The following is a 45,583-nucleotide window of genomic DNA, read 5'->3' on the forward strand; positions in this document are numbered from 1 at the left end:
ATATGAAGTTGCCCAAGCATGTGACCGTGAGGTTGTACGTAAGCAAAACAGAAAATCAAAGGTTCTTCTATATACTTATTGAAAAAAGCATAGAACCTTTGATCTATCTTCTTGGATGAAAGGTTCTTTTTTTCAAATATCCCAGTTAGATAGGCGAAGGTCAATCTTACAAAAATAAGCACAAGGCCTTCGATAGAAGTAGCAAAGGTAGGTTCAATATCCTTGATGCTTCTTTTTTTTGACCTTGCACCTCATTTACCGTAATTTCCAAAATGTAGTGTTACAGAGATTTCTGTAAGTCTACAAATTGTACCGCAACTTTCACAGTATTTTAACAAATCAGTAAAGGTTGTTTACTTAACCAAAAAATACATTTGTTAAAAAAGCATAACCTTTATACAAAGGGTTTATACCTTATTTGAAATGTCGGTTATATGACATTAGCATAGCAAAAAGCCCTACAAGTGCAGAGCCATTTCAGTAACATTTTAATAAGCAATTTCCATTGCATTTTCGCGTAATGTGACAGGTATCCGAATCCGTTAACTTTTTGAGGTTGTTCTTTTCTTCGATATAAACATTCGCATATAGAGTATAGCGGAGAACCAAACATAAAGTCTTTCATAGATTAAAAGGGTTGGATTCAGGGCTATTAATCATGCTTATGCCTAATAGAAGATAGCTTCACTCAAAATTCATTGCATAGGCTCTCACTATGATACCATCATTGCCGGGCTCAAAGTCATATTGAGGTAATCTCTCGAATCCTAGCCGTTCATATAAACCAATGGCATGTTTCATGAATTCTCCGGTATGTAAGCCGATTGACTTATATCCCTTTGCTTTTGTACGTTGAATGCATTCAAAGAGCAATGCTGAAGCAACCCCTTTTCCCCGAGTCTCTGGGGCAACTGTAAGCATACGGACTTCAGGGTAATCAAACTCATCAATATATCCACCATATGCCTTCGTTTTGGCAGGAAATAAAACAACACTTCCTACGATATCTCCATTTAATTCGGCTACGATTAGTTCAACCCCTGGTTGTGTATCTGCATTCGAGGATAAGTTTCGACTAAGAGATTCCCAATGTTTAGTAGGGATGTCTTTGGCATATTCTCTATATACATGAACTCTTTTTTCCCGAACGGATTGTAACATTATGTTTTTTTGCATCACGTATTTTTAGTTTTTCCATCTCTTTATCGACTCCTAGTGGGGCTATACTATTTCCCATGGAGGAGATATTTATCTCCCTTATTGGTTAAAAATTACCGTTCATGTTTTTCCATGTAAATTTGATTGTCATAAGGTTAATATACTCTAAATTTACAGTCAAATATAATGATATAATTAGGATATTGGCAATTTAAAGAGATGTTTAACTAGGGGGTGATTGATTTGGATTCGAAAAAAATACTAAATAAAGTAAAGGGACATACACCTTCAATCCTCGGCAATGAGAATTTTTCAAAGTTTGCTATTCTTTTGCCCCTCATTCAAGTAGATAATGAAGTACATATACTCTTTGAGGTTCGTTCACAAGAATTAAGAAGACAGCCCGGAGAAATATGTTTCCCTGGTGGTCGAATTGACCCACAAGACAAAACTGAAAAGGACGCTGCTTTAAGGGAGACAGGAGAAGAGTTGGGGATTAGTGCTGAGGATGTAACAGATGTTTTTCCTTTAGATTTCTTGGTTTCCCCATTTGGTATGATTGTTTATCCATTTGTAGGATTCATAAATTCCCCTGAGTCAATCAACCCTAACCCTTCAGAAGTTGGCGGTATATTTTCGGTTCCACTTTCCTTCTTTCTAGAAACAAAGCCACAAATCTATCATGTGAACGTAAACATGCAACCTGAGGAAAATTTTCCGTTTGATCTCATAGCTGGTGGTCAGAACTATAATTGGCGAACCCGAGAAATGGATGAATATTTCTATAAATACGAGGATAAGGTCATTTGGGGATTAACAGCAAAGATTCTATCCCACTTTGTTGAAGTGGTTCGGTAAAAGGGATGTGGGACAAGGTACCTGTCCCCTATGCTCACCCTTTAGTTTGCTAGTACAGCCAGTTTTAAGTAAAATAGAATATGATTTAATTGTTTTTGAAAAGAGGGTATACAATGAATAAGGAATCCATTTACGGATTAACATTTGAACAACTGACCTCATGGCTTATGGAGCGAGGGCATAAAGTATTTCGGGCGTCACAAGTCTGGGATTGGTTATATAAGAAACGGGTTAAGAATTTCTCTGAAATGACAAATGTCAATAAAGAGTGTATAGAGTTATTAGAGGAAAGCTTTTTGATTGAAACATTGGATGAGCATTTAAAACAAGAATCATTGGATGGGACTATTAAGTTCTTATTTAAGCTGCAAGATGGAAACCTGATCGAAACGGTATTGATGAGACATAAATATGGTTTATCAGTATGTGTGACCACACAAGTAGGCTGTAACATAGGGTGTAGCTTTTGTGCGAGTGGCTTATTAAAGAAAAGTCGTGATTTATCTAGTGGAGAAATCGTCGAACAAATTATGAACGTTCAACACCATTTAGATAAAGCGGGGAATGACGAAAGGGTAAGTCATGTTGTGGTAATGGGGATCGGTGAACCATTTGACAATTATGAAAACCTCCTTGATTTCTTGCGGGTGCTGATTGACCAGAAAGGACTTGCTATCGGTGCGAGACATATCACGGTATCGACAAGCGGTCTTGTTGATAAAATTTATGAATTCGCTGATACAAAATTGCAGGTAAACCTAGCCGTTTCGTTACACGCACCAAATAATGAGCTTCGAACACGAATTATGAAAATAAACCGTGCACTTCCAATCGAAAAGTTAATGAAGGCTGTACATTATTATTGGAAAACAACAAACCGAAGAATTACATTTGAATATATCCTTCTAAAGGATGTAAATGACCATAGGGAAGAAGCTATGCAACTGGCTGACCTCATTTACGAGAAAAGGCATCTCGCGTATGTGAACCTCATTCCATACAATCCTGTTGATGAACATAGTCAATATCAAAGAAGCACTCAAGAAGCAGTTAACACGTTCTATGATACATTGAGGAAGCGGGGCATTACTTGCGTGGTTCGCCAAGAGCATGGGACTGATATTGATGCTGCCTGTGGACAATTAAGAAGTAAACAAATTAAAAAGGCTGAGGTGCAATAGCACGAAGTTCTCAAAGAGACGCTTGGATTGAATTGAATTCAAGCGTCTTTTATATGAAATTTCTACCAATGTATTCAGGACTTAGAATATCTTGATTCACTAGCCTTGTGCCTAAGCTTTGAAATACCCAAAAATCTGTAAATACTCTAATTAATGGAAAGTATGCTACTATTAGGGGGCATCGATATTGACACTAAGTTTAAGTATATGTTATTAAAATAGTGATGCGCGTTATTTTTTAGAGTGCTATTACATCACTTAGACGAAAACCTAGTAGTACATAGTTAACAAAAGTAGTTTGAATTGAATTTTGAAAGGAGAGATTAAAATGGCAAAAAAACAATTTAAGGCAGAATCTAAAAGATTATTAGAAATGATGATCAATTCCATTTATTCTCAAAAAGAGATCTTTTTAAGAGAGTTAATTTCTAATTCTAGTGATGCAATTGACAAAATTTATTACAAAGCACTAACGGACAATACATTGAGCTTTGATAAAGACAGCTATTATATGAAAGTCATTGCGGATAAGGAAAATAGAACACTCAAATTAATTGATACTGGTATTGGAATGACAAAAGAGGAGCTTGAAGCAAACCTTGGAACGATTGCAAAAAGTGGTTCTTTAGCATTCAAAAATGAAAATGAATCTAAGGATGGCCATGATATTATCGGCCAGTTCGGTGTAGGATTCTATTCTTCTTTCATGGTTGCTGACGTCGTTACAGTCATCAGTCGAGCATTAGGTAGTGAAGAAGCATACAAGTGGGAATCTATAGGTACGGATGGATACACAATCGTCACTCATGAAAAAGAAGAAATTGGTACAGAGATCACCTTGAAAATTAAAGAGAATACAGAAGATGAGAACTATGATGAGTATTTGGACGAGTACCGTTTAAAAGGAATTATCAAAAAATACTCAGACTTCATTCGATATCCAATTAAGATGGATAGCACACAAAGCAGACGTAATGAAGATAGTGAAAATGAATTTGATGAGTTTCAGGAAGAGCAAGTTATAAATAGTATGGTTCCTATTTGGCGTAAAAATAAGAAGGAGCTTACAGCTGAAGATTACGAGAATTTTTATAATGAAAAACATTATGGTTTTGACAAGCCAATTAAACATATCCATGTAAGTGTGGATGGTGCGATCAGATATAATGCTATTCTTTTTATCCCAGAGAAAACGCCATATGACTTCTATTCGAAGGAATTTGAAAAAGGATTGGAGCTTTATTCGAATGGTGTACTGATTATGGACAAGTGTTCAGATCTGTTACCGGACTATTTTAGCTTTGTCAAAGGTATGGTGGATTCAGAAGATTTATCACTTAATATATCTAGAGAAATTTTGCAGCATGACAAGCAGTTAAAGCTAATTGCAAAGAATATTAACAAAAAAATCAAGAGTGAACTACAAAGCTTATTGAAGGATGAAAGAGAAAAGTATGAGGAATTCTATAAATCTTTTGGTAGACAATTAAAGTATGGGGTCTACAGTGATTTTGGAAGCAACAAGGAATCTCTTCAAGACCTAATTATGTTCTATTCATCGAAAGAGAAAAAGTTGGTCACATTAGATGAATATGTTTCTAAAATGCCTGAGGATCAAAAGTATATATACTATGCTTCTGGTGAATCGTATGAAAGAATTGAAAGACTGCCTCAAACTGAGTTAGTTGCAGAAAAGGGCTACGAAATTTTATACTTTATTGATGAGATTGACGAATTTGCAATTAAAATGATCATGAACTATAAAGAGAAAGAATTTAAATCAATTTCAAGTGGCGATCTAGGAATCGAAACAGAAGAGAAAACTGATCAAACAGATGCTGAAAAGAATGAGAACAACGATCTCTTTGACTACATGAAAACGATTTTATCTGACAAGGTAAAGGATGTACGTGTGTCCAAAAGATTAAGAAGCCACCCAGTATGCTTATCCACTGAAGGTGAAGTATCTATTGAGATGGAAAAAATTCTGAAGGCTATGCCTAATAATGAAAATGTTAAGGCAGACAAAGTACTAGAAATCAATACCAATCATGAGGTTTTCCAATCATTAAAGAAAGCATTTGAACAAGATAAAGAGAAGCTAAACCTATATACAAACCTATTGTACAATCAGGCACTTCTTATTGAAGGATTACCAATTCAGGATCCAGTAGAATTCACAAATGATATTTGTAAAGTAATGGTGTAATATGGAAGAACGTAAGGCGTGGGGTTTGTTTCCATGCCTTATTTGTGGAATACTCAGAATAAGAGAGTGCTTAAATTGACCTATACCAAAAAATGCATTAAAATAAAGACAATTGAATGATTTTTCATCCCAAAGGGGAGTAGCTATACGGCAAAGTCGTCATTACGGGATCCTATCCCCGGCTTTGTTGGCAACGTACAGTTGTTAGCGAGACCTTTGTCAGCACGTATCTGGCAAAGGTCCTTTTATGTTAAGGGGGCATCTAACCAGATAAAGGTAGATGGCCTCTTTTCTTTTTGGGCATTATGGAAGGAAGTGAAAAAGATGGTGAAAAGAATGTTAAAAGCTCTATTACTAAAAAAGGGTATTAAGATCGCTAAAGAAAAAGTGTTGCCAATGGTAATGAAAGAAGTAAAGAAAAGAGTAAAGAATAAAAAATAAGGAGTGAATAGGTATGCGCAGATTAGTAATCATCGTTGCAATTCTTTCTTCATTATTTTTGAGTGGATGTTCGGTATTAGAGGAAGTCAATAATTCATTAGAGTATGCAAATAAAGCTACGGAACACATAAATACTTGGAATGACTTTGGACAGAAGGCACCACAGTTAATTGAAAATGCGGCGACAAATAAGGATGCTAAAGCTGAACTAGAGAAAGAACTGAATGATTTATTAACGGAGATAGATGAATTTAACCAAACGAAACCACCAGCCGTAGCGGAAAGTGTTCATCAGCAAATAGTTGAAAAAAATGAAGCCTTAAAAGCTGTTATTGAAAATGCCATGGCAAATGGGGAAGTAGCCTTGGATAAATTAGAGAATTCAGAACTGATCAAGTTAATAAACGAAGTAACTACTTTAATGAACCTGATTGAAAATTTAGGCCTTTAACAAGTGAAAGTTAGCTTTGCCACTTACCCCAATTAAATGGGGTGGTTGAATAATAAAAATGATTATCCCTTTAACTCAGAATGAAATGCTCGCAAAAGCGAATGTTTAAAAAAAGTTCAAATAAGTGTCTAATTGGAATTTTTTTTTAGAAAGGCTGTTTTCGTAAACTTTATTGCCCTATTAGAAGAGTGGTCGATTTCCGCTCCAGGAAGGATGCACCATTGCCCGGGGCGGACGGTGAGCCTCCTCAACGCTCTGCGCCTCTAGTGAGTCTCACCTGTCCCGCTGCACCTGCAGGAGTCTCGCATATCCGTTCCGATCAAACTTGATTATCAAAGGGAAGATCTCATAAAACTCTTATCTATAAAGCGACCATTCTTTAGAAAAGAGCTTAAAGAGTCTGTTCAAAAAGGAGGACAAAAAGAGCAAAGAAGTTCGAGGAAGCGAAGTCTTGAGCACCGGAGCGTATGTTTTGTATACGTGAGGAGCGGAGAGACGAGCTGACGAAGAAATTTGAAGCTATTTTTGCCGGACTTTTTGAACACCCTCTTAAAGAATAAAACCAACAAATATGTTAGACAACTTATTCTGAGCTAGCGGAATAATCATTTAAATATATAATATAGAGCTGAAACAGCATGCTTGCTGAGCTTTTCAAGTAGGCTGTTTCAAGTCTATAAGCTTAGCAAATTCCTCTGAGACGAGGAGACTAAATAGCGGTCTGTCTTTTTTAGAATGTCTATATTATGAATCCGATTTAGTCCTCGTGGCAAAATTTAAAATAGGGTCTTTAAGTTCAAACTCGTACGTATAGCCATCGACAATTCCTACAACCTTCTCTTGATCATATAGATCGAGAATAAATCATGCCATTTGCTTTGCCGTATGAAACTTTGGTACACAGCACCCTCATATTGAAAATCATCAACATCAAAAGAACGTTTGGCGAATTCCGTTTCCGTTGCAGCGGGAGATAAGACTTTTGCTTGCATTTTAGATCCTTGGGCTTTAAGTTCATGTGCGAGTCCTTCTGTAAAAGCACTCACCTGAATCTCTCATGACTAAAGTCACGAGGTTCTACGGTATTATTCGAACTTCGTTTGGATGACTTTTCGAGAAGTAAAAAGCGAACAAATGGTTGAGTAAGCGCGCATACATTGAGATAATATGAAAAGGAAAATATAGTATTTCCTGAGCGCAATATGAATGGAGAGCGAACATACATTGAATCACATTTAAAATGGCCCCGATTTGTTATGATGATGAGAAACACCCAAATGCCATTAGCGAAGATCCGTGTATATGCAGAGTTATATGTAGAAGGAGATCATACAACAAATGCGCGCCTAAAGCTTCTTGAAGATCATAGAAACTCTATCCAAAATCAAATTCAAAACTTAGTCTCCACAGAGATTATGCTTGGAGGAAAAATTGTTGCATACAAGGAATTTTTAAGAAATAATGTAGATAAAGCTAAAGATCAGCAGAAGAAGTAGTGTACGATCTATAATGTTGATAAAGAGGGATACATGCATTGCATCCCTCTTTACTTAGTCTTTTTGCAGTAACAATCTACTAATTTTCCCTAATAAAGACAGAAACTTTATATACTCCTGATTTTTCTTCGAACACTTTTTCAAATCCATTATCTAATAGACACTTCTTGGCAAGAGAAAGTCTCTCATTCTCTCTTAAAAAACGGCCACACGGTCTAGCATTGCCGATAACAGTAGCTTCAACTATTCTGCGAGCAGCACGTCTACGGAGCGGGTTTCTTACTGAAAGAATGGTTACTACATCAGGTTGTCTTGGAATGGATACTTCACCCATATATAATCACCTCATTTCTTTAAGGATCATATAGTAAATGAAATAATCTGACAGGTTGTCTAAACTTGTCTCATGAGTTTTCATATTTTTTTTAAAAATGATTAAACATCCTAGAATGTCCTTGGGACAGGTTAAGTTAAATATACTAAATAATGGATAATTGTGATAAAATATAATGACGATCAAAGAAACGTATAAGTAGGATACCATTTATATAATTTCTTAATTTGCTAGTATTCAACTATTCTAAGATGCATTTAAAGGAGGAGTAATTCCATGAAAAAGAAAGTAGTCTTAGCTGGTGGAACTGGGTTTATCGGAGAGTACTTTGAAAAGAAATTTACTGATTCAGGATATGAAGTGAGAATTATTTCAAGACAACCCAAACATGTTAATTGGTCAGATCAAACAGCAATAGTAGAAGCAATGGAGGACTCTGAGATCATAATCAATCTCGCAGGGAAGTCAGTTAATTGCCGCTACAATGCGAAAAATAAAGAAGAGATCTTACAATCAAGAACTAGGACAACCGAAATACTTGGGAATGCTATACTAGAATGTGAAAACCCACCTGCATTATGGATTAATTCGAGTACTGCAACGATCTATAGACATGCAGAAGATCGACCAATGACTGAGGAAAATGGTGAAATCGGTTCAGGTTTCTCTGTTGAGGTAGCCAAAGAATGGGAGCGCTCATTTTTTGACTTCCAATTACCTAAAACTAGACAAGTTGCCCTGAGAATTGCCATTGTATTAGGTGATAACGGTGGCGTTATGACTCCTTTCATAAACTTAGTCCGGTTTGGACTTGGAGGAGCACAAGGTCCTGGAACCCAAAAATTCAGTTGGATTCATATAGAAGACTTATATAATATTGTCCTTTTTTTAAGAGACAGAGAAGAGTTGAGAGGAGTATTCAATTGTTCTTCTCCTAACCCAATCACCAATCGCGAACTAATGGACTCGCTGCGAAAAGTAATGAATGTAAAATTTGGATTACCTTCTCCTAAATGGATGCTTGAATTCGGTGCTATTTTCATTAAAACGGAAACCGAGTTGATTATGAAGAGTCGTTGGGTGATCCCGGAGAGATTAGAGAAGGCAGGGTTTACGTTTACATTTAGTAAAATCGAATTGGCACTTCAGAACATACTTTCAAAATAAAAACAAAGTATGTAAGAATGGTAGATCTCGCACTCTTCCATATTTAAAATCAAAAACATTCTCTGCTCAAACTGAATTTTGATGCCAGTGCTCTAAATAAAGGGGCTATTCCTGAGTGGAATAGCCCCTTTATTAATAATTAATTATTCTTGAACTTCACCTGTATCATAAGTTGCATTCTCAGATTTGGAAGCATCAATTAATAAGAAAATAGCAGATAGAATATGCATAATCATTCCCACAAATGGAATCCAAGCGATACAAGAGGTAACGATCCCAAGTATACTTCCATTTATGGATCCACCTTCTTTTCTAGTCAGAACCAGAGTGATAATGTGCAAAACTAACATGATTCCTAAAGGTATCCATAGGAGACTTAAAATAATTGTGGCACCTAGAATAGGGACCCCTAAAAGAGCTTCGAGACCACCAGTAATCCATTTCATTGTTTTAGAGGATGACATGTATCTAGTATTACCTCCCGTTTATTTAACATTATAATTCCTTAGCATTTTATGATTAAAGATATGAGTTTAGTACTATGGCTATTAAATCAGTATGACCCCAAGTCAACTAAATACTTCTTCCTTACAATCTCCCTATGATGCAATTCATGTCCGGCAATGATGTAGGAAATTGCGCGGGAAATAATTTCCCCGTTATTGGTAAATCCTTTTCGATTCCAAGCTTCTTCTGGCATGTTTTTTACAAGTGTGAGGGTTGCCAAACGTGTAGCAGTAAAGTCTTCAAGTAAGCTACTCATGGAGAGCTGATCAAAGGAAGCACCCTCTACATAGAGATTCTCGTCAAATCCCGATAGAGCTGTATCATCTCCTCGACCAATCCGAAGAAGGCGGTAACTCATAATCCTCTCAGTATCTGAGATATGTCCCAGTACTTCTTTAATACTCCACTTACTAGGGGCATAGCGGTATGTAACAAGCGAATTTGGAATGCTCTTAAAAAGAAGAGTTGTTTTAGTAAGATTCTCTTTTAGAATGGTTAAAAGGTCACCTTCAGGAACTAGGTTAATATACCCTTGGTAGTATGTTGGAAAATCGCCTTCAATAGGTCTATGCAACATTTAAATCTCTCCATTCATGATTGGCAAATAAATAATCTGTATAAATAAATACTATTCTCATCTTTGAGTTTCATGCCATATCAAATAAACAACAATCAAAAAAAAGGAGCCCACCAGGCTCCTTTCCATAAATACTAGTAAACAGTAGGAGTTTCCATCCCGTACTCTAGCCATTCCTCACGAGAAGGGCCGTATACTCCAGAGACTTTAAGTCCAGCTTGACGCATCAAAACAGTCATTTGACCACGGTGATGAATTTGGTGGGAATTTAAGATGGACAAAGTCAGCCCATTTGGCCATTGTTCACCATACATATCTGTCATTTCCTTCAGGGACTCATCTGTCCATTGCTCTTTAAGGGCAGTTATCAAGGCTTCGCTCGACTGACGATAGCTATTGGCTATTTCACTTGCAGAAGTAGGGACAATACTATCGTGTTCAGCTGCTTCAAAGCGTAGACCTGTTCGTGACATCATTTCATGAAGGGAAGTGGCAATATGCCAAGCCAGTTTACCTAACGTCCGGTCCTGATCTGTAACCTGTTGCAAAAGTGATGCATCTGTTAAATTGTCCAATAACTTTTGAGTTGAGTTACTCTCGTGATGCCAATTTGAAACAAATTCATCAATGGTTCGAAACATCCTAAATTCCTCCTAAAAATTCAAGTCCAATCCACTCTAGTATTCGTGGCTTCTTGTGTAATTCCTGCTTTGATTCAATGCATTGAATTTAATAAGGATATCAGTCATTCTCAACATATTCATCAAAGGTAATGTTTTGCTCATGAATTGTTTGAGCAACTTCTTTTCCTACGTACCGCAAATGCCATGGTTCATAATTATAGCCTGTGATGGCTTCATTTTCTTCTGAATACCGAATGATAAAACCAAAGTTATGAGCATATTCTTGAATCCACTTTCCTTCCTTCGTTTCCCCGAAGGCTCTAGTAATATCAAGATTCACTTCTCTGCTAGTGACGTCCATGGCTAAACCAGTTTGATGTTCACTCTCCCCAGGGAAGGCGCTAAATTGATTAGCAATTTCATATCCGTCTCTAAGGACGTAAGAAGTAAATAGCTGTTGCTGGGTTGTGAAGCTTCTATATCCTGACGCAGCGACTAACTGAACTCCGTTTCTTTCACCTTCAGCAAACATTTCTTCTAAGGCCTTTGCCGCTTCAGATGTCATATACTTCTTTTCAGGTGTGCCACTAAAAGAAAAAGGAACATTAGGAACCACTAAATTTTGAGGTTGATAGTCACTAGGTAGCTTGTATTGTTTATTAACCAACACGAGTAGGTATTGGGGATTTTTGACTACCTGCTTCTTACTTGAATCGTAAGGAATACGTGTAATAGTGGTCGTATGAACCCAACCTACTCCATCTTCCGAATGAATACGCGTCCTGTTTTCCGCTTCTTCCATGACAAAAACGTGACTTCCCAAGCTTAGTTCATCAACGATTTTTGAGTTTGGATCGGACGACTCGGTAATCGTTACATCCGAGTTTGAAATAACCATGGCTTCGTATAGGCTACCCTCAGGGACCCAGATAAAAGTTGGCTTGACTTCTGTATCTTCCTCACCCTTTTCAGTTGATTCCTTTTCTTCTATTCTAATTTCCTCATTTTCTATTTCGGTTTCCGAATCTATTTTGACTCCTTTAGGATCTCCTTGAGCACAACTTATTAAAAGAACGAAAGGAATGGTCAGTATCATTATCCATTTTATCAAAGCAGTAAACCTCCACTTAATCTATGTACATAATAACTTACTAACATCATACCCGATTTTAAGTATTTTTAAAGTACTTAAGCCCTTTCAGATTGGAATGAAATAAGAGAGCATGGTTGATACTGATGATAATAAGGAAAATAGAAAATTTATAAAAACCTAAGAAACTTTATTTATGAAGCAGGAAAGTAAAGAGTTTAAGGAGAGCTAAATGGAATTAATGCACCTTATGAAGGACATTCAGATACAAGCAAACTCCCTTCCTATAATAGAAGTGAAAAATATCCATTTTCATTCGAAATCGATTACAAAAGGTGATCTTTTTATCGCCATTTCAGGGTCTAACCAGGATGGGCATCAGTATATACAAGAAGCAATAACAAGAGGTGCTGCTGTGATTATAGGTGAGAACGATTCCCTTCCATTACCAGTACCCTATATTCGTGTAAAAGATGCTAGAGAAACTCTTGGGAAAATGGCTACTATTTATTATGGTAATCCATCCAGAAGTCATAAGATGATTGGTATCACTGGAACAAATGGAAAAACAACAACAGCCTATATGATTCACCATATCCTTAGGTTCGCCGGGCATACATGCTCCCTCATTGGAACACTAGGAAGCCTGATTAATGGAGAAACATATGAAACAAAATCAACAACACCAGATGCGATTACATTACAAAAGTTGTTATGTGCGAGCAATGACCATTGTGTTGTAATGGAGGTCTCATCACATGGTATCCATCAAAAACGTATCGAAGGAACAAAGTATGATTATGCGTTATTTACCAACTTAAGTCACGAGCATTTGGACTATCATTCTAATTTAGATGAGTATTTTAAAATCAAGTCATCTCTTTTTGAGAAACTTAAAACAAATGGCGAGGCAATTGTTAACTCCAGCTGTCCCTGGGGGGAAAGACTAATTGAAAAACTCCGAACAAAAAATATCCCCTTATTTACTTTCGGGCATCAATCTGATGATGATTTACAGCTTTTGTCTTCAAAAGGAAAAGCTCAGCAAATTATGACTTTGAAAGAACAAGAAAAATTATATACGATAAAATTACCTTTGCCAGGAGCTTACAATGTATCAAATGCCATGGCATCCATTTTACTTGCACGCAGAATGGGTATTGAATTTGACGTAATAAAAGAAGGATTTGAGGGATTCAAAGGAACTCCTGGTCGGCTTGAAATCTATAAACACCAAAGCAACATTGATTTTATAATTGATTATGCCCATACACCTGATGGTTTAGAACAATGCCTAAAGGCCATACATGAGTTAGGTTATAGAAGAATCATTCATATCTTTGGATTTAGAGGCAAGAGAGATGTTTTGAAAAGGAAACAAATGATAGACATTTCAGATTGTTACAGTGAACAAGTGATTCTTACTCTTGATGATTTAAACGGTGTGTCAATAGAGGAAATGATAGGGGAACTAGATCTATTATCTTCTCAATGTTTAGAGGGGAAGGCAATTATACATGCGGACCGAACAGAGGCCATTCTCTACGCTTGGGAGAATGCTTTACCCGGAGATTGCCTTGTTATCACTGGGAAGGGACCTGAAACCTACCAACAGTCCTTTTCTCTCCCTACTAGAACTGACCAGGAGACCATTCATTACATACTTAATGATTAAATCACTTTTGAAGGTTCATCACTAGCATCAGAGGATTTTTTAACTGTAAATGAGCGTAACCAATAATTTAAAACTTTCAAAAACCAAGTAGTGTTTTGTGAGAATTCGTATAGAGTCTAAATTTTCAAAAGGTACTAAAAGTAGCATCATTATCCATTCCAATGCCCTTTTTAAGGGTTTTTTTAGTAGTGCTATATTTGACCTTGTAATAAATTTGTAATATATTTCTTTCTCAATTTGTCAAGATTCGATGTTATAATACATATTATGAATATTTCAAACAATATTTGCTATTTTCAGTAGCTTTTTTTTGCCAACAGCTTATAAATCTGTCAATCTTTAATATTTCTAGACAATAAACGACTAATTATGTCATCATATATAGTAGAATATTAAATTAATTATATTGTTATTCCATAGATTGATAGATTTCAAAATGAATAGTAAAACATACAACTTTAAGTACAGGTTGAGGGGAGACGGGAACGATTTGAAACGGAAATTTCTCATACTAGGATTAGGCATAACAGTAGGATTAGGTAGTCTTGTTTCACCAAATTTCAATACGGCATTGGCGGCAGGAAACAAGCAACTTGAAAATCAAAAAAATGATGTAGAAAATAAACGTTCTGACGTCGAATCAGAGATTGATAGTAAAGAAAGCGAAGTTAATCAATTGAAAGCTGAACAAGAAGCAGTTGCAGCCGAAATAAAAAGATTGGATTTTGCTGTTGGGGATACCAAAAGTGAAATACGTGAAAAAGAGGCTCAAATTGAAGAGTCGCGTCTTGAGGTAGTGAGGTTGCAAGCTGAAATTGAAGCAACTAAAGAGAGAATAGCTAAGCGCGACGAGCTCCTTAAAAATAGAATGAATTCCATACAAGAAAGTGGAGGCGTCATTAGCTACTTAGACGTTATACTTGGTGCTCAAAGCTTCAGTGACTTCTTAAATCGTGTCAATGCTGTTTCTTCTTTTGTAAAAGCTGATCAAGATATCATTAAAGCTCACACAGAAGATAAGAAGTTACTAGAGAATTCAGAAGTAGAGATTAAGGAAAAGCTAATCGGTTTAGAGCAAAACTTAACTAAGCTTGAAGGTATGATCAAAAAACTAAACGGTCAAATTGCTGAGCAAAGTGAAATAAAGAAAAAATTAAAGATACAAGAAGAGGAAATGCATGGAGAGCTTGCTGAACTAGAGAACCAGGTTGCCCTTTATGCTGCACAAGAAAAAGCAGTAGAACGAGAAATAGCTGAATGGAATAAAAGAGAAGAAGAAAGAAAGCGTCAAGAAGAAGAAAGAAAGCGTCAAGAAGAAGCAAACAAGAATTCTTCTACTCCATCTACTTCATCTGGTAATCAGTTGCCAACTGTTTCAAATGGCGCATTCATGAATCCTGCAACAGGTAGACTTAGTTCACCATATGGCCAACGATGGGGCAAATTGCATGCTGGAATTGATATTGGTAAAGGTGGTCGTTCGGGAGATATCCCAATCGTGGCCTCAGCGACAGGAACGGTCATTCGTTCCAATTATTCAAGCAGCTATGGAAATGTTGTCATGATTTCTCACTATATAGATGGACAAGTTATGACAACGTTATACGCGCATATGGAAAATCGTTTTGTCTCAGAAGGAGAGCGTATTGAAAAAGGAACCGTATTAGGATACATGGGTAACACGGGACAGTCCAAGGGGGCACATCTTCACTTTGAGATTCATTTAGGACCTTGGAATGGGAGTGCCAACTCAGTAAATCCATTAAGGTATGTTTCTTACTAAAGTAAAGATCTATCAATATACGTAAAGGAGACCGTTCCCAAAGCGGTCTCCTTTACTGTTTCTAAAATATAGTCAACTATCTATATTCCAATACTATTGAGGTATGATGGTATGAAATGATAAGAGACAAATTGTAGGTTAGCAAATCCTACACATCGAGAAGGGAGTACACGACTAATCTTTGTACTCCCTTTTGTTCATACTGTTTTAAATGCAATATTCCTTTTTATGCTTCTGATTTCTGTTCAAAAAGCTGAACAATTTCAATGATTACATTTGTGGCTTTTTCCATATTATCGACTGATACATATTCAAACTTTCCGTGATAGTTCTCTCCACCAGTAAAGATGTTTGGTGTTGGGAGACCCATATAGGATAGCTGGGAGCCGTCCGTTCCACCACGAATAGGTTTAATATTCGGTTCAATATCTAGGTTCTTCATGGCTTGGTACGCAATGTCTACGATTTCTTTCACAGGCTCAATCTTTTCTCTCATATTGTAATATTGGTCGTTCATTTCAAGTGTAATAGTTCCTTTTCCGTAGATTCCTTGCAGATCCTCAACAATATTCTTCATATACTCTTTTCTGGCATTAAAACTAATTGTATCAAAGTCACGGATGATATAGGATAGCTTCGTTTGTTCAACATCTCCCTGGAATGAGATTAGATGGTAGAAGCCCTCGTAGCCTTCTGTGTATTCGGGTGCCTCTTCAGTTGGAAGCAAGTTGTGCAACTCCATCGCAATTTTCGCGGAGTTCACCATTTTTCCTTTGGCTGTACCGGGATGAACATTCGTGCCTTTTACGGTGATCTTTGCTCCAGCTGCACTAAAGCTCTCATATTGAAGCTCACCTAGTGGACCGCCGTCCATTGTGTAGGCATACTTAGCATTAAATGCTTCGACATCAAATTTATGGGGACCTCTGCCAATTTCTTCATCTGGAGTAAATGCTACGCGTACCTTCCCGTGTTTGATTTCTGGGTGTTCAATGAGATAAGCCATCGCTGTCATGATCTCGGCGATTCCAGCTTTATTATCAGCACCAAGTAGTGTCGTGCCATCCGTTGTGATTAACGTATGCCCTTTATAACTAGACAGTTCAGGGAAGCTTTTTGTTGAAAGGACAATATGTAATTCCTCATTTAATACAAGGTCAATTCCATCAAAGTTGTCTACAACCTGAGGGTTCACATTGGCACCTTTGAAGTCGGTTGCTGTATCAACATGAGCAAGAAACCCAATTGTTGGAACATCTTTTTCAGTAGTAGAAGGAAGGGTAGCCATCACATAGCCAAATTCATCAATCGTTACTTCTTCCATTCCAATTTCTTTTAATTCCTCCACTAGCATGTTTGCAAGAACGAGCTGACCCGGTGTTGTTGGGCAGGTTTCACTATTGTCATTAGACCGGGTATCTACTTTTACATAAGTTGTTAACCGCCTAATCAAATCCTGTTTCATTTAAAACATCCCCTTTTCATTAAATATTCTGTATTTATCTTACAACAAAATGAAAGTAATCTACATATAAAATATGTAATTCATGGTTAATTTCAGATAATCTCGGCTAAAATGCAGTAATGTTCTGGATTTTATAAAAGGAGAATCAGTATGACTATAGATACAAAAAATAAATTTCTCATAATAGAGGATGTTCAAAAAGTCCGGCAAAAATAGCTTCGAATTTCTTCGTCAGCTCGTCTTTCCGCTCCTCACGTATACAAAACATACGCTCCGGTGCTCAAGACTTCGCTTCCTTGAACTTCTTTGCTCTTTTTGTCCTCCTTTTTGAACAGGCTCTAATAGGTAGCTTTATTTTAGGATTTGGATTTTTAGGGGCATTGGACGGAATTATTTTTCATCAGATCTTGCAGTGGCATAGTGTCATTATGAACACAGATAGGGCGGGGCAAATTGTTAGTGATGGTATCTTCCATTTAGCGGTTAGCATCGCTCTAGTGGTTGGTGGAATTCTTCTTTGGCTTGCGGGAAAACCAACGGACTTATCTTCAGGAGTAAGAAAAGTATTGGGTTGGTTTTTAATCGGTGGAGGCACATTTAATCTAGTCGAGGGTATCATCAATCATCATATCCTTCAAATTCATCGTGTGAAACCAGATGATCCAAATGTACTTGTTTATGATCTTGCCTTTCTTGCTAGTGGGGTTTTGCTGCTCGTAATTGGGTTTCTCCTAAAGCAGCATAATCATAAGAAAAGAGAGAACTCAGTTCATGTTTAAAAAAAGCAGGTTGATGTATCGGATCGTAAGTTTCATCGTGATATTCTCTTTTGTAACTGTGATGCTGTATCTTCATAATGAGAGTGGACACGTTAGTGGATTTGGAGAATCGGAGGAGCATTCGCATGAATGAAGCTTTAAACGGTTATTGAATTTCTTCTTTGATTACGGGTGAGAAACCACCGTCATCATAAGATGAAGTTCCACTTGGGCTTGCTCGGTATGATTTAAACCTGGAGCCGCTTGAATTTTCATCTGCCCACGTTTCGGTAAAGGTAACAATGTATGTGTTTACTTCAATTTTTTCAACAGCGGTTTCTCTTACAACACTAAATCCATCAATTTTACCCTTCCATATTCCTGAATCCTCTGGAAAAAGTCCAATGTCATTAGGGAGGAAGGCCTGTAATGTTTGTTCAATTGCATGTTCTGGTGTAAACGGGGGCGAGATTAGCTTAAAGTATCCCCAAACTAATCCAAATAACAGGATGGGAGCTAAAAAGAGAATCACTATGTATTTTACTTTATCATGGTGTTTAGCAATCCATCTGTCCAAACAAGCATAAAATAGAGCAACTACTATTCCAAGTAGTGTAAACAGCCAGAGGTCCCATGCATGGAAAACGAACACAATAGCAACCGCGGATAGTCCGTGCAACACAATGTAGAGCCATGTACTCTTTTTAAACCACTTACTATAGAAAAATTCAATACAAGCTGAACTTAGATTCCCATAAACTAAGATGATGATTCCAATATAAAAAATTGTCAAAGATGTTAGGCCTACGAAAGTATAGTCAAGTTCAAACTGAGAGTTAGTAGTTCCGAGAATTGCTAGTATAATAGAAGTGATGACTGTAGCAACATAAGTGGCTAAGAGCTTTCTACCTATAAACTTAGACAAATTCTTTTTCCTCCTTTGACTTCTTATATCTAAGATTATACTGTAAACCTAAAATTTTTTACTAGTAATACAGAAAAATAAGGAAAATCGAACCCGAAAATTTTTAACAACATGAGTCTGTGAATCTTTGAAATAGCGAGTTATTGCATGAAACAAAAAACGATTGAATCAAAACAGATTCAATCGTTTTTTTGTTTGAGAAAGTATTACCGCAACGCAACTACTACTTTAACCGAAATGATTGGATAATAAAAAATGTAGTTAAACCAAATGTGAGTGTTAGAGTTATCGGAAGAAACGAAGCTCCCAATCCAGTCTCATTTCCATAGGCCACTTGAATCATTTTTAGATCTAAATAAACAAACAGTGCGAGCACGAAGTTTTTCGTCACATTAATCATCAGACGAGCATTTTTATATTGTCGCTCCACATTTTCTTGTGTTAAATGCATGTAGTTATACACATGTGGAAATCTTTCAAGAGTGGTTAATCCTATCCACAGAATAATACCTACAACTGGAAGAATCCAAACTGTACTCTTATCCCCATATCCATCCACAATACCCAAAGCATTGTAATGGATTGGAATAGTTCCTGGTAATGAAGACCACTCCATCAAAAGGTAAACTAAGTTCCAAACGAACAATAATATTGCCAGAATATCTAAAATCTTTTCCAATGGAGTTTTCTTTATTTCTAAAATTGGGCGACTTTGTAGGTCCATCGATTTCGCCTCCTTTTCTCATACCTAACTATACGCGTTGAAAATGGGTAAGTTTCTTCATAATCATGCAATATTAAGAAATTCTTAAGTTTTTTGATAAGCTTGCCTTAAGATTTGCCCTCTATAATGAAAATAATTCCAAATGATAGATTTATAGTAAACTAGTGAAAGGAGAGTGAGAACGGTGAGTGAATATAACGTGTTAGTTGTGGATGATGAGGAAGAAATACGAGACGCAATTGAGATTTATTTGAGGAATGAAGGTATCTCGGTGATAAAAGCACGTGATGGTGTGGAAGCCATTGAAAAATTGAACGAGCATGATATACAGCTAATTCTGTAAGATATTATGATGCCACTATTAGATGGTATTTCTACCACGTTTAAAATACGAGAGAAAAAGAATATCCCGATCATTATCCTAAGTGCCAAAAGTGAGGATACCGATAAAATTTTAGGTCTCCAGGTGGGTGCAGATGACTACATCACCAAGCCTTTTAACCCGTTAGAGCTGATTGCCCGGGTGAAATCACAATTAAGACGATATGTCATGCTTGGTACATATGAAGGAAAAGAAAAGTCTATTAATTTAAATGGTCTTACATTAGACCAAGCTGCAAAGGAAGTTGCCGTGAATGGCGAAGCAGTGAAATTAACTCCAATAGAGTACAAAATTGTAGAGTTGCTCATGACTAATGCAGGACGAGTATTCTCAATCAATGATATTTACGAGCGGGTGTGGAAGGAACAAAGCTATAACGCAGAAAACACAGTGGCTGTTCACATTCGTAAAATTCGTGAAAAAATAGAGATTGATCCGAAGAATCCAAGATATTTGAAGGTGGTATGGGGAATTGGGTACAAGATGGAGAAGTAAGGTTTTGTTGGTAGTAGTTTGGTTTGGATTGTTTGCATTTGGGGTGAGCAGTCTATTAGTAGGAGCTTCGTTATAGGTCGTTCATTAATCGGCGGGGCTGTCTTTGGGGGAGTAGGTGCTGTTATAGGTGCGATAAGTGCTACTGATCCTAACGTAACTAAAGAAATTAAGAAAGAAAATTTCTTAGTGATTACCTATATGAATAGTAATCAACAGTTTTCTTCTCTAATTTTTCCTATTACAGGTTTGAGAACTGATATAGATATCTGTATTAAAACCATAAATAATGATCTTGTACAAAAAAATCCGAGCAAAGTTACTCAACTTTAACTTTATTAATGTTCATAAAGGAATAGTATGAGGTAATTAATTTATTGATACAATTGCTGATGATATTTCATCAGAAAATGATTAATAATTATATAAAGCTTGCACTTGGAGGCTTTTTATAAGATTAGAATAGTCCCCTAAAATCCCCTAAAAAAATGCACTGATTCAAGAATCAGTGCATTTTTGTGCGCTTGGCAGCGCTTCGGACTAAAGGGTATCCAACTCCATGGATCAGTCTTGGACAGATTCAAGCGGTAGGAACATTGCATTCAAATCAAGACGCTATGGGAAATAGATTAGACTCCATGGAAAACCCTTCTTTACGGCCAAATCGATGACCTTTGTTAATTTTTGACGAGAAGTTACTTCTACTTGCCGCAATTGCCTCTTAGACCGATCCCCTCATCGTGCAATTCTGAAATCTTGCGATAATGATTCATACAGAGTACCTCCTACATAATAATGGCACACCCGAAGGTATGCTCATTAATTAAACAGAAGGTAAACTGGTGAACAACCTGTCATATACTGGTACATCCTTTGTCAATGGATGGTAAGAACTATTTCAATAATGGTACATTTTAATGGCCGTAATCTCTACTACATGTTGCCATTACACTTCACTTGGTTAAAGGAATCAGCGGAACCGTCCGAGAGCAGTGAAGAAGTCTGTTTAAATAGAAAAAGGTGCTGACAACCTACCGTATATATTTTAAGGAGTTTCATTTACCCTACATATAGATAAAATTATTTGGCAGTTTTAGAAATCATGACTTTTTCACCAGTCCCTACCGTCCCCGTGCTTCTAAATCTTGTCCTAAAGGGATATTTAATATGCTAGTTCTTAATTAAGTATAAAAAATTCTTTATAAAATACAAAATAAAGAGAAAACAAGAGAAATGTAAAGAAAAACATATATAAAGTGTTCTTAATAAAGGAAAATGAGCGAATATGGAAGTTTCCATTTCTTTTTCTAGGGATTATACTCAGATTATTAGTTTGTTATAAAGAACAAAACAACGAATAGCTTCTTTATTACAAGAGGGCATATAATTTAAGATTTTCCAAATCGTTCTTATTAGGGAACGTCAAGTATATATTAAAGAGAGCGACCCGGGGAGGGATACTTATTCGAAACTCAAGATCAATTAAATATGGGAAAAATGGGAGGAAACTTTGGATTGCTGTTCAAATAGTAGCAATCTGGTATGTCTCACTAAATACAGTTATGTATCTAACTTCTGATACCGGAGCTTACTTTAACGACATCGAATCAATTGGTCTTCATATAGGAGTATGTCCGGATTTTGAGGGGACTAATGAAAATTGTGAACCAATACAAGCATTACAATGGGATAAAAGCTCGTTAGAATTTATAGGAATTGAACAAGAACAGAAAATAGCTACTAAGGTTCTAAGTTCTGCTGAAGCACAAATCTGTCCAAGGGTTATTGCATATATACAAAATGGTAAAGATTCACGGCCCATGGAAGGATCAGTAAAATATGAAGTCTATTGGATTGAGAGTGGAAATCCGAAAAATGGGGAAAAAGTAGCAGAGGGTGAAGTACCTAAACTTGATTCTGGAGAAACGTTTAATATCCTATATGAACCAATGAAGAGTGGGATATTCATGGTAAAAGCCTATCAAAGGCCAGATCATCCAGGCACAGGACAATTATGGAGTGAGGAAATTGTAATTGGAGATTGTTCGGAAACTAGTGGTGGTGATGAAGATAATGTTCCTCCAGCTGAGGTCAACATAGAAGAGCAACATACAACCAATACAATTACTTTAACATGGTCTAATCCTACAGATACTGATTTCAGTTATGTGAATGTTTATAGAAGTGGAGAAAGTGCTCCAATTAAGAGTCAGATTATAGACGGTAAATATGTAGTTGAAAATCTAGAACCATCAACAGAATACACATTTAAAATTACGACGGTTGATTCAACTAATAATGAATCACAAGGAGTAACTATCACTGTAATGACTAGTGAGCAGCCTGTTGAAGTTATAGATCAAACACCACCCAACGAAGTTTCCAATTTAGTTGGCAACAGGACAAAAGGAGCTAGCGGTAAAATTCTATTAACATGGTCAAATCCAACAGATTCTGACTTTAATAAAGTTGAGCTCTATCTAGTAAAAGAAGATGGGACTAATGAACTTCTTAAAGAAGGAAATATATTAGATTTTGAAGCAAAGAATGATGATTCTGCTAAGACATTTAAAGTAATAACTGTTGATACAGACAATAATAAATCCACTGGTACAACGATCACAGTTGAGTAAGTCAAATAGAAGGATGGTGTGTGATGAATACAAAAAAAGTAATTAAAATTCTAAGTAATTCTCTTACAGTAATGTTATTTGGATTATTACTTATGATGATATTTCTAGTAATCTCGTCAAAAGCTTCGGGGGGAGAACCTCAGGTATTTGGATATCAACTTAAGACAGTTTTATCAGGTTCAATGGAACCAACCTTTAAAACGGGATCAATAATTGCAATTAAGCCGATGGATGACTCAATCAAATTAGCGAAGAAAGATGTTATTACCTTTCTTCAAGCAGATGGAAATGTAGTTACACATAGAATCACTGATGTAATTAATCAAGGTGATCATGTGTTATATCAAACAAAAGGTGATAACAATCAAAATTTAGATACTCAACCAGTACTATCACAAAATGTGATAGGTAAATATACAGGTTTTACAATACCGTTTCTAGGATACTTTATTGATTTTGCTAAATCTAGTAAAGGAACTGCAATGCTACTGATAATACCTGGTGTTCTATTATTAGGGTATTCAGTCATCTCAATAATGAGTGCATTAAGAGAAATTGATCGAAAGACCAAAGAATCTACACCTCAAAAGACTGCTTAATTAGGTTGTACTCCTTATGACAACATAAGGATTCAATATATAAAATTACATACCTCAAAAATTAGAGGGAGAAACCAAGGAGGAAGAAAAATGAGCATTAAGAAGAAATTAGGTTTAGGAGTAGTATCTGCAGCATTAGGATTATCATTAGTTGGTGGGGGAACTTGGGCAGCATTTAACGATACAGCAACTATTAACAACCATTTTGCAGCTGGGACCTTAGATCTTGTAGTAGGTAAAAGTGGAAACAAGCCAATTAGCTTTGACTTAGCAAACCTTAAACCTGGAGATTACATTCAACGTATCTTTAAACTTAACAATGCAGGATCACTTGCTATTAAAGAAGTTCTGTTAGATGCAACTGCAGCAAACTTTGTAGATGGAACTTTAACTTCAACACAGGCAGAATTTTTATCTCAATTTAAAGTTGACTTTATGAAAGTAGATTCTGAAACTAACAAATGGCAACCGAGTCAAAACGTAATAACATCAAAAGACTTTACATTATTAGATTTAGTAAATGGAGATACTAGTGAAATTGTTAGTGCTTACGTTGTGGATGGAAAAATTAACTTGGCATCAATTGCTGCAGGTACTGATGGAAGAACTGGTATCCCTGTAAGCCCAGCTGATGTTGACGATGTATTTATCCAGATTACATTTAAAAACGACGATACTAAAGTCGAAGGTGAATATGTACAGAACAAATACCAAGGTGACAAAGTTGACTTCTTCTTCAACCTTGAAGCAACTCAGTGGGATGGAGTACATGTTGATACTAACCACGGTAACGGAGATGTAAACAACGGTGTTCAAAACTCAGCTGATGGAAAAGACATGCCAAATCCAAGAACTGTTGGAGTTGCAAAGCACACTGATGATCAAAATGACTAATTGAAATATTAGTAGAAAAGGTGGATTTTCCACCTTTTCTATATATTTAATAAAATGGGGAGCACTTAATATGAGGTTTATAACTTTAACATTTTTGATACTATTAATAATTAATCCATTGACAGTGTTAGGAAATACAAATTCAAATAGTATCCCAGTCATTGACCTTGCTACTGACCCTCAAAAGGTTTTATTTGATTTAAGTAATATAAAACCGGGAGATTCTATAACTCGAAATTTGGTTATAAATAATAATGGCTCAAGTGATTTTAGATACAATACGAATAGTACTTATTTAAAAGGATCTGAAATCTTCTACAAGCAATTTGATCTTACCGTTAAAGACTCCAAGGGGATTTTGTTTCAGGATAAGTTGTATAAGTTTATAGAGATAGCACCAAGATTATTGAAAAGTAATTCACAAGAACAGTTAACTTTTCATTTAGAGCTACCAATGGCAGTTGGAAATGAGTTTCAAGGAATGGAAGTAGATTTCAAGATTGATCTCTATGTTGAAGGTGATGTGCCTGTAGGTGGTGTATTACCAGAGACTGCTACGGATATGTTCAACTATATGATTGGTGGATCAGTTTTGTTAGTTGGAGGATTGTTTCTCTATCAATACCAAAGAAAAAGAAAACAAAATATTGATAAAACATAAAAGACCCTGGTTGGATAAATTGATGAAAACCAAGGTCTTTTATTTTTCTGTATGCATAATGTAGGAATGTGGAACGAGGGGACTTTGACTCATCAATACAATTTGATTAGCGACATGTATTCATAACTACGTATCTACGTTGTACTTAAATAACTAGAGAAAAACAAAGACCTTAGCTATATAAACCAAGGTCGAATATATCTGTCTATTCCACTACCGGACTAGCAAACACTACAAATCTCTCCGGTGCATCCCCTACAAAATTAAACGGATAACATGTACTCACCACTAACACCTCATCTGGCGCAGTTGATTTAATAATCGTTCGGTCTTCTGCATCTACAATCTTCGTACTCTCAATCTTATATGAAAAATCTCCGTAAGGTAGTTTAACCGTAATAATATCCCCAATCTCAATATCTTTCATTTTCCTAAATACAGTATCACGATGTCCGGATAAGACAATTTGGTCGTTTTGGGTAGGGTAGGCGCTGCCTGCAAAGTGGCCGACTCCTTTTTCAAGTTCGTCTTCGTCGGTTCCTTCTATTATCGGAGTTTCTAAGTTAATACTAGGAATAGATAGGATGCCAACAACCTCTCCTTTTTCTGGTGAAAACTTTACTACATTGGTTGTTGAACTAGACTCCTGATTTTGCATAGTTTGTATGACTTTCTCTTCAGCATTCATAAGTATACTTTTAGCTTCAGCCATACTTTCATATACTTGCTTTTCACCACTAAAGTATTGATAACCTCCGTATCCAGTGAGTATGAGTCCTGCGGCAATTAGTGTAATAGAAAAGAATTTAAACATAGTCGTTCTCCTTTCTGGTCTTATTCATTTATAGACAAGTTGCGATGATTCATACGTACGGTTATAAGAAATAGTGGAAAGAACATAAATCCCTTGAATGTTCTTTTTAAAGAACATATAATTATATTATAAAATAATTGGTTAGTTATTCACACTAGAAAGTCTTAAATAAAGAACAAACTGAATAGAACTTTTTCAAAAGGAGACTGTATGAAACAAATATCCTCAGCGTTATTAGCAATCATTATTATTCTATTAGGATTTATTTATAAAGATACGCTTTTTCAATGGATCGAGTCTGATACAAGGATGGTCATACCGGTTGCTGTAGTATTTGTTGCCTTGCTCGTGTTCTTTCCGGTCGTTCCCTATCCTATGCTAGCAGGTTTGCTTGGTTCAACTCTTGGAGTGTGGAATGGAGTGGGGGCATCTTTATTAGGTATCTTTCTTGGAACATCTTTAATGTTTTGGATGACGAGATATGGCTTTAAGGATTGGGCTAAGAGGAAATTAGATAAATATCCCAAAACTGAGGAGTATGAGCATTATTTTACAACAAGAGCTTTTATGGGGGTTTTGCTCCTTCGCATTATTCCAATTGTCCCGTCTCCACTTGTAAATATAATTTCGGCCATTAGCTCGGTTCGCTGGTTCACCTTTATATCCGCATCATTACTTGGAAAACTGCCTGCTGTAACAATCTATACAGTTGCAGGTAGCTTCTTTGAAGAAAGCAAGCTATTATCATTTCTGATTTTCGGCTTATATATTGTCATGATTATGGCGTTAGCAACCTGGTATTCCAAACGAAAGCAGCAAATTTCAGTTGTGAAGTACTAAAACTATAAATCTTGGCTACTGATGTTCTACAAATGACGAACCTTGTCGTTCAATTTAAAGAACAATAGTTGAGATTTATATTTACAAAACACCCTAATCATATTATTATTGTCAATAAGAATTCTTTATAAAGAACAACCGATACTTTGGTACTAGACCATACTTCAAAATAAGTATGATCAATCAATAATAATTGGAGTAATTACTTAATTCTCTATTCACGTTCTTAATAAAGTTCAAATCAAGTGAAGGATGTATCAATTAGCAGTTCATTAGTCAAAAAAGAACATGGAGTCAATTAATTATAAAGACTTGGTGATGTCTTCTTACCATTATCAATGAAGGCACTCGGTTATATTGTGGGTTGGGGAACCTTTCATTAAAGGGAATCAGAAGACTTAAGGTTCTATGGAGATTGATAGAATGGGGTGCTTGTAAGGTGAACAGACATGACCTATAAACAAAGGTTATCATTATTTATATTTGTGGACTCCTGCATTGTGTTAACAGCAATATTTATTAGCTATTTTCTGGTGGCCGCTAATATACATGTATTTACCTTTGAGATACTTGTAATGTCCATTGCTATCCTAGTGAGTCATCATATCTTTTCATTAACATTTCATTTATATAAAAAAGCATGGGAATATGCGAGTACTGGAGAGCTTCTGGTTATTGTTAAAGTCGTAACAGCTTCAATTGTTGCAGGGGCATTCATTCAACAAATCTTGATTCAAGAAGTTTCTTTTCGACTGTTAACTGTAACATGGATGCTTCAAATTACCCTTATTGGAGGATCACGGTTTTATTTTAGATTGTATCGAGATCCTTCCATGAAAGAAGGGCTAAATAAAAAGAAAACGTTAATCATAGGAGCGGGTTCAGCAGGGAGAATGATTACGAGGCAGCTCTTGAAAAATAAAGAAGCCAATCTTTTGCCAGTGGGATTTATTGATGATGATACAAGAAAGCAAAGGCTAGACATCTTGGGAATCCCTGTTGTTGGAGGCATTTCTCACCTTGCGACGATCGTTGAACAGCTGAACATCGAAAATATTGTCATTGCAATTCCTTCACTTCGTCGAAACGAAATAAATAGAATTTTTCAAGAGTGCGTGAAAACAAAGGTTGAAACAAAAATTTTGCCGATGCTAGAGGACTTGGTAACAGGAAAGGTATCGGTTAGTGAGTTTCGTGATGTGAAAGTAGAGGATTTATTGGGAAGGGAGCCTATTCAGCTGAATATAGACAGTATATCGGAATATGTTGAAGGAAAGACTGTTCTAGTTACAGGAGCTGGTGGATCAATAGGTTCTGAGATTTGTAGGCAAATTGCTCCGTTTCATCCAGCACGAATGGTCCTTCTAGGGCACGGAGAAAACAGTATTTACTCCATTGAATTAGAGTTGAAAGATAGCTTTGGTCATATGGAAATTGAGTTTATTACAGAGATATCGGATATGAAGGATGCAACCAAGATGGAATTTGTCATGGAGTTGTATAGACCAGATGTAGTTTACCATGCAGCTGCGCACAAACACGTGCCGCTAATGGAAAGGAATCCGGAGGAAGCTGTGAAAAACAACGTGATAGGAACAATGATTGTGGCAAAGGCTTCCAGTAGGTATGGGGTCAAAACGTTTGTTATGGTTTCAACAGATAAAGCTGTAAATCCAACGAGTGTCATGGGCGCAACAAAGCGACTGGCAGAAATGATTATTCAAGAAATGGATCAGAAAAGTAAAACAAGGTTTGTTGCGGTCCGCTTTGGAAATGTCCTCGGTAGTCGTGGGAGTGTTATTCCCTTATTTAAACAACAAATTGATAGAGGAGGACCGATCACTGTCACTCATCCCGATATGGTTCGTTATTTTATGACAATACCAGAGGCTTCCCGGCTGGTAATTCAGGCAGGAGCATTAGCAAGAGGTGGGGAGATTTTTGTTTTAGATATGGGTGATCCAGTCAAAATAGTCGATCTTGCAAGCAACCTTATTAAGCTATCCGGTCATTCGGTTGATGAGATAAGGATTGAATATTCAGGGATCAGGCCTGGTGAGAAATTATATGAAGAGTTGTTAAAGGAAGATGAAGTCTACCCTGAGCAAATATACCCCAAAATTTATATTGGTAAAACCTCTGATTTATATATACATGAAATTGAAGAGCTCCTTAAAATATTCTCTAAAATGGATAAAGCAGAACTACGAGAAAATCTGCTGTTGATTGCAAACCGAAAGGGACAAAATAAGCAGCCTTTAACGATTTCTGTTTAACCGTAAGTTCAGCTAGATTTAATTCCTTTTTTACCTATTGAGAATGGTAATTAGAACAGAGAATGAGAAGTATAAATTAATGGGTGGTTAAATAAGATGAAAAGAATAATAGATATACTTGCTTCACTATGTTTATTAATCATTCTTTCGCCATTTTTTATCATCATTCCCACTTTAATCAAATACGAGCTTGGTTCTCCAATCATATTCAAACAAAAGAGACCTGGTTTAAATGAGCGGCCGTTTTATCTTTATAAGTTTCGTAGTATGAAAGATTTGAAGGATAGTGAAGGAAAGTCTTTACCAGATTCGTTGAGGTTGACAACCTTTGGCTATTTTTTAAGAAAAACTAGCTTAGATGAATTGCCTCAATTAATTAATGTCCTCAAGGGGGAATTAAGTTTGGTTGGGCCAAGACCATTATTGATGCAGTACCTTCCCTTATATACGGAAGAACAAGCAAGAAGGCATCAAGTGAAACCGGGAATTACAGGCTGGGCTCAAGTAAATGGTAGAAATGCCATCACGTGGGAAGAAAAATTTCATTTTGATATTTGGTATGTCGAGAACCAATCACTACTTTTAGATTTGAAGATTCTTTACTTAACACTGATAAAGGTGGTTCGTTCAGAAGATATAACTATCCATGAGCCTGATTTCGAAGGAGCTACCCAATATCCAAAGAGAGGGTGTAAAAGTTGATAAATAAGACAGCTAATAAAAGGATCTATCTTTCTTCACCCCATTTAAGTGGTGCTGAAATGCAGTATGTCAATGAAGCATTTGAAACTAACTGGGTTTCACCAATAGGAAGGAATATTGTTGAGTTTGAAAGAGAAATAGCAAACTTAGTAGGTGTCAAGGGAGCTGTCGCCCTGAGTTCATGTACGGCAGCAATTCACTTGGCCCTTTCTGTATTAGGCGTGAAAAAAGATGATGTTGTCTTCTGCTCGAGTCTAACCTTTGTCGGTTCCACCAATCCAATTCTCTATCAAGGAGCCTCGCCTGTTTTTATTGATTCAGAACCATCCACTTGGAACATGTCTCCACAAGCATTAGAAAGTGCGTTTCACCAAGCCGTCAAAATAAATAAACTTCCAAAGGCGGTGATCATTGTTCACCTATATGGTCAACCGGCTAGGATGGATGAACTGATGGAACTATGTGATGCCTATCAGGTTCCCATTATTGAAGATGCTGCAGAGTCACTAGGTTCTTTGTATAAAGGAAAAGCGAGCGGATCAATGGGGGCTTTAGGGGTGTATTCGTTTAATGGAAATAAAATTATCACAACTTCGGGTGGTGGTATGTTGGTTTCTAATGATTTGGATGCTTTAGCCAAGGCAAGGTTCCTAGCAGCACAAGCTAAGGATCCAGCCATTCATTACCAGCATAGTCAGGTTGGTTATAACTACGGACTTAGCAATATTTCGGCAGGGATTGGGAGAGGCCAATTACAAGTATTATGTCAAAGAGTTCATGAACGGAGAAATATTTATCAAACCTATGAGCAACATCTATCGGGTATTCCAGGACTTGGGTTTATGCCAGAACTGAGCGATACGCTATCTAATAGATGGCTGACTGTCATAACCATTAATGAAGAGATAGTAGGGATTTCTAATAGGGATCTAGTATTGGCGCTGGAAGAGGAAAATATTGAAGTGAGACCAGTGTGGAAGCCCATGCATTTACAACCGCTATTTGAAAATAATCTAATTTTCACTCACGACGAAGGAGAAAATGTTTCTGAAACTCTGTTTGATCAAGGCCTTTGTTTGCCTTCGGGATCGAATATGACAATGGAAGATCAGGAGAGAGTCATTCATTGTGTAAAAAAAATACTAAGTAAAAGTTGCAATTTTGATCTAAGAGACATATAAGTCATGATTTGGAGGATTCTATGAACGAAACTGTTAGTTTAGTAGAGTTGTTCATGAAGCTAAAGAAAAGATGGAAGATAATCTTACTATTTACGTTCATTGCGCCAGTAATCGGTGGGTGTATAACTTTTTTTTTACTTACCCCTATCTACCAAGGAACAACCTTACTATTAGTCAATCAAAAAACGTCAGAAACTCAGATAGACTTGAGTCAATTAAGTGACAATATCGAGCTCATTAAAACATATAGTGTCATTATCAAAAGCCCTGCTATTTTGGGAAAAGTGATAGATGATTTAGGTCTTTCACAAAGCATTGAAGAGTTGTACCAGAAAGTTACCATCAGTAGTCAAGAAAATTCACAGGTATTTTCGATAACAGTTGAGGATCCAAGTGCAGTTAGGGCAGTGGAGATTGCCAATACCATATCGGAAACATTTCAAATTGAAATTCCAAAAATGATGAATGTTGATAACGTCAGTATTATTTCAAAAGCAGAAGTAAGAGAAAATCCGACCCCAGTAAAGCCTAGCTTAGCTTTTAATATAACTATTACCATTGTAGTAGGTTTCATGATAGGGGTGGTATTAGCTTTACTTAGAGAAGTTATGGATCATTCATTAAAAAATGAAAATGACGTTCATTCTTATTTAGGTCTTCCAGTTTTAGGTTCTGTTCAAGAAATCCATCTAGGTAAAGGATCAAAAGAAGGAATGCATGGGGTGAGGGGGAGAGCTGTTGATTCCTAGAGGTAAAAGCTCAAAAACGAGAAACATTCAATTAGTCGCAAATATAAATCCAAAGTCACCTATTACGGAACAGTATCGATTGATCCGAAATAATATTTCATTTTCATCAGTAGATAAAGTCATAAAATCGATCGTTGTCACTTCTGCTGAGTCAGGGGATGGAAAGTCGACAACTGCTGCCAATCTAGCAATCGTACTTGCACAAAATGGAAGAAAGGTTTTGCTTGTGGATGGGGATTTAAGGAGGCCTACTCTCCATTATGCTTTTTTTATCAGCAATATAGACGGAATTACGAGCGTTCTAACGAAGGATTCGAGTCTTGAAATGGCAATTAATAGAACGACTATATCTAATTTAGATATTCTACCGAGTGGGCCAATTCCCCCAAATCCATCTGAACTACTTGATTCTCAAGCCATGAATATGTTGATGGAAGAATTAAAAGAGAGTTATGACTATGTAATTTATGATTCGCCACCTATATTGGCTGTAACGGATTCGCAGACGATTGCAAGCAAGTGTGACGGAGTTGTGATGGTTATCCGAAGTGGAAAGACCCATAAAATTAGGGCATTAAAGGCGAAGGAGTTACTCGAAAAAGCGGGTTCTCAGGTGTTAGGGGTCGTCATCAACGGAGTAGAAGAGAAAATGAGCGGGTACTACGGTCACTACGGATAAGGGGAGTGGATTAAAACATGATAGATATACATTGTCACATTTTGCCTGGGATGGACGATGGTCCTAAAGAGAAACAGGGGTTTTTAGAAATGGCAAACGCTGCAGTCCAAGATGGTATCTCACATGTTTTTGCTACTCCTCATCATCGGAATGGAATTTATGAAAATGTAAAGCAACAGATTTTAGAAGGTGTCGGCAAAGCAAATCAACTTCTACAGCAAGAGAAAATTCCACTTATTCTTCTTGCTGGTCAGGAATTGAAAATTCACAGAGATATTTTTTGGTCAATTGAAAAAGAAGAAGTGCTAACACTTGATAATCAAGGTAATTATCTCCTCATAGAACTACTCTCAGGTAAAGTTCCTAGCTATACCTTGGAGATTGTTTATGAAATTCTGATTAAAGGGATCACACCGATTATTGTTCATCCTGAAAGGAATAAGATGTTCCAAGAAGATCCTTCCCTTTTATATGAGCTCGTAAAGATGGGGGCATTAACACAGATTACGGCTGGGAGTATTTTAGGTAGGTTTGGAAAGAACTCGAAATCTTTATCAGAGAAGCTAATTGAGCATAGGATAGCCCATTTCATTGCAACAGATGCCCACAATATAAGTTCAAGGGGATTTGCTCTAACTAAAGCATACGATCAGATTACATCAAAATTTGGGATTGCAACTACCTATTATTTAAAAGAAAATTCCCACTTTTTAATGATGGGAGACAGTCTACAAATCGAAGAGCCTATTCCAATCAGGAAAAGATCTTTAGGATTTTTCCATCTATATCTATAAAAAGTATAGTATTTAACGCTAGTGTCTAGACCCGAAAAGAGCTGCTGTCCATTATGACGGAGGCTAGCTTCATGGTTGCTGTTGCCTCTAGTACTTATAGGGGTAAAACAAGAAGCCTGCACTTTTCGTAACTTGGTGGAATGAAGGGTGGTGAAGGGAATAGATGATACATTCACTCGAAATGGACAACTTTTATAGTAACCAAAAGAGTCTTCTTTTTACAGGAATGCTTTTCGGTACAGCTATTTTTATGCATCAATCAGGTGTCATTTTAGGTATTAACCTATCAATTGCGGATTTATTTTGTATTGTTCTTATGGGTTATTTAATTATAACAAAGCAATTTATTATTCCTATTAGTCCCCTTTTATGCTTTCTTGTCTTGTCAATTCTAGTCATCGTTACAGCCTCCTTTTATATACCAATAAGATTTGATTTTAGCCCATATCCTGCAGCAATTATAAGTGATTATCTTAAGCTGTTAGCGATCTTTGGTTATTTTTTGCTCGGATATAACCTATCAAATTTAAACTTTTTAGATAAGACGGTTCAATGGTATTCTTTTTTTGGTATTTTTATAGGCTTTGTAGGGATTGTTCTTACGTTTGTATATACAGGTCTTTTTAGAGAAATGCTGTTTTTTGCGGGAAGTAGATATCGTGGACTCATGCTTGATCCCAATTATTATTCCGTTTTACAGGTTACGGCTCTGGTTTATTTTACAAGGGTAAAAGCCATTCGGTTTAATTTAAAATATTTGGCAATAACCATTATTATTTTATCTGTTTTAATATCTGGTTCAAAGACCGGTCTTATTACTTTAGGGTGTTATTTCCTATTGAGAGTGCTTGAATATCTATTTTTAACAAGAAAAAAACTAATCGTACTTGTTTCTCACCTCATGCTGATTACATTTATTCTTTTGCTTTTTCCAGTGTTTATTAATATAGTACAACAATTATTAAATAGCTTGGCTGCCACTATTCCTTCATCTGGTCGAGTGTATCATTTGTTTACTGATTTTACCGCAGCCATTTCCGAGAGTGGTTCTGGTAGAGAGGCAACCTGGGTAACGGCTCTAAAAGTCATTCAATCCTCTCCGGTCGTTGGAGTAGGGATTGGCACCTATACTTCTTTAGCAGCTGAGCTGTTTCTTTATGATAACGTTGCCCATAACACCTTCTTACAATTGTCTGCGGAATGGGGGCTTCCGTTTGCTATTGCTTTCTTTTCCTTTGTTCTTTTTGCTCTTGCTAAAGCAACAGCTTCATTTAATCAGACTTCGGTCATGAACCTCATCTTACGAGACATCATTGTCATTCTATTAATCGGATCCATAGCGATTTCTTTAAATAATGGAAGAATGTTATGGTTATTTTTAGGAGCCTTAGTATATTCCTTGAGGTCGAGTCCATCACATAAATGGTTTGTAACGGGCGGAATAAAGGAAGGAAAAGGGAGGGAAATAAATGCTAGCAAAGGTATTCCGCTATTTAAAAGGTAAAAGGGAAGTCGTCCATGCTTTTCATGAAAGTGCTCATTATATGGCTGCAGGTTTATATGAATTTGATAAATCTATCAAATATATAAGGAGAAAGGATCCTGTAATAAAAGATCGGGCCTCTATGGTTCTTCAAGAAAGTGAGTATAAAAAAAGAAGCAAACTTTGGTTAATTTACTTACTAAAGCAGACGATATTTCGAAAAGCTCTGTCTATATCACGAAGTGACTTACACACTCAAGAGTTTATAGGACAAGTTTACTTACCATTCGGAAGTGCTAATGGATATAGGGATAGGAAAATTTTTGATTTAGAAAACAATAAAGTATTAACTATATATCTTGACAAAAAAGGATATCATACTGTCCTAACGGATCATGATCTTTTTAGGGAATATTTTCCCATGCCAACGATTATTTGGGCAGATGATCAACAATTGACCACGATAGAAGAACTCATCTCCTTTCATCCAGTCAATCAATGGAAGGAAGAGGATTTACAATTTGTAATGGAGGATATTTTTATTCGATCATTTTATTACTTCAACGAATGTTTATCAAAACGAGTTTATTCTTTCACAACGGCAATAGATATAATAAATACTTTACCAAATCGTGAAGAAGTTAATTTCATTAAGAATAAAATCAATCCTGACCTACTGGAATTAGAGATTCCTGTTCTTACATTACATGGGGACCTTTGGGCAGCCAATACATTATTAGTAAAAGGAAAGACGAACCAAGTGAAATATATTGATTGGGAATTTTCAAACGAGTTCACTTTCTTCTATGATTTCTTTATGATGATGTGGCTAGATGTGTACATGAAAAACCGGTTTGAGTTGATTAATAGTTATGTAAACGGAGACTATGACCAGCATTTCAAACGTATTTTTTCTTTATTTTATTTAACTTTTGCTAGTAAATATAGAATGGATTACTTCCACCTTTTCTTTTTAAATTTCTTTAAAGAGCGACTTGTCCATTTTAGCGAGGCAGACCAACAAGTTTATTTTCTACAATATAAAAGGTTAGTGGAAACATTAGAACAGTAGATTTAGGAGATTGTATGAAAAAAACAGTCGTGGTGTTGATAATCATAGGAATCTTATCAAAATTATCCGGTTTTATGAGGGATATTAGTTTATCCTTCTTTTACGGCGCCTCCAACATAAGTGATGTGTATATAATTTCTTTAACCATCCCTACTATCATAATCGCTATTGTCGGCAAGGGAATTTACACTGGATTTGTCCCCATGTATACTCGTGTCGAGTTACTTGAGAGTCAAGAAAGGGCAGAGCATTATACAAATAATTTAGCAAATTTTGTCCTTATCATATGCGGAGGAATCTTTATAATTGGAATATTCTTTACAGAACCAATTGTAAAACTCTTTGCCTCTGGGTTTAGTGGTCAGACACTTGAGTTAGCCATCGTATTTACAAGAATTTCATTATTAGGGTTATTTTTTAGTGGACTTATTTATGTATATACTGCCTATTTACAGGTAAAGAATTTTTTTATCATCCCAGCATTGATGGGGATTCCTGCCAATTTCATTGTCATTGGCTCATTTATTGTAAGTAAACAGACAAATATTTACGCACTGGCAATAGGGAGTGTTGTCGCTACACTCTCTCAGTTTCTGTTACTCTTGGCTTTTAGTTATAAAAAGAAATATCGCTTTCAATTTCGCTTTGATGTAAATGATATTCATATAAAAAAAATGATGATCCTGGCATTTCCTGTGATTATAGGTTCCTCTGTTACTCAGATTAATCTATTAATTGATCGTACGTTAGCCTCTTACATTGCAGCAGGGGGAGTATCGGCATTAAACTATGCAACTACCATTAATCTGGTAGTGTTAGGAGTCATTGTTAACTCTATCACCTCTGTTTTATATCCTAAAATTTCCAAGATGGCATCAGAGAATAACCTACAAGGAATCCATAAATATTTATCTCATGCCGTTAATTTCATTCCTATTTTTATTCTCCCTGCAACTGTTATTTATTTGCTGTTCCCAGAGGAAATTATTCTACTTTTGTATGGAAGAGGTGAATTTAATGCACAGGCGGTTGCCATGACATCAAGTGCCTTATTTTTCTATTCGATTGGAATCATTGGAATGAGTTATAGGGAGCTTTTCTCAAATGTTTTTTACTCCTTACAAGATACAAAAACACCAACAATAAATGCTACTTTATCAATGGTTCTCAATATTATTTTAAACTTCGTACTTTTTCGTTACTTGGGAGTTGGTGGAATAGCATTAGCAACAAGCATATCTGTACTCTTTTGTTCATTTTTGCTGTGGAACCAACTTAGAAAAAGAATTGGAAGCTTTGATATGAAATCTAATATCTTAAGCTTAAGTAAAACCTGTATAGCAACCATTGCGATGGGGGGGGTGAGCTTTTTTAGCTATGCCTTATTACAAAATCATTTGAGTTCAATTATGGCTTTGGTTTTATCTATTTTCTTTGGACTGATCGTCTACATTGGGTTGATTCTAATCTTGAATATTAAAGAGGTTCAAACCATTGTACTCCGCTATCGAAGAAAATCGGGATCTGGAGATAAGGTAAAGCAGGTTGTCTAATAAACTTTCATTATAAAACGATGAAAAGGTCGTAAGAAAAATGGACGGCTTTATTTACAAGACAATAGATGGTAAGGAGCAGAAATGAAAATATTATATGTAACGACGATTTCAAATACAGTTAATGCTTTTCTCATTCCACATATTAAGTTCCTTATTGAGCAGGGAAATGAGGTTAATCTCGCATGTAATATTGTTCAGGAGGTCAATCAGGAACTGTTTCAACTAGGATGTAACATTCATCAAGTTGAATTCCAACGGAGTCCCTTGAAGAGAGAGAATGTAACGGCGTATAAAAAAATAAAGGATATTGTCTTACATGAAAGGTACGAGATGGTCCATGTACATACTCCTGTCGCATCCTTCATAACTCGACTTGCTTGTAGAAATATTAAAAATGTGAAGGTCTTCTATACAGCCCATGGCTTTCATTTTTATAAAGGAGCTCCCAAAGTCAATTGGTTTCTTTATTATACTCTTGAGAAATTGGCAGCAAGATGGACAGATACGGTTATTACCATGAATGATGAAGACTATAAAGCAGCTCAAAATATAAAATTTCGGAGTGAGAATTCCGTTTTTAAGGTTCATGGAGTTGGACTAGATTTTCATACATTCCTCCCACAAACAAAAGAAAAAAAAGAAAGGTTACGAGCTGAATATGGATATGACCAATCAGATTTTATCTTAATCTATGTAGGAGAACTTAGCTATCGTAAACATCAAGATCTACTAATAGAGGCTATTAGTCATTTAAAGGATGAGATTTTGCAGATAAGGCTGTTACTTGTTGGAGATGGAGAAAAGTTACCCGAATATAAAGAGTTAGTTATGACACTTGGGTTAGAAAATAAAGTTGAGTTTTTAGGCTATCGGAAGGATGTCCACCATTTAATGACGATTGCAGATGTTGCTATTTCAACCTCAAGGCAGGAGGGGTTACCAGTTAATGTGATGGAGGCAATGGCAACCGGGTTACCGGTAGTTGTGACAGATTGCAGAGGAAATAGGGATCTCGTTAATAATGGTGAAAATGGTTTTATTGTTGGAGTAGATGATTTAGTTGTATTAGCAAATGGAATCGAGAAGCTCTATCTATCAAACGATTTAAGACAAGTTTTTGCAGAAAGAAACGTGCAGAAAGTTCAGAAGTTTGCTCTTAAACAAGTATTGCTTGAGATGAAGGAAGTATATGAGAAGCAATCAATTAAATTAAAGTCATCTTAATATGGTGGTGAAAAGATGAATACCAAGGTATCTATTATCATGGGGGTTTATAATAGCGAGGTTACGCTAGCTCAAACCTTACAATCTATTGAAAAACAGTCCTATCAAAATTGGGAACTTATTATTTGTGATGACGGATCCACTGACCGTACCCTTGAAATTGCACAGAGATTTGCACGAAATAACTCAAGATTGAAGGTAATAAAAAATCAACATAATGTAGGTTTATCCAGAACATTGAATCAATGCTTAGAGCATTGTTCAGGTGACTATATCATGAGGCACGATGGAGACGACCTTATGGTTGAGGATAGAATTGAAAAACAAGTACGTTATATGAACACACATGAATGTGACGCATGTGGTTCATGGGCGTATTTGTTCGACCATGATGGAGTTTGGGGGATAAGGAAACTTATCCGGAATCCCAATAAACTAACAATGGTAGTTGGAGCACCTTTTATCCATCCTACAGTTATCATGAAGAGTGAAAAATTACATGAGGTTAAGGGTTATTCTGATAATTGGATAACGAAACAAAGGCTAGAGGATTATGATTTATGGTTGAAATTTTTTGAAAAGGAGTTCATTCTCCATAATATACAGGAGCCTCTGATTTATTTTAGAGAGGACAAATACTCTTATAATCGGAAAAGTAGAAAGTTTAGAATAACGGAAACAATTGCAAGGTTAGATGCATGTAGACGTTTGAACATTCCATATTACAAAAGAGTTTTTGCTATGAAACCCTTGTTAGTGATGCTCATTCCTAGACGGGCACTTAGGAAATACCATATATGGAAAGCCAATCAACAAAAAGACATTTTCACCTCTAATAAAATTGATAATACCTAATAAGAACCTTGGAAATGAACTAGATTGAAGAAAGGGGCAGAAGATAAATGAGTTCACCATTGCGTACTGCCTTTATTTTACAAATTCATAAAAACCCCGAGCAAGTAAATAAATTTGTACATCAACTTATTTCAGGGGACAAAGCGGATGTATTTATTCATATTGATAAAAAATCCAGGGAACATTTGAGTGGAAAAATTATTACAGGACCAAATGTTATAACTCTTGATGAGTCCATTGATTGCGAATGGGGAGATATAAGTCAAGTTGATACTACACTTTTATTACTTAAAGCAGTTGTTGCAACAGAAAGAGAGTACGATTTCATATGTTTAAGAAGTGGTCAAGATTTACTTATAAAGGAAGGGTTTAGGGAGTTTCTAGAAGACCATCAGAGAAATATATTTATGACTTTTCGTTTGATGGAAAGAAATGAACTAGGACTAATGAGGTTATACTGGCCTAAGATCACCAGAAGAAGATATACGACTGCTCATCCGATTAGAGTTTATAGAAGAATGTTACTTACTCTTTATAGAAGAAGATTGAATCTTTTACCCAATATGAAAAAATGGCCAAAAGAAATCTCTTTCTATAAAGGTTCTCAATGGTTTTCCATTCCATATAGTGCCGCTAGTTACATATTGGAATTTCTAGAGGGAAATGAATGGTATTACCGTTATTTTAAAAATACACTGGTTCCGGACGAGAGTTTCTTCCAAACACTTATTATGAATTCACCCTACCGTAAAGCTGTAATCAATAACAATTTATATGCTTTTAAATGGGGTGAAACACTTAGTGAAAGGAATTCTCCTCAAGATCTAACAAGGGAAGATATACCCATGATGGAGGTTTCGAATCAGTTTTTTGCTAGGAAGTTTGATGAGTCTAAAGACTCATTTGTTGTTCAATATTTTACGTCAAAAGTTGACTTTAGTTCCGGTAGGAAAATCAGACAATATAAGGTTTATTCGAAAAGTAATGTTTCAATTAAAAACCAAATATAGTTAAGTCATGATTATTGGTGTTGGGAAGATAAAATGATAATAAAAAATATAACTAGAGGAAAGCGAAAGCGTAAAATGATATTTCTATTTATAGTTGTTGTATTAATTCTCATAGGTTTAACTGTTTTAGGTTATACGAAACTTGGAAAAAATTCAAATTCTGATCTATTATCCATCACGGTAGACTCAAAAAAAATTGATTTAAGAAGTAAAGAGAAACGCCTTATTTTCGTAACAACCCAATATAAAAATGGAGATAAGAAGAATGTTAATGACATGAGTCATTTTTCATCTTCCGATATCAATGTTGTAACGGTAGATTCGGCTGGGGTTGTAACTGGGAAAAAAAACGGTACAGCAAAGATAACAGTACGTTACCGGGGAATTAGAGAAAGTATTACTATTTCTGTAACAAATGATTATCTTCAGTTAAGTGTAAAGGATTTTGGTGCGTATGGAGATGGACTTCATGATGACACGAGTTCTTTTCAAAATGCTATTGACTATCTTGCTGAACAGGGTGGAGGGGATTTATTCATCCCTGCTGGGACATATGATTTGCACCCCATTTTTTTAAAAAGCAAGGTTAATTTAGTAGGAGAAAATCGAGATAGGGTTATTTTAAAACTTAATGACCATGCCTCAAATGAACAAACACGGTTAATTACAATGGAAAGTAACACAAAGGTTCAATCACTTACATGTGATGGAAACTATCAGAACCATCCTAACGGTAGTGAACATATGCATTGTGTTTTTGTTTACGATAGCGATTATGTTGTTATTGAGAATAATAGATTAATTAATGCTGTTGGTGATGGAATCTCCGTCTCTGGTTCTAAACAAACTAGCAACTATGTTGTTATCGCTAATAATATAATTGAGGAAAACCAACGGTCACAGATTGTTATAGAACAAGTGAATCATGTAAGAATCCTTAACAATATAATCAATTCTCAAACAGGTCGTCCAGGAATACACTTTGAACCTTGGGAAGAGATCCAATATTATGATGCGAAAATTACGGGTAACACCATTGATTCAAACACTAAAGGGTATTGTATACTTCTTACTGGAGCAGATTCAGAAGGAGCGGGTGTTGGGGGTTCGGGATATTTCTATCAAGGGATAGAGTTTTATAAAAATAATGTGACCTGTCCATTTGGATTTATTCGCATTGTTGATACCTCAGGAGTAAGAATTTATGACAATACCGTTAATGTTAAGCATATTCATGTATGGAGAAAAAATGAGAAAGTCTCTATTTACAATAACAAGATTACTGGGGAAGACGGTATACGTATAGAAGGGAGCTTGAAAGGAAATCTAATCTCCTCTAACACATTGATTGAGGAAAATACCTTTCATACTTCTAAAAAAGGAATTGTCATTGAGGAGGGTGCAGAAAATATAAAAGTTACTAATAATCAGTTTTTCGGTTCTGGAAGCGATAAAGGAATTCAATTATTCGCATCAGAAGATATTTTAAACGTTGATGTAAAAAGGAATACTTTTAGTGAGTACGAGACTGGAGTTTATTTTGATTATGACTCGTATGTAGATCGAAAAATAAGTGATGTAACAGTAATGGAAAATAAGTTTTCCAACATAGATGGATTTTCGACTTTCATCATGGGCCCGGTACAACAAGTTGTCATCGATAAGAATAGCATGAACGATTCATCAGGTGTCTTTATTTATGTACACGAAGGGCGTCCAATGTCTAACATTAGTATAAGGAATAATGTGATTTCAAGGGGAAAAAGAGGAATCTACCTGACTGAGATTGGTAATGGTTCTTTAAAAGGATTACAGATTACAGGAAACTATATATCAAGTACTACTGATAGAGGAGATGGGAACATAACCGGAGCAGCAATCGAACTGGATCGTGAAGCTAATCTAATTAAAGGCGTGTTGATAAGGGATAATACATTGATAAAAAATAATCGAAACTTTATTACTGTTCCAGATGCTTTGCAGAAATTTGTTTCTAACAATAATTATTAAAGTGAAATAAGCAATTCTTTACACAGCAGTAATTAATGTTTTTATTATTAAGCTATGTTAAATCTTGTTGTTGATTTTCGTTAGGATACTCGCTTTCCGCCGCGGGTGAGTTCGGGAGCCTCCTCGGCGCATACGCCTGTCGGGTCTCCCGTGACCCGTTCTCCCGCAGGAGTCTCGCGTCCTGCCACTAGAATCAACTCTACTAAAAATAGTAACACTGTTCTTTAACAGAACCTAGTAGTAAAAATGAAATTAATGGGAAGTTAAATTGCAAGTTACGAAGAAGTTTAAGGAGGATGAAAGTTGGGACGCTTACTCGAAACCGAAAATGAAAAAACAATGCTTTTGTCAGATGGGAAACTAGATTATAACGCTATTTCTGAATTAGAAACAAAGTTTGGGTCCTCATTTTATTTTTTAAATGTGAGTCAACTAAGAACCAACTATCGAAAAATGGAGACAGCCTTCAAAAAACAATACCCAAATCTTTTAATTGGCTATTCTTATAAAACAAATTACTTGCCGTATTTATGTAAGGAGCTATCCTCTTTAGGTGCATATGCAGAGGTGGTCTCGAGACTTGAATACGATTTAGCGATTAAAATCGGGGAAGACCCAACAAAAATTATCTTTAATGGTCCCATTAAAAGAAGAGAAGATATTCATACTGCTTTAAAGAATAGAAGTATAGTAAACTTAGATTCTTTTTATGAATTAGATTTTGTGAAAGAATATGCTCAAATGCATTCATATGAACAAATTAAAATAGGGTTAAGGGTCAATTTTGATTTAACACAGGACGGAGTTAGCCCTCATCAAGAGGGGTATGAGATTAGTAGATTTGGTTTCTGCGTGGAAAATGGAAGTCTAGCGAGAGCATTAAAGGATCTATTAGAGTCTCAGAATGTTCAAGTAGTTGGATTTCATGGCCATTTTTCTACTAAAACTAGAAGTGTGGAGATTTATCGAAAGATTACTAACACCCTTTGCAAATTGGCAAAGGAACTAATTCCTTCTAGTGTCGAGTATATCGACGTAGGTGGAGGGATGTACGGGGAAATCCCTGAATCATTTGGCATTCAAGCCCCTACTTTTGAAGAATATGCAGAAGCTATCGGTTCTGTCATGACTGCCGAATTTGGTAATCATCCAGGTAGCCCCTTTTTAATTATTGAACCTGGTATTTCAATGGTAGCAAACGTATTTAGCTTTGTATCTAAAGTGATTGAAAGCAAAAGGATTCAAAAACAACATTTTGTCCTAGTGGACGGTAGTGTTCACAATATAAAACCAACGATGCACAAAAGAAATCTTCCGATGCGAATCGTGAGACAAAAGGAGAATCAATGTACGCAGCAATTTTTTCATATTGTCGGTTATACTTGTATGGAAAAAGACTATTTAGCGCATGACATCTTGGATCAACTTCCTCAAAGAGGGGATTACATTATCTTTGAGAACGTCGGAGCTTATACAATTGTTTTCAATCCCCCATTTATAAAAGAACGACCATGCATCATAGCCATTGATGGGAATAAGGTCTTCATGACTCGGAAAAGAGAAACTTTTAGGCAGTTTTTTAATGAGGAACTTTATTGTTTTCTCAAAGAGGGGGAACTATGAATATCTTAATTTGTAGTGTTGGCCGACGAGTTAAACTAGTAGAGTATTTTAAAAAGGCCCTTCGCGAAGAAAAAGGAAAGGTTGTAGCCATTGACTGTGACTCAACAGCCCCTGCTTTGTATTCAGCGGATGAACATGAAATCGTACCACGAATTGACCATCCAGAGTATATATCTGTGGTCAAACATCTTTGTCGGGAATATAAAATAAGTGCAATTCTTTCCTTAATTGATCCTGAATTAACCTTACTAGCAAAGCACAAGGATGAGTTTGAGATAGAAGGTGTAACGGTAATTGTATCTGAGGAGGATGTTGTAGAAACTTGCTTTGATAAGTATTTAACTCATTTGTTCTTACTAGAACACAACTTACCAGCGGTACCGACATATACAGATATTAATAAGGTCATGGAGTTAGTTAAGATTAACACACTGAAATTCCCCTTAATTATAAAACCTAAAAAGGGAAGTGCAAGTATTGGCATCACAATGATTCATACTGTACAAGAACTTGAGCGTTTAAAAGTCGATTCTGAAGATTTAGTTGTCCAGCCCTTTATAAAAGGTGAAGAATACGGGGTTGATTGCTATGTGGATCTCATCTCCAAAGAAGTAATCTCCATTTTCCAAAAAAGAAAGATCAGAATGAGAGCTGGTGAAACAGATAAGTCCGTTTCAATCAAAGACCAAGCATTACAGGAACTTATTGAACGGCTTGTCCGTAAACTCCAGCCAATCGGGCCTATTGATATTGATTGTTTTAAGACAGAAGAAGGATATGTAATCTCTGAAATCAATCCAAGATTCGGAGGAGGATATTTGCACGCGTATGAAGCAGGAGAGAATTTTGTGAACTATATTATTAATAATATTAATGGAAATAAGAATAATACAAGCGAAATGGATTATCAAGAAGGAACAACTCTGATAAAGTATGATTCGTTTATTTTGATATAATATACCCACTAAAGCCCGAATTGGCTAGCAACGTAAACGCCGACATGGTTTAAGGAAGGCTCTTCTGACGATACTTACGTTAAAGCAAAACAATTCAAATGGTAATCTTCTAGAATGAAGTTTACAAATATTATAAAGTGGCTGATACTATTTTAGATAGGATAATACTAAAGTAGAACAAAATGAAGGAGCAGTTTAAATGAAACAGGTTACAATATTGATACCTGCATACAATGAGGAACAAGTATTATAGCAATTATGAAAGGCTCTGTTAAACTTTGCTGTTGATTTTCGTTACAGGACACTCGCTTTTCGCGGGGCGGGCGGTGAGCCTCACCTGTCCCGCTTCTCCCGCAGGACTTTGAATATGCTTCTATGAATCCGCACCGCACGAAGGAAATGCGTTAGCATTTTTGAGGAGTCTCGTGTCCTTCCACTTCAATCAACAGTGCTAATAAATCAACACTATTCTTTAACACAGCCTCTTTCCTACCCTACTTATCTGATCCATGCACCATCGTGTTTGGAGCCAGACCTAATGTCGTCATAGGGGAAAAATTGGTCACATTTTCTGGCGTAGAATTTTCAATAGAAGAGCCGACATCTTTAATGACTATATTATAATAGTCACTAAAGATGTCGGCTCTACAAATATAAAAAGGAAAAGGTCATTTGT

General features: G+C 36.1%; 40 protein-coding genes and 2 pseudogenes. 31 read left to right on the forward strand and 11 right to left on the reverse strand.

What is annotated here, in order from left to right:
* Positions 1-684: 684 nt before the first annotated feature.
* The gene (locus ACOI1C_RS18655) at positions 685-1,161 is read right to left on the reverse strand and encodes a GNAT family N-acetyltransferase (RefSeq protein ID WP_422512096.1); all 477 of its coding nucleotides are present in this window, start codon (positions 1,159-1,161) and stop codon (positions 685-687) included.
* A 240-nt stretch (positions 1,162-1,401) separates the two neighbouring features.
* Between ACOI1C_RS18655 and ACOI1C_RS18660 the strand changes: the two genes are divergently transcribed.
* From ACOI1C_RS18660 to ACOI1C_RS18675, 4 genes are all read left to right on the forward strand, one after another.
* Positions 1,402-2,016, forward strand: coding sequence for an NUDIX hydrolase (locus ACOI1C_RS18660; protein WP_422512097.1), 615 nt, complete (start codon positions 1,402-1,404; stop codon positions 2,014-2,016).
* Positions 2,017-2,129: 113 nt separating this feature from the next.
* A complete protein-coding gene (gene rlmN / locus ACOI1C_RS18665; RefSeq protein ID WP_422512098.1) occupies positions 2,130-3,197 on the forward strand; it encodes a 23S rRNA (adenine(2503)-C(2))-methyltransferase RlmN in 1,068 nt (355 codons plus the stop codon).
* Between the two features lie 328 nt (positions 3,198-3,525).
* A complete protein-coding gene (htpG, locus tag ACOI1C_RS18670; protein ID WP_422512099.1) occupies positions 3,526-5,406 on the forward strand; it encodes a molecular chaperone HtpG in 1,881 nt (626 codons plus the stop codon).
* 454 nt (positions 5,407-5,860) lie between these two features.
* Positions 5,861-6,298 carry a DUF6376 family protein gene (locus ACOI1C_RS18675; RefSeq protein WP_422512100.1) on the forward strand — a complete coding sequence of 146 codons (438 nt, stop codon included), beginning with the start codon at positions 5,861-5,863 and terminating at the stop codon, positions 6,296-6,298.
* A gap of 744 nt (positions 6,299-7,042) precedes the next feature.
* Here the strand turns inward: ACOI1C_RS18675 and ACOI1C_RS18680 are convergent.
* Positions 7,043-7,344, reverse strand: a pseudogene (locus ACOI1C_RS18680) (oxidoreductase); the annotation flags it as partial.
* A 213-nt stretch (positions 7,345-7,557) separates the two neighbouring features.
* Here ACOI1C_RS18680 and ACOI1C_RS18685 point away from each other — a divergent pair.
* The gene (locus ACOI1C_RS18685) at positions 7,558-7,794 is read left to right on the forward strand and encodes a MerR family DNA-binding protein (RefSeq protein WP_422512134.1); all 237 of its coding nucleotides are present in this window, start codon (positions 7,558-7,560) and stop codon (positions 7,792-7,794) included.
* Between the two features lie 79 nt (positions 7,795-7,873).
* Here ACOI1C_RS18685 and ACOI1C_RS18690 read toward each other — a convergent pair whose 3' ends face one another.
* On the reverse strand, positions 7,874-8,128 hold the full coding sequence (locus tag ACOI1C_RS18690) for a hypothetical protein (RefSeq protein WP_422512101.1): 255 nt from the start codon (positions 8,126-8,128) through the stop codon (positions 7,874-7,876).
* Positions 8,129-8,404: 276 nt separating this feature from the next.
* Here ACOI1C_RS18690 and ACOI1C_RS18695 point away from each other — a divergent pair, with 276 nt between their 5' ends.
* Complete coding sequence (locus ACOI1C_RS18695; protein ID WP_422512102.1) at positions 8,405-9,295, forward strand: TIGR01777 family oxidoreductase; 891 nt, start codon at positions 8,405-8,407, stop codon at positions 9,293-9,295.
* Between the two features lie 143 nt (positions 9,296-9,438).
* Here ACOI1C_RS18695 and ACOI1C_RS18700 read toward each other — a convergent pair whose 3' ends face one another.
* From ACOI1C_RS18700 to ACOI1C_RS18715, 4 genes are all read right to left on the reverse strand, one after another.
* A complete protein-coding gene (locus ACOI1C_RS18700; protein ID WP_422512103.1) occupies positions 9,439-9,759 on the reverse strand; it encodes a hypothetical protein in 321 nt (106 codons plus the stop codon).
* 89 nt (positions 9,760-9,848) lie between these two features.
* On the reverse strand, positions 9,849-10,379 hold the full coding sequence (locus ACOI1C_RS18705; RefSeq protein WP_422512104.1) for a DinB family protein: 531 nt from the start codon (positions 10,377-10,379) through the stop codon (positions 9,849-9,851).
* A 134-nt stretch (positions 10,380-10,513) separates the two neighbouring features.
* On the reverse strand, positions 10,514-11,020 hold the full coding sequence (locus tag ACOI1C_RS18710; protein WP_422512105.1) for a DinB family protein: 507 nt from the start codon (positions 11,018-11,020) through the stop codon (positions 10,514-10,516).
* A gap of 100 nt (positions 11,021-11,120) precedes the next feature.
* Positions 11,121-12,113 carry a M15 family metallopeptidase gene (locus tag ACOI1C_RS18715; RefSeq protein ID WP_422512106.1) on the reverse strand — a complete coding sequence of 331 codons (993 nt, stop codon included), beginning with the start codon at positions 12,111-12,113 and terminating at the stop codon, positions 11,121-11,123.
* Between the two features lie 211 nt (positions 12,114-12,324).
* On the opposite strand from ACOI1C_RS18715, the gene ACOI1C_RS18720 reads away from it, so the two are divergent.
* Positions 12,325-13,767 carry a UDP-N-acetylmuramoyl-L-alanyl-D-glutamate--2,6-diaminopimelate ligase gene (locus ACOI1C_RS18720; RefSeq protein ID WP_422512107.1) on the forward strand — a complete coding sequence of 481 codons (1,443 nt, stop codon included), beginning with the start codon at positions 12,325-12,327 and terminating at the stop codon, positions 13,765-13,767.
* A 490-nt stretch (positions 13,768-14,257) separates the two neighbouring features.
* Positions 14,258-15,550 (forward strand): murein hydrolase activator EnvC family protein, encoded by a 1,293-nt coding sequence (locus ACOI1C_RS18725; RefSeq protein ID WP_422512108.1) that lies wholly within the window; start codon positions 14,258-14,260, stop codon positions 15,548-15,550.
* A 226-nt stretch (positions 15,551-15,776) separates the two neighbouring features.
* On the opposite strand, the gene pepT is transcribed toward ACOI1C_RS18725, so the two are convergent.
* Positions 15,777-17,015 carry a peptidase T gene (gene pepT / locus ACOI1C_RS18730; protein WP_422512109.1) on the reverse strand — a complete coding sequence of 413 codons (1,239 nt, stop codon included), beginning with the start codon at positions 17,013-17,015 and terminating at the stop codon, positions 15,777-15,779.
* Between the two features lie 296 nt (positions 17,016-17,311).
* Here pepT and ACOI1C_RS18735 point away from each other — a divergent pair, with 296 nt between their 5' ends.
* Positions 17,312-17,794 carry a DUF2243 domain-containing protein gene (locus ACOI1C_RS18735; RefSeq protein ID WP_422512110.1) on the forward strand — a complete coding sequence of 161 codons (483 nt, stop codon included), beginning with the start codon at positions 17,312-17,314 and terminating at the stop codon, positions 17,792-17,794.
* Between the two features lie 145 nt (positions 17,795-17,939).
* Here the strand turns inward: ACOI1C_RS18735 and ACOI1C_RS18740 are convergent, their stop codons facing one another.
* Both ACOI1C_RS18740 and ACOI1C_RS18745 read right to left on the reverse strand, forming a co-directional pair.
* Complete coding sequence (locus ACOI1C_RS18740) at positions 17,940-18,698, reverse strand: hypothetical protein (protein WP_422512111.1); 759 nt, start codon at positions 18,696-18,698, stop codon at positions 17,940-17,942.
* Between the two features lie 223 nt (positions 18,699-18,921).
* Positions 18,922-19,422: a DUF1648 domain-containing protein gene (locus ACOI1C_RS18745; RefSeq protein WP_422512112.1), complete on the reverse strand. Its 501-nt coding sequence runs from the start codon at positions 19,420-19,422 to the stop codon at positions 18,922-18,924.
* Between the two features lie 184 nt (positions 19,423-19,606).
* On the opposite strand from ACOI1C_RS18745, the pseudogene ACOI1C_RS18750 reads away from it, so the two are divergent.
* The 6 genes and pseudogenes from ACOI1C_RS18750 (at position 19,607) to ACOI1C_RS18775 (ending at position 25,083) form a co-directional block, all read left to right on the forward strand.
* Positions 19,607-20,299 (forward strand): annotated as a pseudogene (locus tag ACOI1C_RS18750) (response regulator transcription factor).
* A gap of 18 nt (positions 20,300-20,317) precedes the next feature.
* Positions 20,318-20,629 (forward strand): hypothetical protein, encoded by a 312-nt coding sequence (locus tag ACOI1C_RS18755; RefSeq protein WP_422512113.1) that lies wholly within the window; start codon positions 20,318-20,320, stop codon positions 20,627-20,629.
* Between the two features lie 1,130 nt (positions 20,630-21,759).
* On the forward strand, positions 21,760-22,929 hold the full coding sequence (gene tapA, locus ACOI1C_RS18760) for an amyloid fiber anchoring/assembly protein TapA (protein ID WP_422512135.1): 1,170 nt from the start codon (positions 21,760-21,762) through the stop codon (positions 22,927-22,929).
* Between the two features lie 23 nt (positions 22,930-22,952).
* Positions 22,953-23,528 (forward strand): signal peptidase I SipW, encoded by a 576-nt coding sequence (gene sipW, locus ACOI1C_RS18765; protein WP_422512114.1) that lies wholly within the window; start codon positions 22,953-22,955, stop codon positions 23,526-23,528.
* 90 nt (positions 23,529-23,618) lie between these two features.
* Positions 23,619-24,422: a TasA family protein gene (locus ACOI1C_RS18770; protein ID WP_422512115.1), complete on the forward strand. Its 804-nt coding sequence runs from the start codon at positions 23,619-23,621 to the stop codon at positions 24,420-24,422.
* A 70-nt stretch (positions 24,423-24,492) separates the two neighbouring features.
* Positions 24,493-25,083 (forward strand): TasA family protein, encoded by a 591-nt coding sequence (locus ACOI1C_RS18775; RefSeq protein WP_422512116.1) that lies wholly within the window; start codon positions 24,493-24,495, stop codon positions 25,081-25,083.
* Between the two features lie 205 nt (positions 25,084-25,288).
* On the opposite strand, the gene ACOI1C_RS18780 is transcribed toward ACOI1C_RS18775, so the two are convergent.
* Positions 25,289-25,897 carry a class D sortase gene (locus ACOI1C_RS18780; protein ID WP_422512117.1) on the reverse strand — a complete coding sequence of 203 codons (609 nt, stop codon included), beginning with the start codon at positions 25,895-25,897 and terminating at the stop codon, positions 25,289-25,291.
* A gap of 210 nt (positions 25,898-26,107) precedes the next feature.
* On the opposite strand from ACOI1C_RS18780, the gene ACOI1C_RS18785 reads away from it, so the two are divergent.
* From ACOI1C_RS18785 to ACOI1C_RS18860, 16 genes are all read left to right on the forward strand, one after another.
* Positions 26,108-26,737: a TVP38/TMEM64 family protein gene (locus tag ACOI1C_RS18785; RefSeq protein WP_422512118.1), complete on the forward strand. Its 630-nt coding sequence runs from the start codon at positions 26,108-26,110 to the stop codon at positions 26,735-26,737.
* 449 nt (positions 26,738-27,186) lie between these two features.
* Positions 27,187-29,013 carry a polysaccharide biosynthesis protein gene (locus tag ACOI1C_RS18790; RefSeq protein ID WP_422512119.1) on the forward strand — a complete coding sequence of 609 codons (1,827 nt, stop codon included), beginning with the start codon at positions 27,187-27,189 and terminating at the stop codon, positions 29,011-29,013.
* A 96-nt stretch (positions 29,014-29,109) separates the two neighbouring features.
* On the forward strand, positions 29,110-29,715 hold the full coding sequence (locus ACOI1C_RS18795; protein WP_422512120.1) for a sugar transferase: 606 nt from the start codon (positions 29,110-29,112) through the stop codon (positions 29,713-29,715).
* Positions 29,712-30,896, forward strand: a complete 1,185-nt coding sequence (locus ACOI1C_RS18800) for a DegT/DnrJ/EryC1/StrS family aminotransferase (RefSeq protein WP_422512121.1) — start codon at positions 29,712-29,714, stop codon at positions 30,894-30,896. The genes ACOI1C_RS18795 and ACOI1C_RS18800 overlap by 4 nt, the downstream gene beginning before the upstream one ends.
* A gap of 20 nt (positions 30,897-30,916) precedes the next feature.
* Complete coding sequence (locus ACOI1C_RS18805) at positions 30,917-31,645, forward strand: YveK family protein (RefSeq protein ID WP_422512122.1); 729 nt, start codon at positions 30,917-30,919, stop codon at positions 31,643-31,645.
* Positions 31,635-32,324, forward strand: coding sequence for a CpsD/CapB family tyrosine-protein kinase (locus ACOI1C_RS18810; RefSeq protein WP_422512123.1), 690 nt, complete (start codon positions 31,635-31,637; stop codon positions 32,322-32,324). The genes ACOI1C_RS18805 and ACOI1C_RS18810 overlap by 11 nt, the downstream gene beginning before the upstream one ends.
* 17 nt (positions 32,325-32,341) lie before the next feature.
* Positions 32,342-33,118: a tyrosine-protein phosphatase gene (locus ACOI1C_RS18815; protein ID WP_422512124.1), complete on the forward strand. Its 777-nt coding sequence runs from the start codon at positions 32,342-32,344 to the stop codon at positions 33,116-33,118.
* Positions 33,119-33,281: 163 nt separating this feature from the next.
* On the forward strand, positions 33,282-34,622 hold the full coding sequence (locus ACOI1C_RS18820; protein WP_422512125.1) for an O-antigen ligase family protein: 1,341 nt from the start codon (positions 33,282-33,284) through the stop codon (positions 34,620-34,622).
* Complete coding sequence (locus ACOI1C_RS18825) at positions 34,588-35,673, forward strand: hypothetical protein (protein WP_422512126.1); 1,086 nt, start codon at positions 34,588-34,590, stop codon at positions 35,671-35,673. Before ACOI1C_RS18820 ends, ACOI1C_RS18825 begins: the two co-directional genes overlap by 35 nt.
* A 14-nt stretch (positions 35,674-35,687) precedes the next feature.
* The gene (murJ, locus tag ACOI1C_RS18830) at positions 35,688-37,226 is read left to right on the forward strand and encodes a murein biosynthesis integral membrane protein MurJ (RefSeq protein WP_422512127.1); all 1,539 of its coding nucleotides are present in this window, start codon (positions 35,688-35,690) and stop codon (positions 37,224-37,226) included.
* Positions 37,227-37,310: 84 nt separating this feature from the next.
* Complete coding sequence (locus ACOI1C_RS18835) at positions 37,311-38,453, forward strand: glycosyltransferase family 4 protein (protein ID WP_422512128.1); 1,143 nt, start codon at positions 37,311-37,313, stop codon at positions 38,451-38,453.
* A gap of 15 nt (positions 38,454-38,468) precedes the next feature.
* Complete coding sequence (locus ACOI1C_RS18840) at positions 38,469-39,308, forward strand: glycosyltransferase family 2 protein (RefSeq protein ID WP_422512129.1); 840 nt, start codon at positions 38,469-38,471, stop codon at positions 39,306-39,308.
* Between the two features lie 47 nt (positions 39,309-39,355).
* On the forward strand, positions 39,356-40,318 hold the full coding sequence (locus tag ACOI1C_RS18845) for a beta-1,6-N-acetylglucosaminyltransferase (protein WP_422512130.1): 963 nt from the start codon (positions 39,356-39,358) through the stop codon (positions 40,316-40,318).
* A 33-nt stretch (positions 40,319-40,351) separates the two neighbouring features.
* On the forward strand, positions 40,352-42,328 hold the full coding sequence (locus ACOI1C_RS18850) for a right-handed parallel beta-helix repeat-containing protein (protein ID WP_422512131.1): 1,977 nt from the start codon (positions 40,352-40,354) through the stop codon (positions 42,326-42,328).
* Positions 42,329-42,631: 303 nt separating this feature from the next.
* Positions 42,632-43,951, forward strand: coding sequence for a diaminopimelate decarboxylase (locus ACOI1C_RS18855; RefSeq protein ID WP_422512132.1), 1,320 nt, complete (start codon positions 42,632-42,634; stop codon positions 43,949-43,951).
* Positions 43,948-44,907, forward strand: a complete 960-nt coding sequence (locus ACOI1C_RS18860) for an ATP-grasp domain-containing protein (RefSeq protein WP_422512133.1) — start codon at positions 43,948-43,950, stop codon at positions 44,905-44,907. The genes ACOI1C_RS18855 and ACOI1C_RS18860 overlap by 4 nt, the downstream gene beginning before the upstream one ends.
* The last annotated feature ends 676 nt before the right edge of the window (positions 44,908-45,583 follow it).

The sequence above is a fragment of the Bacillus sp. DJP31 genome, assembly GCF_049310945.1.
Taxonomy (GTDB): Bacteria; Bacillota; Bacilli; order Bacillales; family SA4; genus Bacillus_BS.

Coding starts and splice junctions, on each gene's coding strand:
- ACOI1C_RS18655 (WP_422512096.1), bottom strand. CDS start 1,161: ATGTTACAATCCGTTCGGGAAAAAAGAGTTCATGTATATAGAGAATAT.
- rlmN (WP_422512098.1), top strand. CDS start 2,130: ATGAATAAGGAATCCATTTACGGATTAACATTTGAACAACTGACCTCA.
- htpG (WP_422512099.1), top strand. CDS start 3,526: ATGGCAAAAAAACAATTTAAGGCAGAATCTAAAAGATTATTAGAAATG.
- ACOI1C_RS18675 (WP_422512100.1), top strand. CDS start 5,861: ATGCGCAGATTAGTAATCATCGTTGCAATTCTTTCTTCATTATTTTTG.
- ACOI1C_RS18685 (WP_422512134.1), top strand. CDS start 7,558: ATGATGAGAAACACCCAAATGCCATTAGCGAAGATCCGTGTATATGCA.
- ACOI1C_RS18690 (WP_422512101.1), bottom strand. CDS start 8,128: ATGGGTGAAGTATCCATTCCAAGACAACCTGATGTAGTAACCATTCTT.
- ACOI1C_RS18695 (WP_422512102.1), top strand. CDS start 8,405: ATGAAAAAGAAAGTAGTCTTAGCTGGTGGAACTGGGTTTATCGGAGAG.
- ACOI1C_RS18700 (WP_422512103.1), bottom strand. CDS start 9,759: ATGTCATCCTCTAAAACAATGAAATGGATTACTGGTGGTCTCGAAGCT.
- ACOI1C_RS18705 (WP_422512104.1), bottom strand. CDS start 10,379: ATGTTGCATAGACCTATTGAAGGCGATTTTCCAACATACTACCAAGGG.
- ACOI1C_RS18710 (WP_422512105.1), bottom strand. CDS start 11,020: ATGTTTCGAACCATTGATGAATTTGTTTCAAATTGGCATCACGAGAGT.
- ACOI1C_RS18720 (WP_422512107.1), top strand. CDS start 12,325: ATGGAATTAATGCACCTTATGAAGGACATTCAGATACAAGCAAACTCC.
- pepT (WP_422512109.1), bottom strand. CDS start 17,015: ATGAAACAGGATTTGATTAGGCGGTTAACAACTTATGTAAAAGTAGAT.
- ACOI1C_RS18745 (WP_422512112.1), bottom strand. CDS start 19,422: ATGGACCTACAAAGTCGCCCAATTTTAGAAATAAAGAAAACTCCATTG.
- sipW (WP_422512114.1), top strand. CDS start 22,953: ATGAATACAAAAAAAGTAATTAAAATTCTAAGTAATTCTCTTACAGTA.
- ACOI1C_RS18770 (WP_422512115.1), top strand. CDS start 23,619: ATGAGCATTAAGAAGAAATTAGGTTTAGGAGTAGTATCTGCAGCATTA.
- ACOI1C_RS18775 (WP_422512116.1), top strand. CDS start 24,493: ATGAGGTTTATAACTTTAACATTTTTGATACTATTAATAATTAATCCA.
- ACOI1C_RS18780 (WP_422512117.1), bottom strand. CDS start 25,897: ATGTTTAAATTCTTTTCTATTACACTAATTGCCGCAGGACTCATACTC.
- ACOI1C_RS18785 (WP_422512118.1), top strand. CDS start 26,108: ATGAAACAAATATCCTCAGCGTTATTAGCAATCATTATTATTCTATTA.
- ACOI1C_RS18790 (WP_422512119.1), top strand. CDS start 27,187: ATGACCTATAAACAAAGGTTATCATTATTTATATTTGTGGACTCCTGC.
- ACOI1C_RS18795 (WP_422512120.1), top strand. CDS start 29,110: ATGAAAAGAATAATAGATATACTTGCTTCACTATGTTTATTAATCATT.
- ACOI1C_RS18805 (WP_422512122.1), top strand. CDS start 30,917: ATGAACGAAACTGTTAGTTTAGTAGAGTTGTTCATGAAGCTAAAGAAA.
- ACOI1C_RS18815 (WP_422512124.1), top strand. CDS start 32,342: ATGATAGATATACATTGTCACATTTTGCCTGGGATGGACGATGGTCCT.
- ACOI1C_RS18820 (WP_422512125.1), top strand. CDS start 33,282: ATGATACATTCACTCGAAATGGACAACTTTTATAGTAACCAAAAGAGT.
- ACOI1C_RS18825 (WP_422512126.1), top strand. CDS start 34,588: ATGCTAGCAAAGGTATTCCGCTATTTAAAAGGTAAAAGGGAAGTCGTC.
- murJ (WP_422512127.1), top strand. CDS start 35,688: ATGAAAAAAACAGTCGTGGTGTTGATAATCATAGGAATCTTATCAAAA.
- ACOI1C_RS18835 (WP_422512128.1), top strand. CDS start 37,311: ATGAAAATATTATATGTAACGACGATTTCAAATACAGTTAATGCTTTT.
- ACOI1C_RS18840 (WP_422512129.1), top strand. CDS start 38,469: ATGAATACCAAGGTATCTATTATCATGGGGGTTTATAATAGCGAGGTT.
- ACOI1C_RS18845 (WP_422512130.1), top strand. CDS start 39,356: ATGAGTTCACCATTGCGTACTGCCTTTATTTTACAAATTCATAAAAAC.
- ACOI1C_RS18850 (WP_422512131.1), top strand. CDS start 40,352: ATGATAATAAAAAATATAACTAGAGGAAAGCGAAAGCGTAAAATGATA.
- ACOI1C_RS18860 (WP_422512133.1), top strand. CDS start 43,948: ATGAATATCTTAATTTGTAGTGTTGGCCGACGAGTTAAACTAGTAGAG.